The sequence below is a fragment of the Ruegeria sp. AB8 genome, assembly GCF_056542605.1.
In genome coordinates this window covers 109,486-160,066 of sequence record NZ_JBQGAB010000012.1, presented here as the reverse complement: position 1 = coordinate 160,066, position 50,581 = coordinate 109,486, and the positions used below count along the sequence as shown (strand labels likewise).

The following is a 50,581-nucleotide window of genomic DNA, read 5'->3' as shown; positions in this document are numbered from 1 at the left end:
GCAAATCCGCCGCATAATCAAACCAACCAGATGAGCCACATCCTCTCTTAGATCAGAGCGCCATCTGTCCCAAAATCCCTGACGACGGACAGTGTTGGCGTAGCAAAAGCTGGTTTGCTGTACAGAAGACAAAGCAAAGCGACTTCTCAGTCCAAACGGCAATCAATTGCCTGAACAAAACAAAGGTCAAAATCGCCTTTGCCCACATGAGCCGTAAGAAACTTGGAAGCATAGCTGACAGCGACCTTCGTGTACTCAATGGGATCAAGGACGAACTGGAAGCCTATTTGCTCGAACGTTATAAAATCGCTGCAATTGCGGGAAACGAAGCATTCTCAGCAAAATGTTAGGTTTCCAATAATATCTAACTTTTTCACTGAACAGCTATTGACCTCAGTGACTTAGCGTCAGCGCCTTTTTCGATCGCTTGGCAAAATGTGTGGTTTTACAATGCGATACAGTAAAACCACACATTTAGGCTGAAACATGAAACAAGCAAAGCTACTGACACACGCGGAACAGAAACGCGTCTATGCAGTTATTGACGCGCATCGCTACAGCGCCCGTAACCGCGCCATTTTCGCGCTCAGCTTTTTTGCTGGCTTGCGCGCATGTGAGATTGCAGCGTTAAGGGTTGGCGACGTATTCGACGACAACGGTCAAGCACGAGACACTGTGTATTTGGCGGCGACACAAACCAAGGGCGATGAAGCAGGCGCCGTTCTTGTCAGCAAACGGCTGAACAAAGCGCTCTCTAAGTACGCAACTGCCTACCCACGCCACACGAGCACTCCTGACGCACCGCTGTTTTTCAGCGCAAAGCGAGGTGGGTTTAGCCCTCAGACGATTGTGAACTTGTTTGCCAAATTTTATGCGGCGGCAGGCATCAAGGGCGCGAGCTCACATAGTGGTCGCAGGCAGTTTTTGACAGAGCTTGCAGACAAAGGCGTTAACGTGCGCGTGATACAGGCTCTGGCGCGGCACAAAGATATAAGCACGACGCAACGCTACATTGACTACAATGAAAGCAAACTAAGAAGCGCTATTGAACTCTAACTACTGATCACCAATCGCAAAACTCGCGGAAGCGGTCCTAGACTACGCAAAATAAAATTCATCTACGTAAAGCGCGCTGGAAAGAATTTCATCCAAACTGTCCATCACGACAAAACCAACTTCATGGTCACCCTTTTCTAGGTTGCTAATTATTTCAGTTTGCCAACCTGAATCTCCATAATCTCCAACGGCGCCCACAGAAGACAACTCGAACAATTGACCATCAATTACGAGATAGGCAGCATCGTCGTACGGCAGGTAATCACCTGAGTCAAAATACCAATCGAAGTATAGATCATCCTTGTTACCACTTACGTTCACCGTTGTTTTGATTGCTGATCCTGTAGTCCCAGACAATGTTCCGCTAGAAATCCCAAAGAAGTCTTCAATTTCGGAAGATGAGGCTGCAATGGGTGAAGACGATTCAATTACACCAAAGTAGGAACCCCCGCTGGCTGATGTGACTCCGTCTGAAATATTGAAATCAAAATCCACATCATAACTTTGAGCCGCAAATGCCAATCCTAAGACGTCCCAATTCTCTAGATATCCTTGTTCAAAATCATCTTTATTGATCCCCGTCGCGATAGGACCTGCTGGAATTGAAACAGCGTCTGGAACGTTCTCAAGCGCAAACGCAGGCTGATTAGAATCTTGATCAACATCAGAACTTCCAACCAATTGTTGCCCTTTTTTGACGCTGACATAACTGGTCGAAAAACCAGTTCCAGTGTCGAAGACCAGCGATTCTATTAGATCAATATTTTCATCCGTCAGAGTCCCGTCCGCAAAATAGTAACTCGAAGCTGGCAATTGCGGACCTATCCAGTCAACTCCAACTTGTATGTGAAGATGATCACCAATGATAATCCCTGTCCAGCCTACGTCACCAATCTTCGTCTCTCCACCAGTCACCTCTGATCCTATAGAAAGCGAAGACATGCTATCTTGCGACAGGTGCGCATATGTCGCGAAAAACTCTACTTCTTGCCCATCTATTTCAACAGTGTGCAATACAGTTACAAAGTTTCCATAATTAGAGAGACCAAGGGAGTCCTCTGCTCCTGGCGTTATTTGCAGATTATCGTTTGCGTCGATAAATGCCGTGAACTGTGACGAGAAATCTTCCGCTTCGTTATAAATGGATACCACCACACCGTCTGCCATTGCGAATACTTCGTCACCAAAGTCCAAGCCAAAATCTAAACCAGTACCTGATAAGCCGAAATGAGAAATGGAAGAGTCGTTAGTAGCCTGCGTGACTTTTGCCTTGATCTTGGATGAATACGGCAGAAAAAGCATCAAAACCCCCTAAAAATATGTGCTTAATAGCATTCAAGCATCGTCAATATTGCAAGCGTCGTCAATATTGAGGCAACAATTGTGCCCGTCCAAATAGCATTCAGCAAAAGAGTAGAAGGTGCATGTGGAGCTGCGAGGCAGTTATTGCATTGGGGATTTGACGGGTCTGTTCGCGTGTATTTTTGTCTGCATGCTGGCTTTTAAGATCGCGCGTGAAGCAGAAGAAAAAACCAGCTAAATCAGCTATATGCGGGAAAATATTCTCGTGCACAAAATGGCACACAGCATTTATTTACCCGTACATTATACTGAATTAAATGAGTTATTTTTGATGTCTATCTCTTGCAAATCCGTGTACACCGGTTCGATTCCGGTACTCGCCTCCATATCTTCCTGCGAACAATCGATAATCCTGACTGAGAACGTTGTCACGAGGGTTCAATGCCGTTGCAGCAAGAATGGCTGGCTCAGGCCGCTGTCGCGCGTTGGGCCGTTACCTGATTGAACCAGCTGACGATCTCTCGCAGGTCAGGTGTGATTTCCTCTGCGGCGCCTCCTGTGAACTCCTGAAATTTCTCGTTGTTCAGGCCGTTGACACCGACCAGAACGGGAATATCCCGCGCCAGGGCTTCAGCGATGACAGGGCGGAAGCCGCGGCCGTCCGCCTCGTGTTTGCCGAACTTATTGATAATCAGAAGCTGCGGATTGTCGTCCAGAGAAGCAGTTACATATCCAACGGCCTGCTCCAGCGCGGCCGGGTCAAGACGGCAACCGCGCGACTGGGTGCCCAGAGACTGGGAAATCCGAATGGTCTCACCCTCGGGCAACACCCGGACGTCCATATCGCATTTGCTGCTGTCCACACATTCGGTGTTGGTCTGAACCACACCAGCCAGTCGCGCGTCAGCGTTCAGAAGATGCTCGGCCACAGCGCTCAGCAGGCGGTCGGTTGCGCCGCGATCGGTGGTGGTGACATAGGCCAGGTACATTCAGAGACCCTCTTCGTACAAATACATGACATTCCAGATAGCACGCATGTCTGTGCTCGGCCACACCTCGCGTCAAGGCAGAGGGGAAAGGCCAATCACAGGTGTGTGCAGTTGAAGCAGAACCGCAAATACGGCAAGCGCGACAAGACCGGACCATTTGCCCGGCCATGGGCGCGGTGCGCGTAGCGAGAAGCGCGCGGTATTGCGCGACAGACGCGTCCATTCGATACCCATCGTCCGCGCCTTGCGGCGGTCGATCAGCGCCATACCCATCGCGGCGAAACCCGCGAATAGCCCGAAAAGGATGACATGGGACAGGCTGCCATTGGCCAGTAGGTGCGCGCCGGCCCACAACATCAACGCTGCCAAAACCGGATGGCGCGTTGTGCGCAGGATGCCCGGGTTCTCGGGGTCAAAGGCGCGGTGTCCCAGCCCTCCGAACGAAAACGGGTTCTGGATCGACAGCCCCACTATGGCCAGCCAGCAGGCAATTGGCATGATCAGCAAAGGTATCCAGCGAAAGAGCGCAAAAGGCGGTATGACTTCAACATACGGTGCCCGCGCGGCCGCGACGACAAGCCAGCCCAGCACCAGCAGGGACAAGGCGGAATAGGTCGCGAAATACCGCCTGCGCCCCATCGTTTCGATCAGCCTGCCACGCACGGCGGGACGTGCCGGGACAACGTGGGTCAGAAGGAAGGTGATCAGCGCTGCAAGGAAGAGGGCCCAACCGGTCATGATAAACTCCGAACATATTGCGCCCGGTTTTAGGCTGCGGCGCGGGGGTGGTCCTTGTCCGAAATCAAGTCGGGCGGAGGGGCAGATACGCTGCCCCTGCCCTTGTTCACAAGCCCAGTGCCTTGCGCCGTTCTTCGGCAAAGCCCTGCACCATGCGGTCGGCAATCAGCGCCAGGATGGCCATCGCGGCACCAGCCGAGATACCAAGCCCCACATCGGCCTGCCCAAGCGCCAGATAGATCGACTGGCCCAGGCCGGTCGTCCCGATCAGCGCCGCAATCACCAGCATGGCAAAGGCATAAAGGATGGTTTGGTTCAACCCCAGCAGGATGGTCGGCGCCGCGTAAGGCGCACGCACGTCACGCATGATCTGCCACTCGGTCGCGCCGCTTGAAATGGCGGCCTCCATCATCTCTTCCGGTGTATTGACTAGTCCGTGCCGCGTGTAACGGATCATCGGGACGATGGCATAGGCGCAGATCGCCAGAAAGGCAGAGAACTCGCCAATCTGAAACACCATCAGCACCGGGATCAGGAACACGAACAGCGGAATCGTCTGCAGCATGTCACAGATCGGGCGGACAATTTTCCACACCGGCTCCCATACCGCGCTGGCCAGACCGATCAGCCCGCCAACCACGGCGCAGGAAAACACCGCAGCACCGCTGAGGTAAAGCGACAGCAGCGCCCTTTCCCACAAGCCCGAGACGAGAATGGTGCAGAGCAGCCCCACCGATAGCGCCGCCAGACGCCAGCCGCCCGCAACCCAGCCTAGGGCGGCGGTTCCGGTCAGGACAAACGGCCACGGCAGGTTGGCAATGCCGGTTTCCAGCATGCCAATCAGGATCAGGACGACCAGCCCACCGGTCAGGTGCCCGCGCCACGCCATCAGCAGGGTGATACCAGCACCGGCGGCGAACAGGCCGTAACTCATCCCGGGCGTCCACTGGAACCCCCAGGTAAACGGCAGAACCGCCTGATCAAGACCGATCCGCAACGGCAACAGAACATAGAACAGCGAGTTGTTCTTGAGCGCATCCAGCCACGGTCCGTTCGCCTGCGTGAACGCCGTCAGACCACTGTCGACCGCTTCGGCCATGGGGTCCAGAAGCGTCAGTTCGGACGGATTCGGAAGCCATGCCCAAAAGGCGGCCGTGAACAGCACGGTAAAGCCCAGGACAGCCCAAACGACGCGTTGGTCATAACGTTTGCGCTCGGTCGCCAGAGTGCCGCTCATCCGGTCGATCACCACGGCGAAAACCACAATCACCAGACCGGCCAGCAGGGATTCACCGAATTGCGCCTTGCGCATGGTCAGCAGAACCTCCCAGCCGATATCGTTGAACCCGCCGATGACTGCGGCGATGATCACCATCGACAGCGCCGCCATCAGACATTGGTTCACACCAACCATGATCTGCGTCGCGGCGGCGGGGATTTCCACCTGAAACAGTTGCTGAAACCGGGTGCCGCCGGACATGATGGCAGCCTCTTTGATCTCGGGCTCGACCCTTTCGAGGCCCAGCATCACGTTTCGCGCCATCGGCGGCGCGGCGTAGATTGCCGAGGCGATTAGACCAACAACGGGGCCGAAACCAAAGAGCAGCAGCAGCGGCGTCAGATAGGCAAAAGTCGGCACAGTCTGCATCACGTCCAGCACCGCCTGCACAAAGGATTTCACCTTTGGCACCTCATTCGCGAGGATACCGATCGCTCCGCCAACGATCAGCGCGACCGGCACCGAGACAGCGACCAGCGCCAGGGTGTTCATGCTCTCGGCCCAGTAGCCTGAGGCCAGCACGAAGGTGAGGCCGAAGAACCCCAACGCCGCCATCGGCAAGCCGCCGAGATACCAGCCCAATGCCGTGACAAGACCAATGAGGATCGGCCACGGGGTATTGGCAAGCACATAGTTGGCCGCATTCATCGGATAGGTCATCAGATCGGAAAACAACCGCATGGCGGGTTTGATACCGTTCAGGAACCAGTCCAGGAGCGCGCCCACCCATTGGGTCGCAGGCAGTTCCCACGCGGTGGGCCATTTCACCAGCCACGGGGCGACGCCTTCCAGTGCAAGACACACGGCACCGACGATCACGGTGATCAGGGCCGCCTGCGCGCCTGCAGTCAGCCGCGCCTGCTGCGCAGGAATATCCGTAGCCGCGGTCATGTGTCATCCACCTGAAGCGCGGCAGCCAGATCCGACGGGTGGACACTGCCGACGATGTTGCCTGCCTCGTCACGCACAGGCACCGGTTCGTAGAGTTCCATGCAATGTGCAAGGGCGGCGTCCAGCGTCATCGCCGTGGTCAGGCCCGGATCATCCGGCCCACACTCACTTTCGCCTCCGCGCATGACCGAGGCGACCTTGGCGTGCTGGCCCTTGGCCACATCTTTCGAGAATTCGCGCACGTAATCGTCGACCGGACGCAGCACGATATCCGTGGGTGTTCCGATCTGAACGATCTTGCCATCGCGCATGATCGCTATCCGGTCGGCCAGCTTCAGCGCCTCTTGAATGTCGTGCGTGATGAAGACGATGGATTTCTTTAGCGTCGCCTGAATGCGCAGGAACTCATCCTGCAACTGGCGGCGGATAAGGGGGTCGAGGGCCGAAAACGGCTCGTCCAGAAACCAGATATCGGGATTCACGGCCAATGACCGTGCGATGCCAACACGCTGGCGCTGACCGCCCGAAAGCTGGCGTGGGAAACTGTCTTCGCGGCCTTCCAATCCGACCAGCGATATTACTTCCTGCGCGCGGGCCAGACGTTCCTTTTTGCCAACGCCCTGAACACGCAGCGGGTAGGCCACATTTTCGGCAACAGTCATGTGCGGGAACAGACCAAAATGCTGGAACACCATGCCCAGCTTCTTGCGGCGCAACTCGGTCAGCGTCTTCTTTGATGCGCCAATGACATTTTCGCCGTCCACATGGATTTCTCCGCCCGTTCCGGGCAGCAACTGCGAGATACACCGGATCAACGTGGACTTGCCCGACCCCGAAAGCCCCATGATGACGAAAAGCTCGCCCTCCTGGACTTCGAAATTCGCGTCCTGAACGGCCGGAATTAACCCGTTTTCGCGCAGATCGGCGGCGGCTTTTTCAGAGTCGTTCCCTGACCGAGACAGCGCGTCGGTCAGGGCTTTTTCAGCACCAGGGCCAAAGACCTGCCAGAGATTCCGGCAGGCAATGGCTGGCGTGTTTGCGTCAGTCACTTATGCGGCTCACTTGGTTGCCGCGTCGACGACCGGACGCCATTTGCCTTCATTCTCGGCCATCCATGCAGCGACAACTTCTTCGACCGAGCCGCCATCAACGTCGATCGCACCCATCATCGGCTGCTGGTCTTCGACCGCCAGTTGATAGTTGGTCAGGATCTCGTACGCAGCCGGCCATTTCTCCTCCATGCCGCTCCAACCGGCTTTGAAGATGCGCGAAGGCGAGAAGTCGCAATCATTCACCGCGTTCGGGTTCGGACCCCAGGCCGGATCGTTAAAGCAAGCCTCTTCGCCCGCAGGCAGGTCAACGAATTGCACGTCATAGGCCGACATCGCCCAGTGCGGCTGCCAGAATGTGATCAGCAGCGGCGACTTGCGTTCAGTCGAAGCGCGCAGTTCCGCGATCAGAGCACCTTCCGAGCCCGCAGGAACCGCTTTGAACGGCAGTTCAAGACCCGTCATACGATCCGCGCCGGGTGTACCCCAGTCCGCAGGATAGTCGACCAGACGCCCGCCGGGCAGTGTCTCGGCCGTGGCAAAGACCTGCGCGCAGTCTTTCAGCGCTTCCCAAGCAGGCAGGCCGGGGCACAGATCGGCCACATGGGCCGGGTATGCGATACCTTCTTTGGCATCCAGCCCAAGATCGCCGATTTCGACCACGGTGCCTTCGTCGATTTTCTTGGCATATTCGTCCGACACGTTGGACGACCAGATTTCCAGCGTTGCGTCGATGTCGCCATCGGCCAGCGCCTGGAACTGGTTCATCATGCCTGCCGTCACGTATTCAACGTTATATCCTGCGGCCTTCAGCATCTCGCCCGCGACATGCGTTGTAACGTGCTGACCGGTCCATTCGTTGATCGCCAGCTTGATCGGCTCGTCCACGGCGCCCATATCCGCCGCCTGTGCCGATCCCGCGACCGCAAGGGCCAAAAGGCTTACACTCAGTTTTTTCATGATTTTTCTCCCTGTCTTCTTTGTTTTGCCCACCCCGACGCGTTTTTACGCCGGCTGACTTGTCTGGTGACAATACCATGTCGCAACATGCACAAATTTAGCCGGAAAAGGAAAGTGAACACTGACACCAGAGCTAAGCTAATTTCACTTTTTTGGCGCGATTTCCCCCACCCGCTTTGCAACGCAATTGCAACGTCCTGGCTTGTTGCTGAGGTTTGCCAGGGCACCGGACATTGATTGACGAGTCAATCACAAACCCGAATCCCCTGTTTTGTCGAGCATTTCTTTGCAAAACCGTCTAAATTTCTGCATTTCGCAATAGTCGCGATCTATTGAATCCGGCCAACCGGGCGCAACTTGCCCCCTTGCCAGAAAGGAACAAAAAGGAAACACTAGCGCCGGAGGAACCGAATGATGCGCCATTTTGACGAAATCTACAGCATTGCCGCCGGCCGGCATGGAGGCCCCGACAGGCTGGAGGAAAAGCTGAGCAAACCCAAAAGCGCCGCTGAGCTGGCCGCCATGCCGGACGACCGTTGGTTGTCGACAATAACAAAGACCATTTTTCAGGCGGGATTCAGCTGGAAAGTCATCGAATCCAAGTGGGATGGGTTCGAAACGGCATTTGACGGATTTGATGTCGGGCGGTGCGCCTTCATGGACGACGAAAAGTTCGACAGCCTGCTGCAGGACACGCGTATCGTGCGCAACGGAACAAAGATCGCCGCCGTGCGGGACAACGCCGCGTTTCTGCTGGAACTGCGTGAAGAAGGCGGAGCGGGTCAGGTACTGGGCGGCTGGCCTTCGTACGACTACATTGGCCTGCTGGCCATGCTGGCCAAACGCGGGGCGCGCCTTGGAGGGGCTTCGGCTCAATATGCAATGCGGTTTGCCGGGCGTGACAGTTTCATATTGTCACAGGACGTCACCGCACGGCTGATCGCCGAGGGCATCATTGATAAGCCCGCTACGTCGAAAAAGGCAATGGCCGCAGTACAGCAGGCTTTCAACACATGGATGGAGCAATCCGGACGGTCGTTGACAGAAATCAGCCGTGTTCTGGCGATGAGCCTCTAAAATCACCTTGCAGGCGGAATGCGTCGTACTAGGCTGCAAGGCATGATCACTCGCGTTATGCTAGTCGCCCTGTTTCTACTTGCGTCCTGCAGCCGCCCGCTGACAGAGACCGAACGCGCGTTTACCGATACCATTCAGGGCAAAAGCCTGAACATTGATCGCGTCCGACTTGTCGATGGCGCGCCCGTGCTGCCCATTACATACTACCGCGAGTCGCGACCGCGTCTGGCCTGCCGGGATCGCATTCTGCCACCGGCCGAAGAGGGGCTTGTCACCAGCACCCCTGCCGCAGTGGCCCTGTTCAACCGGGTCTATTTCTCGCGTGACTGGTATCTTGAGAATTACATGTCCGGATTTCCGGACGAAATGAACCTGATTGCCGCGATGCTGCTGGCGCATGAATTGACCCATGTCTGGCAGTGGCAAAACCGCGAAACCACCGGGTATCATCCATTACGCGCAGCGGCAGAACATGGCGGACGCAAGGATCCCTATTTGTTCGACCTCGCAACTTCGCCTGACTTTCTTTCTTACGGATTCGAACAACAGGGCGCGATCGTCGAGGAATATGTATGCTGCCGGGCGCTGGATCCCCAGGCGGCCCGCACGCAGCGTCTGCACGACATGCTGGGTGTGCACTTTGACCTGTCACCGCTGCCCGAGAAGGGGCGCGAGCGCGACGTCGCCCTGCCGTGGCGGGGCGCGGAAATCAACGGCATTTGCAGCTGATCACCGTCACTTTTGCAGCGTTTCCAGATAGGCGACCAAATCGACAATCGGCTGGCTCGTCAGAATAGGCTGACCATCATGCGTTTTGATGGCCGTGTCCTGCCCTTCGAAGAACGGCCCATACACAGGCATCGGGCTGCCGTGCGAGACCAGAGGATCGCGCCCGTCGATCCGTGCCACAACTCTTGCCCGTGGAAACACACCATTGGCATCCGCCAATTGGGTCAGGTCAGTGGGCTGAATGACCAAGACACCAGCCATCGGACCCTGACCCGTTGCTTCGATCCCGTGACAGGTGGCGCAGTGGCGCAGGTACAAATGGCTACCATTTTCGGCATCCTGCGCTGGCGCTTGGGACGCCAGAAAGACGGCTGTCAGAAATGTGACCCGGGCGGCGGACATTCTCATCGTAGTCTCCTGTCAGGATTGGCAATTGCAGGCTTGCCCGTTCTGCGGCTAGGGGCAATGATCCAGATCAACGCAACAAGGGCAAAGGATCGGGCAATGACACAATACGCAGCCATCATGCTGGCAGCCGGGGTCGGCGTGCCTCTGCTGGCGGGTCTGAATGCGGCCTTGGGTAAACTGATCGGGTCGCCGACCACGGCGGCAGTGGTTCTGTTCGCCGTTGCCCTGACCGCTTCGGCGCTGGTCATGTTGGTGTTTCCCGGCTTCGACGCGCTTTCAAAAATTTCAGAAGCCCCGAAACACCTGTTCCTCGGCGGCGTTCTGGTCGCCTTTTATGTGTTGTCCATCACCCACGTGGCCCCGCATTTTGGCGTCGGTAACGCAGTGTTCTTTGTCCTGCTGGGCCAGTTGATCAGTGCAGCCGCCATTGACCATTTTGGTCTGTTTGGCGCCCAGATCACACCCCTAACCTGGATGCGGGCGGGCGGGATTGCTGTTATGGCAGTTGGCGTCGCCATCACTCAACTGGCTTGAGAACACCGCCGTCCAACCGCACGATCCGGTCCATCCGCGCGGCCAGATCCGGGTTGTGAGTGGCGATCAACGCCGAAAGCCCCTCACCCCGCACAAGTGACATCAGCGCATCGAAAACCTGATCCGAGGTCTCAGGGTCCAGATTGCCGGTCGGTTCATCCGCCAGCAAAACGCGCGGCGCATTGGCCAGCGCCCGGCAGAATGCAACGCGCTGTTGCTCTCCTCCTGACAGGGCCGCCGGGCGATGATCGGCGCGGGACGCAACCCCAACCCGCCCCAGCAGTGACATAGCCCGTTCACGGGCAGCTTTTTCGGATACGCCATTGGCCAGTTGCGGAAGGGTTATATTCTCAAGCGCCGTGAATTCCGGCAGCAGATGGTGGAACTGATAGACAAATCCCACATCGCGCCGCCGCAATGCTGTGCGGGTACGGTCGCCTTTGCCCGAGGCATCCTGACCCGCAATTTCAACCGATCCGGCATCGGGGGCATCAAGAAGCCCGGCAATATGAAGCAGCGTCGACTTTCCGGCACCCGACGGTGCCACCAGCGCCACAGCCTCACCCGCGCGAAGTTCCAGATCTGCACCGCGCAGAACCTGAACCTCGCCCGGAGTGCCCCTCAGATAGGTCTTGGTCAGACCGTTCAGCCGCATCGTCACATCATTCATAGCGCAGCGCCTCAACCGGGTTCAGCCGCGCCGCACGACGAGCAGGGAAATAGGTGACAAGAAAGGACAGACCCAACGAAAGCGCGACTGCCTTGAGTACATCGGTCAGGTGCAATTCGGCGGGCAAAGCGTAGATGCCGCGAATGGACGGATCCCAGACACCGCCTCCCATGACGTAGTTCACGAAGGAAAAAATCGGATCGATATAGATGGCGAAAAGGCATCCAAGGACCACGCCCATCACCGTTCCGATGATGCCGGTGAATGCCCCGCAAATGAAAAACACCCGCAAAACGGACCCTTCACTCAGACCGATGGTGCGCAGGATGCCGATGTCCCGCCCCTTGTTCTTGACCAGCATGATCAGGCCAGAGACGATATTCATCGCCGCGATCAGCACCAGGATCGACAGGATGATGAACATCACGTTGTCCTCTACCTCGAGCGCGCGCAGGAACCCACCCGAAGCGTCCTGCCACGTCCAGATCTGGCTGCGCTCGCCTGCGGCTTCGAGTATCGGGATCAGGATCGGGTTCAGTGCCTCGGGCTGCGCGACCATCACCTCGATCTCATCCGCGACACCTTCGCGGTTGAAAAAGCTCTGCGCCCTGTCAAACGGCATGTAGACCCGGGTCCGGTCAATATCGTAGCGGCCGGCCGAAAAGACATAGACCACGCGGTAAGCATTCACCCGCGGCGACGTGCCAAAGGCGGTTTTGACCCCGTTGGGCGAGGTCAGCTTGATCGTATCGCCGACTGTCGCCCCGATGCTGCGGGCAACGCCGGAACCAAGGGCAACCACTTCTTCACCGTCCTGAAACCCCGACAGATCACCAATGGCTTGTTCACTTTCAGCAATACCCGGCAAATCGCTCAGATCGTCGGGGCGAATGCCAAAGACCTCGACGCCGCTGCTGCGGTCGCGGTTGGTGATCAGCACCTGTCCCTTGACCAATGGCGCGGCCCGCTCGACCCCGTCAACCTGCGCGATCCGCACAGCCATGCCGTCAAAATCCGCAATCGTCCTGTCAACACTGCCCTGCTGGCCGACCTGGCCAGCCGAATAGACGGTGACATGCGCGTTGGCTCCCAAAATGGTGCCGACAAACTCGGACCGGAACCCGGACCGCACCGCCAGGGTCGCGATCAGGGCAAACACGGCCAGAGTGATCCCGATCAGGGAAATCCAGGTCATCACGCTGACGCCGCCTTCGGCGCGGCGGGCACGCAGATAACGCCAGGCGATTTTCCATTCAAAAGGGGCAAAGGGCGGGGGTGTGGTGGCCATGCCTGCTCCGGTTTTTCTGTTTGCGGCGACCCTTTCGGCATTTGCCCGGATGGTCAAGCGACTTGTCACCGCCAGTGACTGTGCTAGCCGGAAAGGGCCGAAGTTTGATCCAATACAGCCTTTGTTCTGGCCGGGTCGCTGATGCCGCGGCTTTCCAATGCTCTGAATACCCGTTCGCGCAGATCATCGGGTAGTTTCGAAACCGCCCGATTGTGCAATCCAAGGCTGAGTGACTGCGGATCGTCCAGTCGTGACACCTGCGCACTCAGAACATCCGGCGAATAGGTGGGCCACATACCGACGCTGTTGTTTTCAATCGGTTGAAACCAAGGTCCGTAACCTTCAGGTGAGCCCATACAAAACGCGTTAAGTAGCATGAACTCGGACGGCCGCCGCCGCGACGCAAAGAGGGCCTGCACCGAACCGTAACGCGCATTGATTTCGTCCAGCAGCGCCAATACAAGCGATCGTCGGACAGGGAACGGTGTCGCAAAGTTCGTTGTTTCAAGAACGGCGGTATCGGGCTTGTTAACCCCAAGTGCCTCCAAACTCTCAGACAACCAATTGCGGTGAAAATCGCTTTGAACCGGAATGAACGGGATTTGGGCAGCGCCATCCTGTGAAAAGTACTCAGATTGCTCGAAAGCGCGCAAAAACACGTTCTTGGTATCCAGGATAACGATATTCTCGGCATCTGCCACGCGTGCGGCACCCAGTTTCAGCACCTGCTGAGCGCGATACCCGTTGTTGCCCCGCCACCCGCCTTTTCGGGCGAACGGAATCCGGAAACGGTTCTCGATCAGGACCCGGTCACGCCAGGGCCGTTCTGAACAATGCCCGGTGCCCAGCAATACGTCGTCGCCGCTTAGCACCTTAACCTTGGGCAGCAACGGACCATAGGACGGCAGGATTGGATCGATCTTCTGTCTGAGCGACGCCTCGTCAATGTCGTTCATGATAACATGGATCGATGCGACACTTCGGGGGTCAACGAACCGGGCAAATGACAGCGCCTGCAATTCAAGCAAGGGATAGTCCTTGGAATACACAACCGTTGCAAAACTCAGCACGTCCGTATCCCCCGTCTGAACCAGACCGATTTACCACTCTGATATCTTGTGTCCAGCCCGGCAATTGCAATGCCGGAACGAATCAAACGCGGTCGGTCCGTCTGGAAGGGCTCGGGCTTAAGGCGATAGAGTAACAAGCGGGCTATACCAATAGTTGTGACATCCTTCACAGACAGCGCTGAATTGTTTCACCTATGATATCAATGCGGGTATTGCGTGAATTATTGAACTCAAAATGCAACATTTTCAGAGTAATTTTATTTCAAATTTTGATTATTCTGAGAAATTTTGACACCCTGTAATGGGGGAATACATTTCAGAGCGGGGGTCGCTCATGTTAATTAAACGGAAGACTGAGGTGTCGGGTTCTATTGTGGCCCGAACGGCATCAACAGAACTCGATTGCGAAACAGCGGCTCTGCTGCGCGCAGCAATCCGCCCGTTATTCGCCAGCGCGGCAAGCTGGGGTAGCCTGGCAGACATCCTGAAAGACAAAGGATACAGGCTGGCATTCCGAAAGGGCCGCCTGTGCATCACCGACAGAACATCCGGCGAGCGGGTCTGTGGACTGCGTTTTCTTGGGTTCGAATTCAAGGATCTGGTGCGTAAGCTTGGGCGTCCGATTGTCGTCGCCCATGGCGGGCAGGCAGATGGAGAGGTTCTGACGGCACGTCCATCCCGGAACGGCACTTAAGTTGAGAGCCTAGAATTTTCGCCAGAACTGCACCGAACGGCGCAGGGTCTTTAGCAGACAATGGCGCGCGGCCCGTTTGATCGCCTCGGGCGTATCGGGTCGACGCAGAACTTCAAGCATCAGGTTGGCCGGCATGTGTCCGCGCCGATAGTATCCAAAGAAATCCTGCTGCGTCAGCCCATGGGCCGTTCTGAAATCCGCGTAATATTGCATCCAGACACGGGCATAGTCCTGCCCTGTTGCGTCATCGTCGCTGGTCACACCTCTTTCCCAGAACAACGAGACCGGATCATCCATCCGCTCACCCTGATAGCCGCCACCGACCAGACGCAGCATCAGGTCGTAATCGGCAGCAACGCGAAACTGCGTGTCATGTCCGCCCAGTGCAAGAAAGACATCCCGTTTAATGAAAACCGAGTTATGGCAGAACGGCATCCGCTGCAGGACCGCCGTAAGTGACATTCGTTTCTCACGGCTTTCCGATCCGTCCGCGTGTTTGCGCAGTGTCGACCCGAACAGGAAATCGGGCGCGGTTGCCTCAAGCCGATCCGCCGCCATGTTAAGCACATCATCTGACGCCAGAGCGTCGTCCGAGTTCAGGAACAGCAGATACGTTCCGCGCGCGGCCTGTGCCCCCTTGTTCATCGCATCGTACAGACCGGCATCCGGTGCACTGATCACACGTGTACGCGGGGCGTCTGCAGTCGCCTCATTCAAAAACGTAGTGGTTCCATCAGACGAGGCGCCATCCTGAATGACATGCTCGGCCCGAACGCAGTTCTGCCGCGCCATGCAGTCGATGACGCCCAGAAAACTGTCCTGCCGCCCTTGGGACAGCAGGTTGTAAGTCGCCGTGATCACCGAGATCAGCGGCGTATCGGTCTGCTCAGGCGATCTGCTCATAAATCCCGGCGATCTTGGTGACCGCGGCCTCGGGGCTCAGTTCCTCACTTTCGCCGGTGCGTCGGCTGGTCAGTTCGACCACGCCGTTCTTCAGGCCGCGCGGACCGACAGTGATGCGCCACGGCAGGCCGATCAGGTCCATGGTTGCGAATTTGCCCCCTGCCCGCTCGTTGCGGTCATCATAAAGCGGCTCAAGCCCCAGCGCGGTCAGTGCCTTGTAGATCCTTTCGCAAGCCGTATCCGCTTCTTCATCACCCTGTTTCAGGTTGACGATACCGCAATGGAACGGGGTCACGCCCTCGGGCCAGATGATGCCCTTGTCGTCATGGCTGGCTTCGATGATCGCGCCGATCAGGCGGCTGACACCGATGCCGTGGCTGCCCATGTGGACCGGAACCGGCTTACCGTCGGGGCCTTGCACGGTTGCACCCAGCGGTTCGGAATACTTGGTGCCGAAATAGAATATCTGGCCGACCTCGATTCCGCGCGCCACGCGGCGGCGCTCTTCCGGGATCTGGTTGAACAGCGCCTCGTCATGGGTTTCGTCGGTGCGCGCGTATTTCGAGGTGAACTCCTCGAGGATCGCCTGACACTGCTCGCGGTTGTTATAATCGATCTCGCGGTCGCCAAAGGTCAGATCGGTAACGGCGCTGTCATAGAAAACTTCGGACTCGCCGGTATCAGCCAAAACCAGGAACTCATGCGTGTCATCGCCACCAATGGGGCCGGAATCGGCGCGCATCGGGATGGCCTGCAGGCCCATCCGCTCATACGTGCGCAGATAGCTGACCAGATGGCGGTTGTAAGCGTGCAGCGCGTCTTCTTTTGTCAGATCGAAATTGTAGCCGTCCTTCATATAGAATTCACGACCACGCATCACGCCGAAACGGGGGCGGATTTCATCGCGGAATTTCCATTGAATCTGATAGAGGGTCAGCGGCAGATCCTTGTAGCTGCTGACATGGCCACGGAAGATGTCGGTCACCAGTTCCTCGGCCGTCGGCGTATACAGCATGTCGCGCCCGTGACGGTCCTGCATTCGCAGCATTTCCTGACCGTAATCGTCGTAACGTCCGGATTCGCGCCACAGGTCCGCGGATTGCAAAATAGGCATCTGGATGGCGATATGACCCGCCCGCGCCTGTTCCTCGTGCACGATGTTTTCCAACTTGCGCAGAACTTTGAAACCCAACGGCAGCCACGAATAAATCCCGGCCGCGGCCTGTTTGATCATCCCGGCACGCAGCATCAGCCGGTGGCTGACGATCTGAGCCTCGGAGGGGGTTTCCTTGAGAACGGGCAGAAAGTAACGGCTGAGGCGCATTGTATGACCTTCAAAGGTGAGAATTCGACTTCAAAGCTGCTTATTGCAAAGCCCCGCCGGGGGCAATCGGCCATTGGCGATTTTGCGACCTCGGAGCAGTCGGTTTTTTGATTGACCCGCCAGTCAGCATTCAAGATGGTAGCGAGAACATTTTCTCAGGAGGTCCCCGTGCAAACCATTCAGGAACCCGCCCGCCAGATCCCCGTAGTTCATCAGACCGACGTTCTTGTTGTAGGTTCCGGCCCCGCTGGCCTTGCCGCCGCACTGGCAGCGGCACGGGCGGGGGCGGAAGTGTCCTTGGTCGACCGCTTCGGTTGCATGGGGGGGAACATCACCGCTGTCGGGGTCGAAGGTTTCGCCTGGTATCGCCACGAACAGACGGTCGAAGCTGGCGGCATCGGCATGGAGTTCGAAACCCGTGCCAAGGAGATGGGCGCTGCGGTGCCGGAAAGCCAGTCGCTGAGCTATGAGCTCGACAGCGAAGGCTTCAAACTGGTGGCAGACAAGCTGGTCGAAGAGGCTGGCGTGCATCCGATGCTGCACCGTCAGTTTGTTGCGCCGATCATGGAAGGCAACAGGATCACCGGGATCATCACCGAATCCAAGGCAGGGCGCGAGGCGATACTGGCCAAGGTGGTGATTGATGCCACCGGGGACGCTGATGTGGCTCACCGTGCAGGCGCACCGACCCACAAGACCCCACGCGAAGACATGATGGCGGCCTCGGTCATGTTCCATCTGGCCGGTGTCGACAAGCGCGCATTCATGGAAGGTGTCAAATCCGACCCGCAGACCTATAAGGACTGGGGCGGCGGCGGTGAGTGGAACATCGAGACGAGCGGCAAAGAAGACGACATGTTCTCGCCCTTCGTGCACAAACCGTTCCAACAGGCCATTGATGAAGGGCTGATCCCGCCGCACCTGAACACCATCGCCGGTACATGGGGCGCAATGCATGACACGGGTGAGCTGACCTACATGAACCTCATCCATCTGGCCGAGATAGACGGCACCGACCCCGACAGCCTGACGCGCGGCGAGATCGAAGGCCGACGTCAGTCGATGCTGGCCATCGAGGCGCTGCGCCGGTTCATGCCCGGTTGTGAAAACGCCCGTCTGCGAAACTTCGGGATGACGATCGGCATCCGCGACACCCGTAAGATCGACGCGATCTATAACATGACCGAGGATGACGCCCGCCATCAGGGTCGGTTCGAAGACACGATCGGCATCTACCCCGAGTTCATCGACGGCTATGGCATCCTGATCTTGCCGACCACAGGCCGATACATGCAGGTCCCTTACCGATCCATGCTGCCAAAAGGTGTGCAGGGCCTGCTGGTGGCGGGGCGTTCGCACGGCGCAGACCGCGTCGCCCATGCCGCGACCCGAAACATGGCCTGTTGTGCTGTCATGGGTCAGGGCGCCGGAATTGCAGCGGCGTTGTCCCTCAAAAGCAATCAGGACGTGCACGAATTGAACCTGAGCCCGGTTCACGCCGAACTTGAACGCCAAGGGGTGAGGATCAACTGATGGACCATATACCTACAATCGACATTGCCCCCCTGAACGACAAGGCTCATCCGGGCTTTGACACCACCGTTCAGCAAATCCTGGACGCTTGCACCAGCATCGGCTTCCTATCGATTACAGGCACCGGTGTTCCCCCGAATATGGTCGAGCAGGTTCGGGACTGCGTTCGTGAGATCTTCGGCATCGATGACAGCAGCAAATGGGATCAGGCCATCACCCGTGACAATTATCGCGGCTATATTCCCATGGGGTTTTTTACCCCGAACGACGGATCGGGGACCGCCGACAAATACGAAGGCTACAAGTTGCACTTCGAAACCCCATCGGATGCGCGTATCCGTCAGGACTGCGCCCTTTATGGGCCAAATCTCTGGCCGCGCGAAGTCCCGGGCGCACAGGACGTCATCCTGAAATACTGGGCTGAACTGGATCGCGTCACAGACCATTTGCTTGGGGCGCTGGAAGTCGGGTTGAAGCTTGAGCCGGACAGTCTGCGCGACGCGTTCCGCGACCCGATGACCAATATGACTTTGCTGCATTACCCGCCTCAGGCCGCCGAGGAAGCGGGCTATGGGATTCATCCGCACAAAGACACCGACGCACTGACCATCATCGCGCCCGATCCCGTCGGCGGGCTTGAGGTTCAGACGCGGGCCGGAGACTGGATTACTCCGGATTGCCCGCCCGGTGGCTTTGTCGTCAATATCGGCGACATGCTGGAGCTTTGGTCAGGGGGACGGTTGAAATCAACTCCGCACCGGGTCGTCAACCGCTCGGGGCGGGAACGGTATTCCTTTCCGTATTTCGCCGTGCCGCGTCATGATGTTGTCATCCAACCCCAATTGCCACCCCTACCCGGCTTTGACCGGCCCGCAGTCCATTGCGGGCACTGGTCGGCAGAGATCTGGCGCACAAACTGGTCAGATGAAATGGCGGATGAGGAAACCCCTGAACTGGGAACATTGCACAGCTGACACCCCAAAATCTCAGCGGGCATGAACCACTTGCATCGCGGGCGCGCATGGGCCAAGAACACGTGCAAGAGCCAAACTCAGGGGACCGATATGGCCTTGCCCGTTAAGGATCAGCTCAGATACTGGGGCATCGCCGCAGTGGTGATTGCCCTTCTTTTGTGGGCTCTTGGGGACGTGCTTCTGCCCTTCGTCATCGGTGGTGCGATTGCATATTTTCTGGATCCGGTCGCGGATCGGCTTGAAAATCTGGGTCTCTCGCGCATGGCGGCGACGGGCATCATTACCGTAGTCGGTGTGCTGGGTTTCGTCCTGGCGATCCTGATGGTTGTTCCCGCATTGATCACTCAGCTGATCGATCTGGTCGAGATCATGCCCAGCCTTTTCAAGGAACTGCGCGGGTTTATCGAACGACAATTCCCGTCCCTGCTGGACCGTCAGTCCAACTCGCATCAGTTTCTGGTTTCTCTTGGCGAGACCCTGAAGTCGAAGACCGGCGATGTCCTGCAAACGGTCGTCGCCTCGTTGGGGTCGGCAATAAACGTGGTCGTTTTGCTGGTCATCGTGCCGGTGGTTACCGTTTACCTGCTGCTGGACTGGGACCGCATGATTGCGCGTATAGCCGAGCTTTTGCCGCGTGACCATGCGCCGACAATCAAGAAACTGGCCGGGGAAATCGATGATGTCCTGGCCTCGTTCGTACGGGGCATGGGAACGGTCTGTCTGATCCTCGGCACGTACTATGCCATCGCGCTGATGCTTGTCGGTCTGCAGTTCGGACTGATTGTCGGGTTCATTGCCGGACTCGTCACCTTCATCCCGTATCTGGGGGCGCTGATCGGCGGCACGCTGGCGATCGGGCTGGCGCTGTTTCAGTTCTGGGGTGACTGGGCCCATATCGGGCTGGTCGCTGGTGTATTCGCACTTGGGCAAGTGACCGAAGGCAATTTCCTGACACCCAAACTTGTCGGCAATTCGGTCGGCCTGCATCCGGTCTGGCTGCTGCTGGCGCTGTCCGTGTTTGGGGCACTGTTCGGTTTTGTGGGCATGTTGGTGGCTGTTCCGGTCGCCGCAGCACTCGGCGTACTGGCCCGGTTTGCCACTTCGAAATATCTGGAAAGCCGCCTGTATACCGGGCTGGAAGGGCTGGATCAGGAAGACAAGTAAATGGCACGCCAGCTCAGCTTTGACCTTCCGGCGAAAACCGCGCTGGGACGCGAGGATTTTTTTGTTTCCCCCGCCAATGCTCTGGCGGTGGCGATGATTTCCGCCTCGTCCTGGCCAGGCAACAAACTGGTGCTCAGCGGGCCGGCAGGTTCGGGGAAAACACATCTGTCGCATGTATGGGCGGCGGAAAGCGGCGGACGGATCATTTCGGCCACCGATCTGAAGCACGGCGAGGTGCCCGAGTTGGCCCGGACTTCGGTCGCGGTCGAAGATGTACCCATGATCGCAGCCGACGCTGAAAAACAGAAAACGCTGTTTCATCTGCACAATCTTGTTCTGGCCGAAGGCCACGCGCTGTTGATGACCGGACGGCTGGCGCCGAAGCTTTGGCAGCTGCCTCTGGCCGATTTGCAAAGCCGTATCGAAGGCGCCCATCAGGTCGCCCTGGACCCGCCTGATGACGCCCTTCTGGGGGCCGTGCTGGCCAAGCTGTTCGTGGACCGGCAGCTCAACCCCGGACCCGAGGTGATTTCCTATCTGGTCAAGCACATGGACCGGCGTTTCGAAACTGCGGCAGACGTGGTGGCCCAGTTGGACAAACTTGCACTGTCGGAAAGGCGCGACATCACACGGGCGCTGGCGATCCGGGTTCTGAAACACCATGCCGGCGACGGCCATTGAAGAGATTGACCCGAATCCGGTGATTTCGCATCCTGAGACAGGAATATCTGGGAAAGACATGGATCAGACTATCGATACCACCATCCCCGACTGGGGACCTTTCGGAAGACCGCTATTTTCTGATCCCCGCGTCAGGGACTTGTCCCGGGTCGGTGTTGTCGATGTCGGGTCGAACTCGGTCCGTATGGTCATATTTGACGGGGCCGCCCGCTCACCCGCGTATTTCTACAACGAAAAGGTGATGTGCGAACTGGGCGCGGGTCTGTCGGAGACCGGGCACCTGAACCCCAGAGGGCGTGTTCGCGCTTTGGATGCCCTGCGCCGGTTCCAGCATCTGGCCGACAACCTTGATCTGCCCGGTCTGCACGTTGTCGCAACCGCCGCGGTACGCGAAGCCAAGGACGGGCAGGAGTTTTGCGACGAGGTCAAAGCCGAAACCGGTCTGCACGTTTCAATCATCGATGGTCTGGAAGAGGCCCGTTTTTCCGCTCAAGGCGTGCTTCTGGGATGGCCGGGTGCATACGGTCTGATCTGCGATATTGGCGGTTCATCCATGGAACTGGCCGAGATCGGCGAAGGCCAGACCGGCCGCCGCGTGACATCGGCGCTGGGTCCGCTGAAACTGCGGGACATCAAGGGCGGGCGTCGTGCCCGCAAGGCGCACATCAAATCCACCATGGAAGAGTTGCGCGATCAGTTGGGCCCCCAGCGGGATCGCCTGTTCCTGGTGGGCGGCAGCTGGCGCGCTTTTGCGCGGCTGGACATGCTGCGGCGGGGTTATCCGCTGAACGTTCTGCATGAGTACAGGATGACCCACAGGCAGGTGCGCGAAACCATCCGGTTCATCGAAAAGGGCGACCCCGAGAAACTGCGCAGCCGGGCCGGTGTGTCCAGCTCGCGCATGGCACTGATCCCTTATGCGATGGATGTGCTGTCCCGACTGATCCGGACGTTCAAACCCAAGGACATCGCCATTTCAAGCTATGGAATCCGCGAAGGGCTTCTGTACGAACAGATGCCGCAAAGCCTGCGCGATTGCGATCCATTGATCGAAGCCAGCCGCTTTTCGGAAGCCAAGGACGCCCGTCTGCCCGGTTTTGGAAAACACCTGTTCGATTTCGTCATGCCGCTGTTCAAATCGGCCCCGTCAACCCGCGTCCGGTTGGTCAAGGCCGCGTGCCTTCTGCACGATGTCAGTTGGCGCGCTCATCCCGATTACCGGGCAGAGGTCTGTTTCGACTACGTGACCCGCGCCAACCTGGGTGGGCTGAAGCATTCGGAACGGGTGTTCATTGGTCTGGCGTTGCAGCACCGCTACCGCAACAAACGCGAAGGCAACCGGTTCGCGCCACAATATGAACTGCTGGATGAAAAGAGTCAGAAGCAGGCCGAGATTCTGGGCAAGGCAATGCGTTTTGGCGCAATGCTGTGGATGAAGAATGACGCCACGATGGGCAAACTTCGTTATTTCCCAAAGAAACGCCAGTTGGATCTGATTTTGCCGAAAGCTGCCGAACCGCTGTTCAACGAAACCGCCGAAGCACGCTTCGGCTCTCTGGCTCAGGCGTTGAAGTCAGAGACCAAGGTCATCATCAAGGGGTAATCCCCTGTAAACGCTCAGATATCCGTCATACTTTCGTCTGGATCTTCTTTCTGCTCGGGTATCTGCGGGGTGTCGTCCTGCGGTTTCCGGCGGATGATGATATCGCCATTGGGCAGGATCTCGGGCGCTTCGTACACGCTCCAGTCCTGTATCTCCTTGGTCATTTCTGCCAGTGCCGGTCCCATTTCCTCAAAAAAGGACAGCATGGCAGGACCAAACTGTTCAGCCAGGTCGCGCAAATCATCCAGCGTGGGCTCCATTTCCTTGCGCAGGCCTTCGAAGAAAAGCTCGGCGCCGCGCTCCATCAGGGACTTGCCGGTATCTTCCTGCGCGCCGGCTGAGAACGCAGTGGACGTCACGATCAGACTTATCAAAAGAACTCGTTTCATGGGGCCAAACATAAGCACTGCGGGAAGGCGTTGAAAGATCACAGGTCAATATCCAGAGTTACGGGAAAATGGTCCGAGGCCGTCAGCAGTGCGTCCCGCAATTCCGCGTTCGAACGGATCGCGTCGTCCCGCAACGGATGCCAGATTCGCCAGACCGGATTTCGCTGGCGCAGCGGATCGCTGATCATGATGTAATCCAGCAATGCCTCAAGAAAATCTCCCTTGTCCCGGCGCACAAACCGGGCCGTCGAAGGTGTTTCCCCGCCGACAGAGCCGTATGCAGTTGCGGCATTGGGATCAAACAAACCGGACTGCAACAAAATCTCGACGGATGAGCGCCCGAACAGGTTCTCGAACTCGTCCAGGCCCGGGCCGTCGTTAAGGTCACCCAGCAAAATCACCGGTTCGTCCTCGGCAATGTGCTGTTCCACGCGCCGTGCCAGCCAGATCGCCTGCGCCAGTTGTTTGCGCCGGTTGGAAATTGAAATCCGGATCGCCTCGTCCCGGCTTTCCGCGCCGTGCGGCGCTTTGGATTTCAGATGTGCCCCAATCAGGCGAAATTTCGCACCCGACTTTGTTTCCACCGCCAATTCCATCGGTGGCTTTGAAAAAAGCACAACATCCTCGGTTGCGTCGATATCCAGATCAATCCGGAATTCGGTGTCAAACCGGGGTGCTGTCTGATGATCGAATGGCTGCGCAGACCGCGTCTTTGGATCATGGCGCACCATCATCAACTGAGGATCAAACAAAAGTGCCAGTTCCTGATGGGTTTCATTGGCAAAGCCCATGACCGCATGAGTGGTGCGCAAATCGAAGGCTTCCGCAAAACCCTGCAACGCACGGACCGTGTTCTGGGTTTTGCCGGTGTTTGGGGCCTCAACGATCAGAATGGCATCTGCGTCGATGGCCGTCAGAACCTTGGCGATCGCCTCGACCTGCTGGGCCCGGGTGACATCATAGCGGCCGGACCAGCCGTCATCGACGATCAGACGATCCTGGCGATCAAACAAATTGGCGAACCATTCGATATTGTAGGTCGCCAAACGCATCTGTTCAGACCTTTGCACCGTTTATTTCGTCCCAGGCGCGGTTGATGTCGATCATCTTTTTCTCGGCCAGCCGGATTGCCTCCTCGGGCACGCCGCGCGCCATCATGGCGTCAGGATGGGTTTCGCGCACTAGCTTGCGCCAGATGTTGCGAATTTCGGTCAACGGCATGTCCCTTGTCACGCCCAGAACGGTATACGGATCGTTTGGGGCATCCGGCACGAACCGGGCGCGCAGCGCCAGAAACTGAGCGTCGGTTTGCCCGAATATCCGGCTGACTTCTTCCAGAAACTCGTTTTCGTTCGGGTGATAAAACCCGTCGGCCATGGCGATGTGAAACAGACCTTCCATCAGGTCGCACAACGTCGTGCTGTCTTCGTCAAACATCCGGGCGATCTTGCGGGCATAGTCCTGATAGCCGGCCACGTCGGTTCGGGCCATGTTGAACACCCGCGCCGCGCCTTCTTCGTCTTCGCGGGCAATCTGGAACACATCGCGAAAGGCTGTAACCTCGTCCCGCGTCACCTGCCCGTCTGCCTTGGCCATCTTGGCGCCCAGCGCGATCACAGCGATTGTAAAGGCCACCGACCTTTCGGGCGGTGAGCGCAGTTTTTCAAAAACGGCAGTCAGGCTTTCACCTTGTGCCAGTGCGCTCAGCGCATCGGATATACGGGTCCAGATCGACATGGCCGCACCCTAGCGCCACAAATCGCGCGTGTCAGGTGCGACAGATCAGTCCTGACCAATAATTTTCTGCATCAGTACCAGATCCAACCTGCGGCCCCATTTGCAGCCCACTTGGGGCATTCGTCCGACTTCGGCAAAACCGATGCGAGCGTGAAAGGCGATGGCCGCCGGATTTTCCGAGGAAATCCCCGCCACAAGCACGTGCACGCTCTCGGCCCGGGCCACCTCTTCCAACCAGCTCATCAACGTGCGGCCGATCCCCTTGCCACGTGCTGATGGAGCGAGTTGAATCGTGTGCTCGCGGCATTCGGCATACCCCGGCCCGGATCGGAACCGAGTATACGAAGCGAAACCGACAACCTCGCTATCCAGTTCAGCCACCAAAAACCCCGCACCGCGGGCTTCTATATCGGCTGCAATTCCCGCGGCAGACCGCTCCTCGGATGTGAACGTAACCAGGGTATCCCTGATGATCGCGTTGGCAATATTCGCAATCGCCGGTGCATCCGCAATCTGTGCCTGCCGAACCCTCATTCCAGAACGCGACGTCCGTTTGGTGTCTCGAATTCAGCGCGCAGACCCGGCGGGCCCTGGTGAAATTCAACACCCTCGACCGGTCCGGTGCTTTGGGCAAGTTTCGCGGCTTCGGGATGGGACACCAGCAATCTCAGCAACCGGCAACCACTGGCCTGCAACATTCCCGCGGGGTGCAGATCGCCCTGCCACTGTATGAGTGCGGGATAGAGGTTGTCATAAGGCAGGCGCCCGGACGATGGCACGATCATGCGCCAGCGCAGCGCCCCGCGCTCCAGATCTGTCAGGTCGAACGGGCCACCTGGCATGATGGCCGCCTCGATATCCTTCACACGGCAGATCCAGTTGGTCAGGCGCGGTGCACCCTGAAACCGGTCCAGATCGAACCACCGGGTACGCTCAGGTTGCGCCGCATTCGGGTCAACGGCAATCGCTTCCAGATACAAGCCATCTTCAAGTCCGAGCAGCTTGTTATAAGTACCGAATTTCTCATGCTTGCCGCCTGTCTCAAGCTTGACCCCCAAGGCGTCCTCGACATGCGCGGCAGCAGCCTCCAGCGTTTCCCCTGCGACGGCCAGATGATCCAGTTCCATTTCCACCCCATCAAAAAAGGCAGCGCAGAAAACGCGCTGCCTTTCCCAGTAAAGCTGTCCTCGGACATCTGCGCCACAAGATTCTTCGTTGAAAAATCTTGTCTGGGCCTTACCCCTTGGCTTCGCCGATCAGGCGCAGAATATCCTGTGCCGCTTCGGGGATATTGGTGCCCGGGCCAAAAATCGCTTTGACGCCGTGGTCGTAGAGGAACTGATAATCCTGCTGTGGGATCACCCCGCCGCAGATCACGATGATATCCTCGGCACCGGCTTTCTTGAGTTCCTCGACCAGTTGCGGGGCCAGTGTCTTGTGGCCTGCCGCCTGTGAAGAAATGCCGACCACGTGGACGTCATTGTCGACGGCATCCTGGGCTGCCTCGGCCGGTGTCTGGAACAGAGGGCCAACGTCGACGTCAAACCCGATATCCGCAAAGGCGGTCGCGATCACCTTGGCACCCCGGTCATGACCATCCTGCCCCATCTTGACGACCAGCAAGCGGGGGCGGCGGCCTTCAGCCTCGGCGAAATCTTCGATGGATTTCTGGATCGCGGCAAAACCTTCGTCACCCTCATAGGCCGCTCCATAGACACCGGCCAGCGTTTTCACTTCGGCGCGGTGGCGGCCGAATTCCTTCTCCATTGCCATGCTGATCTCTCCTACGGATGCGCGGGCGCGGGCGGCCTCGACGGCGGCGGCCAGCAGGTTTCCGCCCTCTTGGGCAGTCTTCGTCAACGCGTCCAGCGCCTGTTGGCAGGCGGCCTCATCGCGGGTAGCACGGATGCGCTCCAGACGTGCAACCTGTGCCTCGCGCACGGCGACGTTGTCGACGTCGAGAATGTCGATCGGGTCTTCCTGTTCCTTGCGGTATTTGTTGACGCCGACGATCACCTCGTCACCCCGATCGATCATGGCCTGACGACGCGCAGCACTTTCTTCAATCCGAAGCTTGGGCATGCCGCTGGCCACGGCCTTGGTCATGCCGCCCATCTCCTCGACCTCTTCCATCAGGGTCCAGGCTTTTTCGATCAGCTCATTGGTCAGGCTTTCGACGTAGTAGGAACCCGCCAGCGGATCGACCACATCCGTCACGCCGGTTTCCTCCTGCAGGATCAATTGCGTGTTCCGCGCGATGCGGGCCGAGAAATCGGTCGGCAACGCAATCGCTTCGTCCAAAGCATTTGTGTGCAGCGACTGGGTGCCGCCCAAAACCGCGCTCATCGCCTCATAGGCGGTACGGATCACATTGTTATAGGGGTCCTGTTCCTGCAGCGACACGCCGGAGGTCTGGCAGTGGGTGCGCAGCATTTTCGACCGTTCGGACTTTGCCCCGAACTCGGTCATCACGCGGTGCCACAGGGTCCGCGCGGCACGCAGTTTGGCGGCCTCCATGAAGAAATTCATGCCGATGGCAAAGAAGAACGACAGGCGACCTGCGAACTTGTCCACGTCCATCCCGGCTTGCGTCGCGGCACGAACATATTCGCGCCCGTCAGCCAGCGTATAGGCCAGTTCCTGTACAAGGTTCGCCCCGGCCTCTTGCATGTGATAGCCCGAGATTGAGATCGAGTTGAACTTGGGCATCTCGTTCGACGTGTAATCGATAATGTCCGAGATGATCTTCATCGACGGTTCAGGCGGATAGATATAGGTGTTGCGCACCATGAACTCTTTCAGAATGTCGTTCTGAATGGTGCCGGACAAGACGGATTTGTCGTGGCCTTGTTCTTCGCCTGCAACGATGAAGCTCGCCAGAATCGGAATCACCGCGCCGTTCATCGTCATCGAGACCGAGACCTTGTCCAGCGGGATGCCGTCGAACAGAATCTTCATGTCCTCAACGCTATCAATGGCCACACCAGCCTTACCCACGTCTCCGACTACGCGCGGGTGGTCACTGTCGTAGCCCCGGTGTGTCGCCAGATCGAAGGCCACCGACACGCCCTGCTGACCGGCCGCCAGGTTGCGACGATAGAAGGCGTTCGACTCCTCGGCGGTGGAAAAACCGGCATATTGGCGGATGGTCCACGGACGGCCTGCATACATCGTCGCCTTCACACCGCGCGTAAACGGTCCAAAACCCGGCAAAGACCCCATATGCGGCAGTTCCGCCGTGTCCTCAGGCGTATACAGCGGTTTGACGTCGATGCCTTCCAGCGTCTCTTTGGTCAGATCATCCAACGGACGACCGCGCAGCTCTTTCTCGGCAAGCGCTTTCCAGTCCTTCGTGTCGGTCATTTCGATTTCCTCTTATCAATTCGGGGCGCGGCCGGTTTGCGACAGCACGCGTATGTTCAATCCCGCCCTTCAATCCGGCCCGGGCGCGGAAAATTGAGCGTTGAGTGCAAATCGCTGGTCGCAATCGCCTGCACAGTGGCTATATTCAGTGGAACAGGAGGCCATATGACACGCACGCTTGCCCTTGTTTTCTCGGCACTATTCCCGCTGGCCGCGCTGGCCGCCGATGGCACAGCACCAGCAGATGACAGTTTTGTCCGACCCGCTGGCGACAGCGAACTGGACGAGTTCCTATGGGTCAGCCGACCCATCGTTGTCTTTGCCGATACACCTGCCGATCCACGGTTCCAGCAACAGATCGACATGCTGCTGGAAGGTGAAGACGCCATGCGCGACCGCGACGTTATCGTGCTGACGGATACCGATCCCAAGGCGCGGTCGCCCATTCGGTCACAACTGCGCCCGCGTGGATTCCAGATGGTGTTTGTCGACAAGGACGGGGTGGTGAAACTGCGCAAGCCCAGCCCGTGGAGCGTGCGCGAGATTGGCCGCTCCATCGACAAGACCCCCTTGCGCGAACGCGAGATTCGCGACCGGCGCGAGGGCGGCTGAGCACTTTCGCCAAGCCCATTGGCCCCGGCGATGATCGCCGGTGGCCCTTGGAGATATGACAAAAGCGCAGCCATGGTCACTCGAATTCCATGATCACGTCGTCCACGGCGAGACTGTCCCCGGGACCTGCGTTGATCTTCGAGACCACGCCTTTTTTCTCGGCGCGAAGGATGTTCTCCATCTTCATCGCCTCGACGGTGCACAGCGCCTGACCTTCCTGAACTTCCTGCCCCACTTCGACGTCGATCTTCACGATCAGGCCGGGCATCGGGCACAGCAGCATTTTCGAAGTATCCGGCGGCAGTTTTTCCGGCATCAGCCTGGCCAGCTTGGCCTGACGCGGGGTGCGCACGTGCACCTTGATATCCGCGCCCCGGTTTCGGATGCGGAACCCGCCCGAAACCTTGCCCACCTTCAGCACCAATGGATTGCCATCCACATCCAGTACTGCCAGTTGATCACCTGGCGTCCAGTCTGAGGACACACGTTGCACGGTGCCATCTGCGAAGCTCACCGTTGAACCTTCAGGGTCGGCGGCAATTGTTGTGTCGAACTCCTGCCCCTGCAACGTCACCGTCCATTCGGTGCCAACCTTGCGTTCGTGGTTGTCCATCCGGCCCGATACGCGGGTACGGCGAATTTCGGCAACCCGGTGCATGGCAGAACACGAGGCCGCGATCCGCCGCAACTCGACCTCGGGCAGTTGAACCCCATCGAAGCCGTCTGGGTATTCTTCAGCAATAAACGCCGTGGTCATGTCGCCGCTGACGAATTTCGGGTGATCCATGACAGCAGACAGGAACGGCAGGTTGTGGCCGATGCCTTCAACCTCGAAACTGTCCAGCGCCACGCGCATCGCCTCAATCGCCTGCTCACGGGTTGGTGCCCAGGTGCAGAGCTTGGCGATCATCGGGTCGTAATACATGCTGATCTCGCCGCCCTCATAGACGCCGGTATCATTGCGCACTGCTGCCTCGCCCGAGGGGGCCTCACCCTGCCATTTGCCATTGACCAGCAACGGACCGGCTGCGACTTCCTGCGGCGGGCGATAGCGGGTCAGACGGCCGATCGACGGCAGGAAGTTGCGATACGGATCCTCGGCATAAAGACGGTTTTCGATCGCCCAGCCTGTCAGGGTCACGTCATCCTGCGTAATCGATAGCGTCTCACCTGCGGCCACCCGGATCATCTGTTCCACCAGATCGACGCCGGTGATCAGTTCCGTCACCGGGTGTTCCACCTGCAAACGGGTGTTCATTTCAAGGAAGTAGAAATTCTTTTCCCCATCGACGATGAATTCCACAGTGCCCGCACTGGCGTAGTTCACGGCCTTTGCCAGCGCGACCGCCTGTTCCCCCATCGCCTTGCGTGTTTCGGGATCAAGGAACGGCGACGGTGCCTCTTCCACCACTTTCTGGTTCCGGCGCTGGATCGAACATTCGCGTTCGCCCAGATAGATGCCATTGCCATGGCTATCGCACAGAACCTGAATTTCGATGTGCCGCGGCTGGGTCACGAATTTCTCGATGAATATGCGGTCGTCGCCGAAGGAATTGGCCGCTTCGTTCTTGGACGACTGGAAACCCTCGCGCGCTTCTTCGTCATTCCAGGCAATCCGCATCCCCTTGCCGCCACCACCGGCGCTCGCTTTGATCATGACGGGATAGCCGATGTCGTTCGAGATCTTGACCGCCTCGTCGGCATCTTCAATCAGGCCCATGTAACCGGGAACCGTCGAAACACCGGCGTCCTGCGCGATCTTCTTCGAGGTGATCTTGTCACCCATGCTTTCGATCGCACCCACCGGGGGGCCAACAAAAGCGACGCCTTCGGCCTCAAGCGCTTCGGCGAATTTCGAGTTCTCGGACAGAAAGCCATAGCCGGGATGGACCGCCTGTGCACCGCTTTGACGGATGGCATCCATCACTTTGTCGATCACGATGTAGGACTGGTTCGCCGGTGGCGGTCCGATATGCACCGCCTCATCCGCCATCGAAACGTGCAACGCGTTCTTGTCGGCGTCGGAAAAAATGGCGACCGTACCGATACCCATCTTGCGAGCGGTCTTGATGACCCGGCAGGCGATTTCGCCCCGGTTGGCGATCAGGATCTTTTTGAACATGAGACGTCCTTTGGCTTGGTGTTCTTGAAATGCAAAACGCCGCCGCAGGGGACTCCCCCCGCGACGGCGTTCTGCATGATGGCGGACGGGGCGGTACGCGCCCCGAAAAGCTCTGATTTAGTCGCAGGTGCCCTGCGACTTGCAATACAGCACGTTGCCCGCGGCACCGACCGCAGCGCCGACGACCGGGTTTGCGTCCAGAACGACCGCGCCCAGGGCGCCCGCTCCGCCGCCGATGACCGCTTGTTCGCCGGTGGTTTCGCCACAGGCCGCAAGGCCTGCGCAGGCCGCGACCACAAGGAAGATGCGTGAGGTTTGCATGGTTTCTGCCCCTTCAGATTTCTTGGTTTCCTTGCGGCCAGATGCCGGAAGCCCGCATTGTTATGCAATAACAACGGCGGCAACCAAACTTTTTGCGCAGTTTTTTGCCGCTTGTTGCCTACTGTCTGAGAAAAGAAAAACGCGGGCAGGATATTGTGGGGAACACAAGCCTGCCCGCGATAGGAAGGGGTACGGAATAGTAGGTGCTTGTGCGACGCAGGCAAAGTAGAGCCGCACGGCCCTTCCACAATGCACGGCACAATCCCGGCAGCAAACAAAGTATTGTTTCCACCCCGAATACCGGCTGGATTTTGCCCATCCTGCGTAATGCCGCGCAATTTCGCGCCGACAAGACCTTTGCCGTATCCATGTTTCAGCACACCAGAAGGTGTCACATTCCTGTTACAGACCCGGTTTCCAAGGGCGATTTGGCCAAATGGCAAATCACGAACGCGATGGAATTCGAAGGCCAAATTTTCTCTCGATTTCCGTGCGTTACGACCCTCTTTCACCCACCCGTGAAGGTGCTTGGGATTTCCCGCACGATTGCTTGAGAAATCGGGCCCATTTTGTCCCGTTGTCGTGATTTCCATCGGATTTTGGGACGTGGAACTGTGCTTGTGCACACTCGCATACAAGGAAATACCTAAATGATAATAAAGAGAAAAACGGCCCTTCTGCTCGCCGTCTCGGCGCTCGGATTCAGCGGATTGAAGGCCAACGCCCAGGATACCCAGACCCAGGCCGAACTGGATGCCCTGCGCGCCCGTGTCGAAGCGCTGGAGGCCGCCAAACCCGGTGCCGGGACTGGCGACCTGAGGATCGGCAATACCACTCTGGACGTCTACGGATATATCAAGGCCGATTTCTTCTACGACTTCGACTACGACCAGGGTGACACAGCCTTCGTAAACAACATCGGTGAGCCTGCAAACGAGACCAGTGGCACATTCGGCGCGACTGTTCGTCAGTCCCGAATCGGGCTGCGTACCAGCACGCCTTCCGGTATCGGCGAAATCGGAGGTCAGCTGGAACTGGATCTGTTCGCCTCGGGCGGAGCGGCTGAACTGCGCCTGCGCCATGCCAATATCACGATCGGAGACAGCTGGCTGATCGGTCAGTACTGGACCAATTTCCAGCCGCTGGACACCTATCCGACCTCGGTTGAATTCAACGGTCCTGTCGGCATACCTTTCGCTCGTGTCCCACAGGTGCGCTACTCCAATGCCCTTGGGTCCAACACCACATTCTCGGCTTCGATAGAAGAGAACGTCAGCGCGTCCAATTCGAGAGATCCTGTTTTCACCGGTGCCATCGAGTACGACGACGGAACATATATTGCCCGCGCGTCCGCCCTCTATGGCAAGGCCGAATCCGGCACGGTCGAAGTCGATCAGACAGGCTTTACCCTCTCGGGCTCGGTCCGGCCGTGGCAAGGCGGGCTGTTTCAGGTCAACTACGTCGACGGTGAGGCGCTTGGCCCCTACCTGATCGGCCTGGGCGATGCCATCGTCAACGGCCGGGCAAATGACGTCGACGGCTATACCATCGAGTTCCGCCAGGACATTGGTACGAAATGGAATGTCGGTATCGCCTATGGTCGCGAAGATTACGATCTGCCCACCTCGACTGGCACGTTGTCCTTCACCGAGCTCGAGACGATCCATGTGAACGCCTTTTACCAGGCAACCGACAACCTGACATTCAGCGCCGAATACTTCTTTGGCGAGCGGAACGATGCACCCACTGGCCGGACGTTTGACGGCGACCGGGTCCAACTGGCGGCGCAGTTGAACTTCTGACATCCCATACCGGCCCTGCCCGGCTTCGGGCAGGGTTTTCCCTTGGCGGATATGGGACATGGCGGCAAACACGATCAGCGCACCCCGTCGAAGATTTCAGGAAAAGAATGGCGCGCGACGTCCAGATCAATCACCAGCAACGCGTCGTAGCTGGCAGGGTCGAACGGGTCTTCTGCCGCAATTACTTCGCGCCCGAACAGCCAGCTCAGCCGCCCTGCGTCCAAATTGCCACGCTCAAACGGCTGGTCACCGAAATGTTCCCACAACGCTTCCATGAACGCCGCGTCCGCGCGCCGGTCCGCTGGTTTGCGATCCCGGAAACGCTCGCGCCGGGTCAGAGGCGTTACACCTTTGGGGTTGGCGCGCCGGATGACGAACTGGAAATCGGTACCGGACAGACGGCCGGGGAAACCACGATGTTTCAGCATACCTGAACCTCGGCCATCAACATGTTGAAAAAGAAACAGGACTTACATCCAACCAGAGCTGGTTTCATCGCGCGCACCTCCACGGTCGCCGGTTTTTTCTGAAACGCACTGATGTCATGAAAATCACCGATCATGATCAGAGCCCTTCCCAGATACACCGGGAATCCTCCAACCGGTAGGCCTCGAAAAACTGCGTTGCATCGGGCGCGGCATTACCGAATTCAGTGGCGCGGTCGGAAAAGGAAATCACGACGCGCACCGGCTCAAGTTCATGCTTCGCCACATAGGGAACCGCCAGGATTTCACAAAGATGCGCCATATCGGCCGACGCCACATCATAACCGATCCGCCCAACTGTCGAACCGATCTTGGGGGCAATGAAGCGAAACCTAAGCCACAATTCACCTGGGTTATTGTCCAGCAGAACATCGCTCAGCTCGACTGGCTGGCCTGACGGAACAGGCAAAAGGCTTTGGGCCAGTACTTCCGCAGGGGATGCAAGCAACGCGCCAGCTAAGACAAATGCGCGACCCCAGCCCCGCCAGTGGCAGGCTCCTCTCTCCGGGGTCGCGGGCGCAGCGTTGACACGCCGCGCTAATCTGTTTCTGGCTGGTTGTTCCATAAACCTGTTTCGGCCTCAAAGTCGGATTTTCAGCTTCGCAATCGTTCCGCCATCAAATTCGGCAGACCGTCGCCAATTCGAGGTGGGCCGCCCCACCCCGGCGATCAAAGCGGGATATTGTCGTGCTTTTTCCACGGGTTCTTCAGCTTCTTGTTCCGCAAACTCGCAAATGCGCGCGAGACACGGCGACGCGTAGAGTGTGGCATGATCACTTCGTCAATAAATCCGCGCTCGGCCGCGACGAAGGGATTGGCAAAGCGATCCTCGTAATCCTGTGTATGCTGCGCGATCTTGTCCGCATCGCCCAGATCGGCGCGGTGAATGATTTCGGTCGCGCCCTTGGCGCCCATCACCGCGATCTCGGCTGTCGGCCAGGCGTAATTGAAATCGCCACGCAAGTGCTTCGACGCCATCACGTCATAGGCTCCACCGTAAGCCTTGCGCGTGATGACGGTTACTTTCGGAACCGTTGCCTCGCCATAGGCGAACAGAAGCTTTGCGCCGTGTTTGATCACGCCGCCATATTCCTGGCTTGTGCCGGGCAGGAAACCCGGAACGTCGACAAGTGTCAGGATCGGAATTTCAAAACAGTCACAGAAGCGCACGAACCGTGCTGCCTTGCGTGAGCTGTCGATGTCCAGACATCCGGCCAGAACCATCGGCTGGTTGGCCACGACGCCAACGGTCTGCCCCTCAAGCCGGATGAAACCGGTGATGATATTCTTCGCGAAATCCTCTTGGATTTCGTAGAAATCACCCTCATCCGCGACCTTCGCGATCAGTTCCTTCATGTCGTAGGGCGTGTTCGGGTTGTCCGGAACCAATGTATCCAGCGAAGATTCAATGCGATCGGGTTCGTCAAAAAACGGACGCACGGGCGGCTTTTCGCGATTGTTGAGCGGCAGGAAATCAACCAGACGGCGCACTTCGGCCAGCGCCTCGACATCGTTTTCAAATGCACCGTCGGCAACCGAAGACTTCTTTGTGTGAGTAGACGCACCACCCAACTCTTCCGCCGTCACGACCTCGTTCGTTACGGTTTTGACAACATCGGGACCGGTCACGAACATGTAGGATGTGTCTTTGACCATAAAGATAAAGTCGGTCATCGCCGGGCTATACACCGCGCCGCCCGCACAGGGCCCCATGATTACGCTGATCTGCGGCACAACGCCCGAGGCCATGATGTTGCGCTGAAACACTTCGGCGTAGCCCGCCAGTGATGCAACACCTTCCTGAATACGCGCACCACCCGAGTCGTTGATACCGATCACCGGGGCTCCGTTCTGCACCGCCATATCCATGATCTTGCAGATCTTCTGTGCGTGGGTTTCAGACAGCGAGCCGCCAAAAACCGTGAAGTCCTGACTGAACACATAGACCATGCGGCCATTGATCGTGCCCCATCCGGTCACAACACCGTCACCCGCAGGTTTCTGATTTTCCATCCCGAAGTCGGTACAGCGATGGCTGACGAACATATCGAATTCTTCAAAGCTGTCTTCGTCCAGCAGCAACTCGATCCGCTCGCGTGCCGTCAGTTTGCCCCGCGCATGCTGCGCATCGATCCGCTTTTGCCCACCGCCCAGCCGCGCATCGTTACGGCGATCTTCAAGCTCGGAAAGGATGTCTTTCATGACGATAACCCCTGTAAAATTTGGCCGGACCTTATACGGAGTCATGCAAGGACCAAAGCAACTTTCGGCAAATTTGCAAACTATTGGCAATCAAGTCAGTGAATAGTGTAAATTTGCTAATTTTTCGATTGACGCTGCGAGGCCGATGGTAATCTCATCTGCGCCCCCTATACATGCACATCATGCAATTCAGCTCGACCTCGGTGCGCAGATCGCCGCCTTCAATCACAACACTGGTCATCCTATCGGGGCTTTCGGCCCTGAGCATGAATCTGTTTCTGCCCAGCCTGCCCAATATGGCGGAGTATTTTGAGACGGAATACCGGGTGATGCAGCTGTCGATTGCCCTTTACCTGCTGATAAATGCGGTGCTGCAGATACTGATCGGCCCGATAGCGGACAAGGCCGGGCGCAGGCCCGTTATGCTGTGGGGGCTCGGGCTTTTTCTGCTGGCGACTTTGGGCTGCATCTGTGCCCCGAATGTCGAGATTTTCCTGGCGTTTCGAATGTCTCAGGCCGTTGTCGTGGTCGGGATGGTCCTCAGCCGGGCCGCAGTTCGCGACCTTTACGAACAGGACAAAGCCGCCTCGATGATTGGATACGTCACCATGGGTATGGCGGTCGTTCCGATGATCGGTCCAGCAATTGGCGGCATCCTGGAAGAGGTCTTTGGCTGGAAAGCCAACTTCTGGTTTCCTTTTCTGGTCGGCGCTCTTGCGATTTGGCTGACTTATTCGGATTTCGGTGAAACCAGCATCAAAAGCGGCAAGACACTGTTGCAGCAGTTTCGGGAATACCCGGAACTCCTCACGTCTCCGCGGTTCTGGGGATACTCTCTGTCTTCCGCGTTTTCGTCTGGTGCGTTTTTTGCCTATCTCGGCGGCGCCCCCTTCATCGGAACCGAGGTCTTTGGCATGACCGCGGCAGAAATCGGCATCTATTTCGGCGCGCCAGCACTTGGCTATTTCTTCGGCAACTTCCTGAGCGGGCGCTACTCGGTGCGCTTTGGCATCAACAAGATGGTTCTGTGGGGAAGCTGGCTGAACGCGCTTGGTGTATTCCTGTCTGCTCTACTGTTCCTGGCCGGGTTGGGAACCGCCATCAGTTTCTTCGGGTTTATGACATTTGTTGGCGTCGGCAACGGCATGGCGATCCCCAATGCAACATCCGGCTCGCTGTCCGTTCGCCCCCATCTGGCCGCAACAGCATCCGGTCTGAGCGGAGCGATCATGCTTGGCGGCGGCGCAGCGCTGAGCGCACTTGCGGGCGCGCTTCTGACACAGGAAACCGGCGCAATGCCGTTACTTTGGCTAATGCTCACAACCGCGGTTCTGGCCATCGCAGCCATCAGCCTTGTCATTTGGCGGGAACGACAGCTGGGTCTTTGAACTTTCTTGCACGCAGCGGTTTGCAAAGTTAGCCTGCGCTGAAAGAAAAGTTGCAAAGACACGCCATGGCCACTCAAAAGCTCTATGCCGGCGCAAAGCTGCGCGAAATGCGCACGCGCCTGACCCTGACGCAAAAGGAATTCGCAACCAAGCTTGGCGTTTCCCTGCCCTATCTAAACCAGATGGAGAACAACAACCGACCGATCTCGACAACGGTTGTTCTGGCTCTGGCGCAAGAATTCGGGATGGATGTCACCGAGCTCAGCACCGGTGACAGCGAACGGCTGGTGTCGGATATGCGCGAAGCGCTCGCCGACCCGGTCTTCGACGACGCAATGCCCCCTCTTGCCGACTTGCGACTGACTGCATCGAACGCGCCGGCGCTAGCACGCGCCTTCATCGCGTTGCACCGCACGTATCGCCAGACGCACGAACGGCTGGCCTCGCTGGACGAGGCCCTGGGGCGCGAGGATTCCCGAATTCAGGCCAGCCCCTGGGAAGAAGTGCGCGATTTCTTCCACTATTGCGACAACTATATCGACGCTGTCGACCGGGCCGCCGAACGGTTTTCAACACGCGCGGAAGAAGCCGGAGGCATACGCGCCGCAGCCCTCAACAGCCTGTCCGAGCGGGGCATCCGTGTTGAGTTCACGGACATCTCGGAAACGCGCAAATATGACATAGCAAGCAAAACGCTTTCTCTGTCTTCACGCGCCGCGCCGCAAACGCAGGTCTTTCAGTTGCTGCTGCAGGTTGCGCTGATTTCTCAGGACAAACTGCTTGAAGCAACCCTGGATTTCGCCCGCTTCCAAAGTGACGAAGCCCGCGCCATCGCCAAAATCGGGCTTGCGAACTACTTTGCCGGGGCTTCCCTGATGCCCTACGGTGCCTTCTTGGCCGCCGCGCAAGAGGATCGCCACGATCTGGAATTGCTCAGCATCAGATTCGGCGCATCGATCGAACAGGTTGCCCACCGCCTGTCCACTTTGCAACGGCCCGGAGCCAAAGGCATCCCCTTCTTTTTTGTTCGCGTGGATCAGGCCGGAACGATCACCAAACGCCATTCAGCCACACGACTACAATTTGCGCGCTTCGGCGGCGCCTGCCCGCTGTGGAATGTCCACCGCGCATTCGAAACGCCAGGTCATTTCCTTCTTCAACTTGCCGAAACGCCGGACGGAGTGCGTTATATCTCCCTGGCACGCGACGTATCGAAATCCGGCGGTTCATTCGGAGCCCCGGTGCGCCGCTACGCCATTGCACTGGGGTGCGAAGTGCGTCACGCGCAGGCTCTGGTCTATGCCGACAACCTGGATATCAGAAATGCCAGCGCCTATGAACCGATCGGGATTTCCTGCCGGATTTGCGAACGTCAAACCTGTCACCAAAGGTCCGTTCCCCCGCTGGAACGCAGGCTGACAATCGACGCCCATACCCGAGGAACGCTGCCCTACGAAGTCACCTGAAACTTTTCCCCGGGATCTTCATCTGGCAAAAAATATCCCGGGGGAGTCGCGGCCTGCCGCGACGGGGGCAGAGCCCCCAATTGGGTCAGTTTTTCGACAGGATCGCCCAGATTTCATCCTTCAAGGCCGCGCGCTTCTTGCGCAACTCAACTTCAGCCAGTTCCTCCATCGGCTCGACATTGGTCTCGGCCCGATGCACGGTCCGGTTGATCTCATGATATTCGTCCGACAGCCGGGCAAAATGCGCGTCGGACTGCTTGAGTTGGCTCATCGCATCGACTTTTTCCGGAAACTCTTCGGCCAGTTCATGTGGGGTGTGGGACATTCGTGTAAGCTCCTCGAAATGTTGTTGTCCCCACGGATAAACATGTTCCGGCGATACCGCTTTGACCCGGATCAAATTGGCGACATCTAAAGGCTGGATTCACCGCTTTGCAGGTCGCCAGCCCGCCAAACGTGCCGTCCTGGCGTCACAGAACCAACGCTCGCCCTTTGCCTTGTTGATCTTTGTCGCCGTACAGAAAGCCTGCCCGGGCATGTGGTAAATCTTTTCTCCACGAGCTGAGATATTTCCCTTGATCTGGCACGTTTCCTGCCGGGGCAAACCTGCAGTCCCGGCGCGGTGCACCCAGGGCACCTGAATCACTGTTGCGTGCAGACCCTTCTTTTCCGCCGCAGCCCTCTGTTCAAACGGCACAAATTCGCGGGAGTATTTGCGATACGCAAAGGCCAGCCCATCCTCAACCAGCGTAAGAGCTGCATCGCTCCCCGCTACATCACAACGAGCAACCACGCGGCCATACCTGTCCCGATCTATCGGTTCACAGAAGGCCGCTCGCCCATCGAACCTTTGTCGTGCAACCTGCGTTACCCACGCACCACAGCGCCATTCGACACCTTGCGCGTCACGACATGTCTGATCCAATTCGGGGGCGTCAATTCCAAACAGACGAATCCTGACCCCACCGACATCCCACGTATCCGCGTCCACCACCCGCACAGTCCCGGTTGGCCGGTCAGCGGCCAGAACCATCTGCGGCAGCATCAGAACAAAATAAAAACAAAGTCTTAACATACCCCCGATATGCCCCTGACCAGCGGCACATTCAACGGGGGATGTTAAGAAACGTTAACGCTGAGCAGTCTCCCACTCTGGATGGACCCATGGCCGGTCATTCGAACTGGGCAACGCATCCTTGCCCAGCAGGTGATCCGACATTTTTTCGCCCACCATGATCGATGGTGCGTTCAGATTCCCGTTGGTGATTTGCGGGAAAATCGAACTGTCCGCGACCCGCAGACCATCTACACCGATCACACGCCCCTGCGGGTCGACGACAGCGTTCTTGTCGTCTTTCCGCCCCATACGACATGTCCCGCAAGGGTGATACGCGCTTTCGGCATGTTCGGCGATGAATTCGTTCAATTCCTCGTCGGACTGAACGCTGGCTCCGGGCTGGATCTCTTTGCCCGCATAGGGTTTGAAAGCGTCCTGACCGAAGATCTCGCGGGTCAGGCGGATGCAGGTGCGGAAGTCCGCCCAATCCTCTTCGTGGCTCATGTAATTGAAGCGAATGACCGGCGCGTCCTCGGCACGGGCCGAGCGCAGCGTTATCGCCCCGCGCGAAGGTGAGCGCATGGGACCGACATGCGCCTGGAAACCATGCCCCTCGGCCGCGGTCTGCCCGTCGTAGCGCACGGCGATCGGCAGGAAATGATACTGGATATCCGGATACCGCACACCGGGTTTCGAGCGAATGAACGCAGCACTTTCAAACTGGTTCGAGGCACCCAGACCGGTTTTAGTGAACAGCCACTGGGCACCGATCAGCCCTTTGCTGAACAGGTTCCAGTGCTTGTACAGCGTGATCGGCTGCAGCGATGCCTGCTGGATATACAGTTCCAGATGATCCTGCAGGTTAGCCCCAACCCCGGGGCGATCCGCGACAACGCCGATCCCATGTTCAGCCAGATGTGCCGCGGGCCCGATACCGGACAACATCAGCAGCTTGGGCGAGTTTATCGAAGAAGCGGCCAGAACCACCTCACGCCGGGCGCGAATAATCTCCTTCTTGCCGCGTCGGACCAATTCGACGCCCATGGCGCGGCCGTTTTCCATTACGACACGTGTCGCAAGGCCACGCAGGATGTCGCAGTTATCCCGTTTGAGAGCTGGCTTCAGATAGGCATTCGCAGCAGACCAGCGCCGTCCTTTCCAGACGGTCTGCTCCATCGGGCCGAACCCTTCCTGCTTTTCACCGTTATAGTCGCCGGTAACCTGGTATCCCGCCTGTTGCCCAGCATCGACAAAGGCCTGGAACAGTGGGTTCTCGCGCGGGCCACGCGACACGTGCAGCGGCCCGTCAGTGCCGCGCCACGTCGGATCGCCCCCATGCCCGCCATCGTGCCAGGATTCCATTCGTTTGAAATACGGCAGGACATCCGCATAGGACCACCCATCAGCGCCCATTTCCGACCAGGTGTCGTAGTCATGGGCATGACCGCGTACATAGACCATACCGTTGATCGACGACGATCCGCCGATCACCTTGCCGCGCGGACAGGCCAGCCGGCGGTTGTTCAGATGCGGCTCGGGTTCGGAACTGTAGCCCCAGTCATAGCGCGACATGTTCATCGGATAGCTGAGTGCGGCGGGCATCTGGATGAACGGTCCCGCATCGGTGCCACCATGCTCGATCACCAGGACCGAAGCCCCGGCCTCGCTGAGGCGATAGGCCATCGCGCACCCTGCGGATCCTGCACCCACAATGACAAAATCTGCTTCCATTTTCAGGTCTCCTGTTCCCGCCGGGCCAAGGTCTTTCGTTGAAAAACCTAATTGCCTCCGGCGGGAGTATTTTCAAAAAGATGAAGAGGTTATTCGCCGCGCGGGAAGCGGGCGTTTTCCTCGACGATATTCAGATCCATGTGATTGCGCATGTAACGCTCCGATGCTTTTTGCAGCGGCTGGTAATCCCACGGATAATATCCCCCCTGCCGCAACGCCTCGTACACGACCCAGCGGCGCGCCTGACTGGCCCGCACGTCTGCGTCGAAACGATCCAGATCCCAGCGCGCCTCGGATTTCGCGCGCAGGGTTTGCAGTGTGCCAGCGTGTTCGGGGTTCAAGGCAAGGTTGGTCAGTTCGTGCGGATCGGCCTCAAGGTCGAACAGTTGATCCGGGTCCAGTGTGCAGCGGTTGTATTTCCACTTGCCGTAGCGCAATGAGACAAGCGGCGCATAAGACGCTTCGGCCGCGTATTCCATGGCCACGGGCGCGGTGCGCTCGCCGCCCTGAGCCAAGGGAACAAGGTTCTCGCCGTCGGTCCATGGCGCGATCTCGTCCATGTCGACGCCAGCCAGAGCGCCCAGCGTCGGTGTCACGTCGATGGTCGATACCGCGGCGTCGATACGCGCTGTTGGAAGATCAGAGGCCGAGATCATCAGCGGCACCCGTGCCGAGCCTTCGTAGAAGTTCATTTTGAACCACAGGCCCCGCTCGCCCAGCATGTCGCCGTGGTCTGAGACGAACATGATGATCGCCTCCTGCCGCGTCGTTTCCAGCACCTCGATGATCTCGCCGATCTTGTCGTCAAGATAGGTGATGTTGGCGAAATAGGCGCGCCGGGATTTGCGGATGTCTTCTTCGGTGATGTCGAAACTGCGCCAGTCATTGGCATCGAAGATCCGTTTTGCGTGCGGATCCTGATTGTCGTAACCGATATCGGCGATCTCGGGCAGAAGATGCTCGCAATCCTCGTAGAGATCCCAATACTTGCGCCGGGCAACATAGGGGTCGTGCGGGTGGGTGAAGCTGACGGTCACGCACCAGGGGCGGTCGTCTTTGCCGCGCGCCAGATCGTAAAGCTTGGCCTTGGCGTTGTAGGCAACCTCATCATCATATTCCATCTGGTTCGATATTTCGGCCACGCCCGCGCCTGTCACCGAACCCATGTTGTGATACCACCAGTCAATTCGCTCGCCGGGTTTTCGGTAGTCCGGTGTCCAGCCGAAATCGGCCGGGTAAATGTCAGTGGTCAGGCGATCCTCGAACCCATGCATCTGGTCGGGACCAACGAAGTGCATCTTGCCGGACAGGCAGGTGTAATAGCCCGCGCGTCGAAGGTGATGCGCATAGGTGGGAATATCGCTACGGAACTCGGCCGCGTTATCGTAAACACCGGTGCGCGAAGGCAACTGGCCGGACATGAAACTGGCCCGACCGGGCGCACAAAGGGGCGACGCGGTATAGGCATTTGCAAAACGGGTAGAACGCGCGGCCAGTTTCTTCAGGTTGGGCGCATGCAGCCAGTCTGCGGGACCATCGGGAAAGAGGGTTCCGTTCAGCTGATCCACCATCAGGATCAGAATGTTCGGCTTTGTCATTTTTCAGCCTCGAGCAAAGTGTTGAGGACACGCATTGCGTGTTTAACGGCCAGTTGCGGCTCTTCCGGTGCGCTCAGCGCCGCGCGGATATACAGCCCATCGATCAGGGCAATCATGTTCTCGGCAGCTTCAACCGGGTCACTCATCAGCGGTCGCAAACTGTCGATCAGGTTGGATCTGATCCGCGACTGGTAGATTTGCCAAAGACGCAACGCATCGTCATTGGTTTGCGCCAGAACGTAAAAGGTCATCCAGGCAGCGATCACATCAGGTGTGAAACACGAGGGTGCAAAGCATGCCCGGATAATGGCCTGCGGTCTTTCCCCTGCTTCCGCGCCGTTCAGTTGCTCGCGGGCTTCGGCACCAAAATCGGAAAGAATGCGGCGCATGGCAGCCAGAAAGATCTGATCCTTGCCGCCGAAATAGTGATGCGCCAACGCGCTGGACATGCCCGCCCGTTTGGCGATCTGGCTGACGGTCACGTCGAGGGATTTTTTCAGACCAAGCTCGGCAATCGTCGCGCGTACGATTGCATCCCGACGGATCGGTTCCATTCCGAGTTTTGGCATGCCTACCTCTCAGCAGCTGGGTTTACCAAACGCTAAGGGGGTTTTATTGACTCGTCAATCAATAACGTTCAGGCCGAGCGACCACTTCAGTATTTCGGGCCGACTCCCGGCGGCGTTACGGCACTGCGGTTCAGGACCGCTTCGCGCCATGAGATGAAACTGACGGCGGCGAGGATCAGCGTTCCGCCAGCAACCACCCAGACATCAACCCGTTCATGAAATACCAGTGCGCCCATCAAAGTTGCCCAGATCAGTTGCAGGAACGTGACCGGCTGGGTTACCGCAACAGGTGCCGCCTGCAGGGCCAGCGTCATGAAGTAATGACCGGCTGTCGCAAAACAGGCGATCAGAAACAATACACCCAAATCGTGGAGGCTGGGCGGGGTCCAGACGGCATAGGCAAACGGGATCAGGGCGATTGTAACCCAGATTGACAGGTGCGCGACCACGACCGAAGGCGGAATATCCCGGACCAGAAGCTTGGCCAACAGGTAAGACCCGCCAAGGGTCAGCGCCGTTCCCAACATGGCGACATGGCCTGGCGAAACCTCTCGAAACCCGGGGCGCAGAATGATCAGAACCCCGATCAGGGCAACCAAAATTGCGGCAATCCTGCGAAAGGCCAGCTTTTCCCCCAGAAACAGCGCGGCGCCCAGCGTGACGTAAATCGGTGTCATGTAGTTCATTGCCGTCACTTCGGCCAAGGGGATCTGGGTCATGGCAAAAAACCACAGCATGACCGCCACGGCGTGGATAATCCCCCGCAGCCCGAACAACGTCAGGTCTCTTTTGGTCAGATGCGTTGCCATGATCGTTCGCAAGGCAGGCAGCAGAAACACCAAACCAAGCGCATACCTCAGAAAGGCCGCCTGTATTGGATCCATGGACGAGCCAAGGGTCTTCACCAGGGCCGTCATCATGACAAAGGACAGCCCGGCGGAGAACATCCAGAACATACCTGCGATCGGGCGGATGGATACTGCTGCTGTTGTCATGTCAGTGGTTGAACACCGAAACCGGCGGCGGGACAACCCTTCACATCGCAACAAGTTTCAGCGCAATGGCCAACATGATGATCCCGATCACCACATCAAGAATTTGCCATGCCCGGGGGCGGGTGAAAATGGGCGACAAGATCCGCGCGCCATATCCCAGTGAAAAGAAGAAAACAAAGCTGGAAAGCATGGCTCCGACCGCAAATCCCAGTCGGTCGTCATACTGCGCCGATATCGACCCGATCAGAACAACCGTATCCAGATAGACATGCGGGTTGAGCCATGTGAAGGCCAGAACGGCCAGCAAAGCCGCCCGCAGGCTGGTACGGTGTCCATTTCCCACCTCCATCACCGCGCCGCCACGCCAGGCCGACAGCAGGCTGCGCAGGCCGTACCATGTCAGGAAGGTGGCTCCACCATACCGCATTACCGGCTCGAACCAGGGCGCGGCCTGCGCCAGCGAGCCAAACCCGGCGACACCGGCGGCGATCAGTAGGGCGTCCGAGACGGCGCAGGTCAGACAAAGGGTGAAGACATGTTCGCGACGCAAACCCTGCCGCAGGACAAAGGCGTTTTGGGCGCCAATGGCCAGGATCAGGCTAAAGCCCAAGGCAAAACCGGCGATCAGAGATGTGGACATGAAACCTCCTGCGTTCCGACCGTTGACTAAAACCAACAAGGCGATCTATCAAATTAAAGATGTTGAGCCAGATTAAGCGCAGCTAATGCTGCTGGACCCCAACCACCTGTCCGCCTTGTCGGCAATTCTGCGTCACGGCAGTTTCGAAGCGGCTGCTTCCGAGCTGGCCGTTACGCCCTCGGCCATTTCACAACGGATCAAAGCGCTGGAAGACCGCGTCGGTGCCGCTTTGATCAACCGCGGCACGCCCTGCTCGGGTACGCCTGCAGGTATTCGCATCGCCCGGCACGCCGAGGACATCAGCCTTCTTGAGGCGCAGTTGTCCCGCGAACTGACCCTTCAACAGGGTCCGGAACCAGCAAGAGTACGCATCGCCATACCGGCGGACACTCTTGCGACATGGTTCATTGATGCGATGGCGCAGACGCGGGGTATTTTGTTTGATCTGGTCGTGGATGATCAGGACCATTCGGCAGAATGGCTCAGGCGCGGCGAGGTCAGTGCGGCGATCACCGTGGGCGGACAGCCCGTGACCGGATGCGATACCACACCGCTAGGCGTCCTGCGCTATCTGCCGACAGCCAGTCCCGCTTTCATGGCGAAGTGGTTTCCGAATGGTGTCGACGCGACGTCACTGGCGCGGGCCACGTGTCTGACGTTCAACAGAAAGGACAATTTGCAGAAGATGTGGATTGCCCACCAATTCAGCGGTCGGATTTCACCGCCGTCGCATTATCTGCCGTCCTCGCACGGGTTTGTCGACGCAGCCCTGGCCGGATTGGGTTGGGGCATGAACCCTGAGACGCTGGTCCGTCCGGCGATTGCCGCAGGGCGCTTGCAGGAAGTCATTCCAGACACGCCTTTGGACATCCCGCTCAGCTGGCAGGTGGGCCGTGTACTGGCGCCAGCCTTGAAACCCTTAACCAAAGCGGTCAGACAAGCCGCCGCCCAGTGGTTGATCCCGGAATAACCACGTCGAACAAAGATTAAATACCCCGAGGAATACTATGTTTTCACGTGATAAACTCAACTACACTCCATTACCGCTGCCGGACCGCAGCGATATGACAGACGCTGAGATGGCAACGGCAGCCGAAAGCTTTTATGACGTCATGCGCAAGCGTCACACGGTCCGCGACTATTGCGACCGAACGGTTCCGCGCGCGGTGATTGAAAGTTGCATCCGCACTGCGGGAACGGCCCCGTCCGGCGCCAACCATCAGCCATGGCATTTCGTGGCCGTATCTGATCCGGGGCTCAAACAGCGCATCCGGGAGGAGGCCGAGGAGGAGGAACGCCGGTTTTATGCAGGTGGTGCTGGTGATGAGTGGATCAAGGCGCTGGAGCCGATCGGGACAAACGATGTCAAGGAACACCTGACCGTCGCCCCCTGGCTGATTGTCGTCTTCGCCCAGCGTTGGGGGCAGTTCGATGACGGTACACGGTACAAGAATTACTACGTCCCAGAAAGCGTCAACATCGCCACCGGGTTTCTGCTGGCGGCGCTGCACCACGCCGGGCTCAGCACTTTAACACACACCCCTAACCCCATGCGTTTTCTCAATGATGCACTGAACCGACCTGCTTCCGAAAAACCAACAATGATCATCGCAGTGGGCCATCCCGCTGCAGACGCGACTGTCCCGTCCGTTGCAAAACTAAAGAAACCGCTGGAAGACATCTCGTCATTCTTCTGACAACTCGTCAGACCGAGGGCACAAAAAAACCCGGCCTGACAGGCCGGGTTTTTCAATCAGTCATACGACGCCTTACAGTTGCGCCATAACCTCGTCCGAGGCCTCGAAATTGGTGGTGACGCGTTGCACGTCATCGTCATCTTCCAGCGCATCAACCAGTTTCATCAGCTTTTGCATGTCCTCAAGGCCCAACTCGGTCGTTGTTGTGGGCTTCCAGACCAGCTTGGTCGACTCGGTCTCACCCAGCGCGGCCTCAAGCGCGTTGGACACGTCGTTCAGATCGGTATCCGCGCACCAGATGATGTGCCCGTCGTCCGAGCTTTCGACGTCTTCGGCACCCGCCTCGATGGCCGCTTCAAAGATGGTGTCCGCGTCGCCTGCCGAGGCCGGGTAGACCACTTCGCCCTTGCGGTCGAACATGAAGCCGACCGACCCGGTCTCTCCCAGATTTCCACCGTTCTTCGAAAAGGTCGACCGGACGGTCGATGCGGTCCGGTTGCGGTTGTCGGTCATCGTTTCAACGATGACGGCCACGCCATTCGGGCCGTAGCCCTCGTACCGGATTTCTTCGTAATCGTCGCCCTCGCCCGCCTGCGATTTCTTGATGGCGCGGTCGATCACATCCTTGGGAACCGAGTTCGACTTGGCCTCTTTCACCGCCAGACGCAGGCGCGGGTTCTTGTCGGGGTCGGGATCGCCCATCTTGGCGGCAACGGTGATTTCTTTCGACAGCTTGGAAAACAGTTTGGACCGCGCGGCGTCCTGACGCCCCTTGCGGTGCTGGATGTTGGCCCATTTGGAATGGCCTGCCATGTTGCGTCCTCGTGATAGTGATTGCGTATTCGGCGCTCATATAGACGGTTGCAGGGTGTGGGATCAAGAGAGCGGCTTGTCCAACCCGTCAGCGTGGGTATGGTGGCCCCATGACGACTGACCAGATCATTCTATTCGCACTTTTCATAACCGTATTTGCACTGCTTCTGTGGGGCAGGTTCCGATACGATCTGGTCGCGTTCTCGGCGCTTCTGATCGGTGTTGTGCTGGGCGTTGTGCCCGTTGACAATGCCTTTTCAGGCTTCGGCCATCCGGCCACGATCATCGTTGCGCTGGTCCTGGTGGTCTCTGCCGGTTTGGTGCGGTCTGGCGCGGTGTTCCTGATCACCCGCACCCTGGTCGATGCTTCGCGCGGACTTGGCGCCCATATCGCGCTGATGGGCGGGATCGGGGCCGTGCTGTCGGCCTTTATGAACAACGTCGCGGCGCTGGCGCTGCTGATGCCGGTGGACATTCAGACCGCCCGCAAGGCGGGCCGATCGGTCGGTCTGAGCCTGATGCCGCTAAGTTTTGCAACCATTCTGGGCGGCATGGCCACGCTGATCGGCACCCCGCCCAACATCATCATTGCATCGATCCGGGCTGAAACACTGGGCGAGCCGTTCCACATGTTCGATTTCGCCCCCGTTGGCGGGTTGGCCGCGATTGCCGGGCTGGCCTTTGTTGCGCTGATCGGATGGAGGCTGATCCCGGACCGGGGGCCGCAAACGGAAACCTCCGAAGCGTTGGCCGAGTACATCGCCGAACTCACTGTTCCGCCCGAGTCCCCTCATATTGGCAAACGGGTCAGTGAGCTTTACGAGGTGGCGGAAAAATCGGACGTCGCCATCATCGGGCTGATCCGGGATGGCAAACGCCGTTATGGCCGATCCACCCATGCCACGCTGCACGAGGGCGACGCGCTGGTCCTTGAGGCGCGACCCGAGGCGTTGGATGAGTTCCGCACGGCGCTCAACCTGGATTTCTCGGACACGCGGCGACAGGAGTTGCTGACCGCCGAAGGCGACGGGTTGGAAGTGATCGAAGTCGTCGCCCCCGAAAGCGCCCGCATCACGGGCCGCACGGCGCAAGGGCTGGGCCTTGCCTGGCGGCAGAGCACCGTACTGATGGGCATTTCGCGTCAGGGCCGCAACATCACCGAACAGGTCCGGAAGACCCAGGTTGAAGCGGGTGACATCCTGCTGCTGCTTTGCCCTCGGGATCGGGGGGCGGACGTTACTGAATGGCTCGGCTGTCTACCGCTGGCCACGCGCGGGCTGAATGTCACGGCAAACGACAAAGCGTGGCTTGCCATCGGACTTTTCGCCGCCGCCGTACTGGCTGCCAGCGTCGGTCTGATCTACCTGCCGATTGCTCTGGGACTGGTCGTCGTCGCCTATGTTTTGACCAAGATCATGCCGATTGCCGATATCTACAACCATATTGAATGGCCGGTCGTTGTCCTGCTGGGTTCCATGATCCCGTTGGGCAGTGCGTTGGAATCTTCAGGCGGCACCGAATTGATCGCAAACGCGCTGATACAACTGACGGACGGTCTGCCCGCCTGGGCCATTCTGACCGTGCTGATGATCGTCACGATGACCCTTTCGGATGTTCTGAACAACACGGCAACTGCCATCGTTGCGGCCCCTGTCGGCATCCAGATGGCCCGAACGCTTGAAGTGTCGCCCGATCCATTCCTGATGACAGTCGCAGTTGCCGCCTCGGCTGCGTTCCTGACGCCCATCGGGCACAAGAACAACACACTGGTTCTTGGGCCGGGCGGATATCGTTTCGGCGACTATTGGCGCATGGGCCTGCCGCTGGAGATCCTGATTATCGCGGTTTCGGTTCCGGCCATACTTGTGTTCTGGCCGCTTTGACGGGTAAGGGCAGCACATGAAACGCTTTTTGATCCTGCAACTGCGCCCTGAAACTGATGCATCGGACGCCGAGTACGCCTCGATTCTCGACAAAACCGGGCTTCACGCAGACCAGACCCATCGCATCCGGCTGGATTGCGAGACTTTGCCCGAGGGGCTTAGTGTTTCGGACTACGCGGGCATTATCGTGGGGGGAGGTCCTGGCTGCGTCAGTGACGATCCGGCTTCGAAATCGCCGCTGGATGCTCGTATCGAAAACACCATCATGGGATTGATGCCGCAGATCACCGCGTTGGATCATCCCTTTATGGGCTGCTGTTACGGGTTGGGCATTCTGGCCGCACATCTGGGGGGCTACGTCAGCAAGAACCGCTTTGGCGAGCCGGTCGGCCCTTCGATCTGCCGCCTGACCGAGGCCGGCGCGGCCGACCCGCTGACCGCGGGTCTGCAATCAGAATTCGAAGCCTTTGTTGGCCACAAGGAAGCCGTCCAGAACCTGCCGGATGGTTGCGTGCATCTGGTGGCTTCGGACCCCTGCCCGTTCCAGATGATCCGATGGGGGAAGAACGTTTATGCCACGCAGTTCCACCCCGAGGCGGATGCAGGGGACTTTGAACAGCGCATCAACATCTACAAAGACCACGGTTATTTCCCGCCAGAAGACGCGCAAACTCTGATCGATCTGTGCCACGCCGCCGACGTTACCCAACCCGGCGAAATCCTGCGGCGGTTCGCTCAGCGCTATGGCTGACCCAACGACGTGGTTGCCTGATCCGTCGCCCCTCGCATAGGTTG

Annotated in this window: 50 protein-coding genes; 19 read left to right on the top strand and 31 right to left on the bottom strand. The window is 58.2% G+C overall.

Annotated elements, in window-relative coordinates; translation table 11 throughout:
- Nucleotides 1–486: 486 nt before the first annotated feature.
- Complete coding sequence (locus ACR0CG_RS14310) at nucleotides 487–1,056, top strand: tyrosine-type recombinase/integrase (RefSeq protein ID WP_480525736.1); 570 nt, start codon at nucleotides 487–489, stop codon at nucleotides 1,054–1,056.
- Nucleotides 1,057–1,098: 42 nt separating this feature from the next.
- On the opposite strand, the gene ACR0CG_RS14305 is transcribed toward ACR0CG_RS14310, so the two are convergent.
- The 6 genes from ACR0CG_RS14305 to ACR0CG_RS14280 all read right to left on the bottom strand — a co-directional run bounded on the left by ACR0CG_RS14305 (nucleotide 1,099) and on the right by ACR0CG_RS14280 (nucleotide 8,264).
- Entirely contained in the window at nucleotides 1,099–2,358 is a 1,260-nt protein-coding gene (locus ACR0CG_RS14305) for a M23 family metallopeptidase (RefSeq protein WP_480525734.1), read from the bottom strand.
- A 467-nt stretch (nucleotides 2,359–2,825) separates the two neighbouring features.
- Nucleotides 2,826–3,347, bottom strand: coding sequence for a DUF2478 domain-containing protein (locus tag ACR0CG_RS14300; RefSeq protein WP_480525732.1), 522 nt, complete (start codon nucleotides 3,345–3,347; stop codon nucleotides 2,826–2,828).
- Between the two features lie 72 nt (nucleotides 3,348–3,419).
- Nucleotides 3,420–4,085, bottom strand: coding sequence for an NnrU family protein (locus ACR0CG_RS14295; protein WP_480525730.1), 666 nt, complete (start codon nucleotides 4,083–4,085; stop codon nucleotides 3,420–3,422).
- A 106-nt stretch (nucleotides 4,086–4,191) separates the two neighbouring features.
- A complete protein-coding gene (locus ACR0CG_RS14290; RefSeq protein ID WP_480525729.1) occupies nucleotides 4,192–6,255 on the bottom strand; it encodes an ABC transporter permease in 2,064 nt (687 codons plus the stop codon).
- The gene (locus ACR0CG_RS14285; RefSeq protein ID WP_170609983.1) at nucleotides 6,252–7,304 is read right to left on the bottom strand and encodes a betaine/proline/choline family ABC transporter ATP-binding protein; all 1,053 of its coding nucleotides are present in this window, start codon (nucleotides 7,302–7,304) and stop codon (nucleotides 6,252–6,254) included. Before ACR0CG_RS14285 ends, ACR0CG_RS14290 begins: the two co-directional genes overlap by 4 nt.
- Nucleotides 7,305–7,313: 9 nt before the next feature.
- Entirely contained in the window at nucleotides 7,314–8,264 is a 951-nt protein-coding gene (locus tag ACR0CG_RS14280; protein WP_170609981.1) for an ABC transporter substrate-binding protein, read from the bottom strand.
- A gap of 414 nt (nucleotides 8,265–8,678) precedes the next feature.
- Between ACR0CG_RS14280 and ACR0CG_RS14275 the strand changes: the two genes are divergently transcribed.
- Both ACR0CG_RS14275 and ACR0CG_RS14270 read left to right on the top strand, forming a co-directional pair.
- The gene (locus ACR0CG_RS14275; protein WP_480525739.1) at nucleotides 8,679–9,341 is read left to right on the top strand and encodes a DNA-3-methyladenine glycosylase I; all 663 of its coding nucleotides are present in this window, start codon (nucleotides 8,679–8,681) and stop codon (nucleotides 9,339–9,341) included.
- A gap of 42 nt (nucleotides 9,342–9,383) precedes the next feature.
- Nucleotides 9,384–10,070, top strand: a complete 687-nt coding sequence (locus ACR0CG_RS14270; protein ID WP_170681977.1) for a hypothetical protein — start codon at nucleotides 9,384–9,386, stop codon at nucleotides 10,068–10,070.
- Between the two features lie 6 nt (nucleotides 10,071–10,076).
- On the opposite strand, the gene ACR0CG_RS14265 is transcribed toward ACR0CG_RS14270, so the two are convergent.
- Nucleotides 10,077–10,478, bottom strand: coding sequence for a c-type cytochrome (locus ACR0CG_RS14265; RefSeq protein ID WP_480525726.1), 402 nt, complete (start codon nucleotides 10,476–10,478; stop codon nucleotides 10,077–10,079).
- Nucleotides 10,479–10,574: 96 nt separating this feature from the next.
- Between ACR0CG_RS14265 and ACR0CG_RS14260 the strand changes: the two genes are divergently transcribed.
- Nucleotides 10,575–11,012: a DMT family transporter gene (locus tag ACR0CG_RS14260; protein WP_170609975.1), complete on the top strand. Its 438-nt coding sequence runs from the start codon at nucleotides 10,575–10,577 to the stop codon at nucleotides 11,010–11,012.
- Here the strand turns inward: ACR0CG_RS14260 and ACR0CG_RS14255 are convergent.
- The 3 genes from ACR0CG_RS14255 to ACR0CG_RS14245 all read right to left on the bottom strand — a co-directional run bounded on the left by ACR0CG_RS14255 (nucleotide 10,996) and on the right by ACR0CG_RS14245 (nucleotide 14,040).
- The gene (locus tag ACR0CG_RS14255) at nucleotides 10,996–11,682 is read right to left on the bottom strand and encodes an ABC transporter ATP-binding protein (protein ID WP_170609973.1); all 687 of its coding nucleotides are present in this window, start codon (nucleotides 11,680–11,682) and stop codon (nucleotides 10,996–10,998) included. The genes ACR0CG_RS14260 and ACR0CG_RS14255 overlap by 17 nt on opposite strands.
- Nucleotides 11,675–12,970: a lipoprotein-releasing ABC transporter permease subunit gene (locus tag ACR0CG_RS14250; RefSeq protein ID WP_480525724.1), complete on the bottom strand. Its 1,296-nt coding sequence runs from the start codon at nucleotides 12,968–12,970 to the stop codon at nucleotides 11,675–11,677. The genes ACR0CG_RS14255 and ACR0CG_RS14250 overlap by 8 nt, the downstream gene beginning before the upstream one ends.
- Nucleotides 12,971–13,053: 83 nt before the next feature.
- Nucleotides 13,054–14,040 carry a DUF6492 family protein gene (locus ACR0CG_RS14245; protein WP_480525722.1) on the bottom strand — a complete coding sequence of 329 codons (987 nt, stop codon included), beginning with the start codon at nucleotides 14,038–14,040 and terminating at the stop codon, nucleotides 13,054–13,056.
- 358 nt (nucleotides 14,041–14,398) lie between these two features.
- Between ACR0CG_RS14245 and ACR0CG_RS14240 the strand changes: the two genes are divergently transcribed.
- Nucleotides 14,399–14,734, top strand: a complete 336-nt coding sequence (locus ACR0CG_RS14240; RefSeq protein WP_480525721.1) for a hypothetical protein — start codon at nucleotides 14,399–14,401, stop codon at nucleotides 14,732–14,734.
- A 9-nt stretch (nucleotides 14,735–14,743) separates the two neighbouring features.
- On the opposite strand, the gene ACR0CG_RS14235 is transcribed toward ACR0CG_RS14240, so the two are convergent.
- Nucleotides 14,744–15,637, bottom strand: coding sequence for a glycosyltransferase (locus ACR0CG_RS14235; protein WP_480525719.1), 894 nt, complete (start codon nucleotides 15,635–15,637; stop codon nucleotides 14,744–14,746).
- Nucleotides 15,621–16,961, bottom strand: coding sequence for a proline--tRNA ligase (proS, locus tag ACR0CG_RS14230; RefSeq protein WP_480525717.1), 1,341 nt, complete (start codon nucleotides 16,959–16,961; stop codon nucleotides 15,621–15,623). The genes ACR0CG_RS14235 and proS overlap by 17 nt, the downstream gene beginning before the upstream one ends.
- Before the next feature lie 168 nt (nucleotides 16,962–17,129).
- Between proS and ACR0CG_RS14225 the strand changes: the two genes are divergently transcribed.
- From ACR0CG_RS14225 to ACR0CG_RS14205, 5 genes are all read left to right on the top strand, one after another.
- Nucleotides 17,130–18,494: an FAD-dependent oxidoreductase gene (locus tag ACR0CG_RS14225; RefSeq protein WP_480440466.1), complete on the top strand. Its 1,365-nt coding sequence runs from the start codon at nucleotides 17,130–17,132 to the stop codon at nucleotides 18,492–18,494.
- The gene (locus ACR0CG_RS14220) at nucleotides 18,494–19,468 is read left to right on the top strand and encodes an isopenicillin N synthase family dioxygenase (protein ID WP_480525715.1); all 975 of its coding nucleotides are present in this window, start codon (nucleotides 18,494–18,496) and stop codon (nucleotides 19,466–19,468) included. Before ACR0CG_RS14225 ends, ACR0CG_RS14220 begins: the two co-directional genes overlap by 1 nt.
- A gap of 90 nt (nucleotides 19,469–19,558) precedes the next feature.
- The gene (locus ACR0CG_RS14215; protein ID WP_170609960.1) at nucleotides 19,559–20,632 is read left to right on the top strand and encodes an AI-2E family transporter; all 1,074 of its coding nucleotides are present in this window, start codon (nucleotides 19,559–19,561) and stop codon (nucleotides 20,630–20,632) included.
- A complete protein-coding gene (locus ACR0CG_RS14210) occupies nucleotides 20,633–21,313 on the top strand; it encodes a P-loop NTPase family protein (protein ID WP_480525713.1) in 681 nt (226 codons plus the stop codon). It begins immediately after the preceding gene.
- 58 nt (nucleotides 21,314–21,371) lie between these two features.
- Nucleotides 21,372–22,916 (top strand): Ppx/GppA family phosphatase, encoded by a 1,545-nt coding sequence (locus ACR0CG_RS14205; protein WP_480525712.1) that lies wholly within the window; start codon nucleotides 21,372–21,374, stop codon nucleotides 22,914–22,916.
- 14 nt (nucleotides 22,917–22,930) lie between these two features.
- On the opposite strand, the gene ACR0CG_RS14200 is transcribed toward ACR0CG_RS14205, so the two are convergent.
- The 6 genes from ACR0CG_RS14200 to scpA form a co-directional block, all read right to left on the bottom strand.
- Nucleotides 22,931–23,305 carry a hypothetical protein gene (locus tag ACR0CG_RS14200; RefSeq protein WP_480525710.1) on the bottom strand — a complete coding sequence of 125 codons (375 nt, stop codon included), beginning with the start codon at nucleotides 23,303–23,305 and terminating at the stop codon, nucleotides 22,931–22,933.
- Between the two features lie 38 nt (nucleotides 23,306–23,343).
- A complete protein-coding gene (locus ACR0CG_RS14195) occupies nucleotides 23,344–24,357 on the bottom strand; it encodes an endonuclease/exonuclease/phosphatase family protein (protein ID WP_170681990.1) in 1,014 nt (337 codons plus the stop codon).
- A gap of 4 nt (nucleotides 24,358–24,361) precedes the next feature.
- Nucleotides 24,362–25,042, bottom strand: coding sequence for a molecular chaperone DjiA (locus ACR0CG_RS14190; protein ID WP_170609951.1), 681 nt, complete (start codon nucleotides 25,040–25,042; stop codon nucleotides 24,362–24,364).
- 45 nt (nucleotides 25,043–25,087) lie between these two features.
- Entirely contained in the window at nucleotides 25,088–25,576 is a 489-nt protein-coding gene (locus ACR0CG_RS14185; RefSeq protein WP_480525708.1) for an N-acetyltransferase family protein, read from the bottom strand.
- Nucleotides 25,573–26,169: a VOC family protein gene (locus ACR0CG_RS14180; protein WP_480525706.1), complete on the bottom strand. Its 597-nt coding sequence runs from the start codon at nucleotides 26,167–26,169 to the stop codon at nucleotides 25,573–25,575. Before ACR0CG_RS14180 ends, ACR0CG_RS14185 begins: the two co-directional genes overlap by 4 nt.
- Nucleotides 26,170–26,278: 109 nt before the next feature.
- Nucleotides 26,279–28,405 carry a methylmalonyl-CoA mutase gene (gene scpA / locus ACR0CG_RS14175; protein ID WP_480525705.1) on the bottom strand — a complete coding sequence of 709 codons (2,127 nt, stop codon included), beginning with the start codon at nucleotides 28,403–28,405 and terminating at the stop codon, nucleotides 26,279–26,281.
- Between the two features lie 165 nt (nucleotides 28,406–28,570).
- On the opposite strand from scpA, the gene ACR0CG_RS14170 reads away from it, so the two are divergent.
- The gene (locus ACR0CG_RS14170; protein ID WP_480525703.1) at nucleotides 28,571–29,017 is read left to right on the top strand and encodes a DUF4174 domain-containing protein; all 447 of its coding nucleotides are present in this window, start codon (nucleotides 28,571–28,573) and stop codon (nucleotides 29,015–29,017) included.
- 76 nt (nucleotides 29,018–29,093) lie between these two features.
- On the opposite strand, the gene ACR0CG_RS14165 is transcribed toward ACR0CG_RS14170, so the two are convergent.
- Nucleotides 29,094–31,139 carry an ATP-binding protein gene (locus ACR0CG_RS14165; protein WP_480525701.1) on the bottom strand — a complete coding sequence of 682 codons (2,046 nt, stop codon included), beginning with the start codon at nucleotides 31,137–31,139 and terminating at the stop codon, nucleotides 29,094–29,096.
- A 117-nt stretch (nucleotides 31,140–31,256) separates the two neighbouring features.
- Nucleotides 31,257–31,460: a hypothetical protein gene (locus ACR0CG_RS14160; protein WP_170609939.1), complete on the bottom strand. Its 204-nt coding sequence runs from the start codon at nucleotides 31,458–31,460 to the stop codon at nucleotides 31,257–31,259.
- Between the two features lie 203 nt (nucleotides 31,461–31,663).
- Between ACR0CG_RS14160 and ACR0CG_RS14155 the strand changes: the two genes are divergently transcribed.
- Together ACR0CG_RS14155 and ACR0CG_RS14150 are read left to right on the top strand one after the other, a co-directional pair.
- Nucleotides 31,664–32,014 (top strand): hypothetical protein, encoded by a 351-nt coding sequence (locus tag ACR0CG_RS14155; protein ID WP_480525699.1) that lies wholly within the window; start codon nucleotides 31,664–31,666, stop codon nucleotides 32,012–32,014.
- A gap of 96 nt (nucleotides 32,015–32,110) precedes the next feature.
- Nucleotides 32,111–33,262 carry a DcaP family trimeric outer membrane transporter gene (locus ACR0CG_RS14150; protein WP_480525697.1) on the top strand — a complete coding sequence of 384 codons (1,152 nt, stop codon included), beginning with the start codon at nucleotides 32,111–32,113 and terminating at the stop codon, nucleotides 33,260–33,262.
- Nucleotides 33,263–33,336: 74 nt separating this feature from the next.
- On the opposite strand, the gene ACR0CG_RS14145 is transcribed toward ACR0CG_RS14150, so the two are convergent.
- From ACR0CG_RS14145 to ACR0CG_RS14135, 3 genes are all read right to left on the bottom strand, one after another.
- Entirely contained in the window at nucleotides 33,337–33,690 is a 354-nt protein-coding gene (locus ACR0CG_RS14145; protein WP_170609935.1) for a hypothetical protein, read from the bottom strand.
- Between the two features lie 136 nt (nucleotides 33,691–33,826).
- Nucleotides 33,827–34,195: a DUF6497 family protein gene (locus ACR0CG_RS14140; RefSeq protein ID WP_480525696.1), complete on the bottom strand. Its 369-nt coding sequence runs from the start codon at nucleotides 34,193–34,195 to the stop codon at nucleotides 33,827–33,829.
- A 221-nt stretch (nucleotides 34,196–34,416) separates the two neighbouring features.
- Nucleotides 34,417–35,949, bottom strand: coding sequence for an acyl-CoA carboxylase subunit beta (locus ACR0CG_RS14135; RefSeq protein ID WP_170609933.1), 1,533 nt, complete (start codon nucleotides 35,947–35,949; stop codon nucleotides 34,417–34,419).
- 182 nt (nucleotides 35,950–36,131) lie between these two features.
- On the opposite strand from ACR0CG_RS14135, the gene ACR0CG_RS14130 reads away from it, so the two are divergent.
- Nucleotides 36,132–37,337, top strand: coding sequence for a multidrug effflux MFS transporter (locus tag ACR0CG_RS14130; RefSeq protein ID WP_480525695.1), 1,206 nt, complete (start codon nucleotides 36,132–36,134; stop codon nucleotides 37,335–37,337).
- 65 nt (nucleotides 37,338–37,402) lie between these two features.
- On the top strand, nucleotides 37,403–38,803 hold the full coding sequence (locus ACR0CG_RS14125) for a helix-turn-helix domain-containing protein (RefSeq protein WP_480525693.1): 1,401 nt from the start codon (nucleotides 37,403–37,405) through the stop codon (nucleotides 38,801–38,803).
- Between the two features lie 85 nt (nucleotides 38,804–38,888).
- Here ACR0CG_RS14125 and ACR0CG_RS14120 read toward each other — a convergent pair whose 3' ends face one another.
- The 7 genes from ACR0CG_RS14120 to ACR0CG_RS14090 all read right to left on the bottom strand — a co-directional run bounded on the left by ACR0CG_RS14120 (nucleotide 38,889) and on the right by ACR0CG_RS14090 (nucleotide 45,393).
- Entirely contained in the window at nucleotides 38,889–39,128 is a 240-nt protein-coding gene (locus ACR0CG_RS14120; RefSeq protein ID WP_321252104.1) for a YdcH family protein, read from the bottom strand.
- 99 nt (nucleotides 39,129–39,227) lie between these two features.
- Complete coding sequence (locus ACR0CG_RS14115; RefSeq protein WP_480525691.1) at nucleotides 39,228–39,878, bottom strand: thermonuclease family protein; 651 nt, start codon at nucleotides 39,876–39,878, stop codon at nucleotides 39,228–39,230.
- A gap of 54 nt (nucleotides 39,879–39,932) precedes the next feature.
- Nucleotides 39,933–41,591: a choline dehydrogenase gene (gene betA, locus ACR0CG_RS14110; protein ID WP_480525689.1), complete on the bottom strand. Its 1,659-nt coding sequence runs from the start codon at nucleotides 41,589–41,591 to the stop codon at nucleotides 39,933–39,935.
- Nucleotides 41,592–41,680: 89 nt separating this feature from the next.
- Complete coding sequence (gene betC / locus ACR0CG_RS14105; RefSeq protein WP_480525687.1) at nucleotides 41,681–43,189, bottom strand: choline-sulfatase; 1,509 nt, start codon at nucleotides 43,187–43,189, stop codon at nucleotides 41,681–41,683.
- On the bottom strand, nucleotides 43,186–43,758 hold the full coding sequence (gene betI, locus ACR0CG_RS14100) for a choline-binding transcriptional repressor BetI (protein WP_480525685.1): 573 nt from the start codon (nucleotides 43,756–43,758) through the stop codon (nucleotides 43,186–43,188). The genes betC and betI overlap by 4 nt, the downstream gene beginning before the upstream one ends.
- An 86-nt stretch (nucleotides 43,759–43,844) precedes the next feature.
- Entirely contained in the window at nucleotides 43,845–44,753 is a 909-nt protein-coding gene (locus ACR0CG_RS14095; RefSeq protein WP_170682002.1) for a DMT family transporter, read from the bottom strand.
- Nucleotides 44,754–44,793: 40 nt separating this feature from the next.
- Complete coding sequence (locus tag ACR0CG_RS14090) at nucleotides 44,794–45,393, bottom strand: LysE/ArgO family amino acid transporter (RefSeq protein ID WP_480525683.1); 600 nt, start codon at nucleotides 45,391–45,393, stop codon at nucleotides 44,794–44,796.
- A gap of 85 nt (nucleotides 45,394–45,478) precedes the next feature.
- Between ACR0CG_RS14090 and ACR0CG_RS14085 the strand changes: the two genes are divergently transcribed.
- Nucleotides 45,479–46,363, top strand: coding sequence for a LysR family transcriptional regulator ArgP (locus ACR0CG_RS14085; protein WP_480525681.1), 885 nt, complete (start codon nucleotides 45,479–45,481; stop codon nucleotides 46,361–46,363).
- 37 nt (nucleotides 46,364–46,400) lie between these two features.
- A complete protein-coding gene (locus ACR0CG_RS14080) occupies nucleotides 46,401–47,090 on the top strand; it encodes a nitroreductase family protein (RefSeq protein ID WP_480525679.1) in 690 nt (229 codons plus the stop codon).
- Between the two features lie 72 nt (nucleotides 47,091–47,162).
- On the opposite strand, the gene ACR0CG_RS14075 is transcribed toward ACR0CG_RS14080, so the two are convergent.
- The gene (locus ACR0CG_RS14075; RefSeq protein WP_170609910.1) at nucleotides 47,163–47,903 is read right to left on the bottom strand and encodes a YebC/PmpR family DNA-binding transcriptional regulator; all 741 of its coding nucleotides are present in this window, start codon (nucleotides 47,901–47,903) and stop codon (nucleotides 47,163–47,165) included.
- 110 nt (nucleotides 47,904–48,013) lie between these two features.
- Between ACR0CG_RS14075 and ACR0CG_RS14070 the strand changes: the two genes are divergently transcribed.
- Nucleotides 48,014–49,786: an SLC13 family permease gene (locus ACR0CG_RS14070; protein ID WP_480525677.1), complete on the top strand. Its 1,773-nt coding sequence runs from the start codon at nucleotides 48,014–48,016 to the stop codon at nucleotides 49,784–49,786.
- Nucleotides 49,787–49,802: 16 nt separating this feature from the next.
- Nucleotides 49,803–50,537 (top strand): glutamine amidotransferase, encoded by a 735-nt coding sequence (locus ACR0CG_RS14065; RefSeq protein WP_480525675.1) that lies wholly within the window; start codon nucleotides 49,803–49,805, stop codon nucleotides 50,535–50,537.
- Nucleotides 50,538–50,581 lie beyond the last annotated feature (44 nt).

Excerpts from the sequence above, each read along its gene's own strand:
- ACR0CG_RS14300 (WP_480525732.1), bottom strand. The coding sequence starts at position 3,347 with ATGTACCTGGCCTATGTCACCACCACCGATCGCGGCGCAACCGACCGC.
- proS (WP_480525717.1), bottom strand. The coding sequence starts at position 16,961 with ATGCGCCTCAGCCGTTACTTTCTGCCCGTTCTCAAGGAAACCCCCTCC.
- ACR0CG_RS14220 (WP_480525715.1), top strand. The coding sequence starts at position 18,494 with ATGGACCATATACCTACAATCGACATTGCCCCCCTGAACGACAAGGCT.
- ACR0CG_RS14130 (WP_480525695.1), top strand. The coding sequence starts at position 36,132 with ATGCAATTCAGCTCGACCTCGGTGCGCAGATCGCCGCCTTCAATCACA.
- ACR0CG_RS14185 (WP_480525708.1), bottom strand. The coding sequence starts at position 25,576 with ATGAGGGTTCGGCAGGCACAGATTGCGGATGCACCGGCGATTGCGAAT.
- ACR0CG_RS14275 (WP_480525739.1), top strand. The coding sequence starts at position 8,679 with ATGCGCCATTTTGACGAAATCTACAGCATTGCCGCCGGCCGGCATGGA.
- ACR0CG_RS14070 (WP_480525677.1), top strand. The coding sequence starts at position 48,014 with ATGACGACTGACCAGATCATTCTATTCGCACTTTTCATAACCGTATTT.
- ACR0CG_RS14120 (WP_321252104.1), bottom strand. The coding sequence starts at position 39,128 with ATGTCCCACACCCCACATGAACTGGCCGAAGAGTTTCCGGAAAAAGTC.
- ACR0CG_RS14165 (WP_480525701.1), bottom strand. The coding sequence starts at position 31,139 with ATGTTCAAAAAGATCCTGATCGCCAACCGGGGCGAAATCGCCTGCCGG.
- ACR0CG_RS14270 (WP_170681977.1), top strand. The coding sequence starts at position 9,384 with ATGATCACTCGCGTTATGCTAGTCGCCCTGTTTCTACTTGCGTCCTGC.
- ACR0CG_RS14210 (WP_480525713.1), top strand. The coding sequence starts at position 20,633 with ATGGCACGCCAGCTCAGCTTTGACCTTCCGGCGAAAACCGCGCTGGGA.
- ACR0CG_RS14205 (WP_480525712.1), top strand. The coding sequence starts at position 21,372 with ATGGATCAGACTATCGATACCACCATCCCCGACTGGGGACCTTTCGGA.
- scpA (WP_480525705.1), bottom strand. The coding sequence starts at position 28,405 with ATGACCGACACGAAGGACTGGAAAGCGCTTGCCGAGAAAGAGCTGCGC.
- ACR0CG_RS14080 (WP_480525679.1), top strand. The coding sequence starts at position 46,401 with ATGTTTTCACGTGATAAACTCAACTACACTCCATTACCGCTGCCGGAC.
- ACR0CG_RS14190 (WP_170609951.1), bottom strand. The coding sequence starts at position 25,042 with ATGTCGATCTGGACCCGTATATCCGATGCGCTGAGCGCACTGGCACAA.
- ACR0CG_RS14090 (WP_480525683.1), bottom strand. The coding sequence starts at position 45,393 with ATGTCCACATCTCTGATCGCCGGTTTTGCCTTGGGCTTTAGCCTGATC.
- ACR0CG_RS14295 (WP_480525730.1), bottom strand. The coding sequence starts at position 4,085 with ATGACCGGTTGGGCCCTCTTCCTTGCAGCGCTGATCACCTTCCTTCTG.
- betI (WP_480525685.1), bottom strand. The coding sequence starts at position 43,758 with ATGCCAAAACTCGGAATGGAACCGATCCGTCGGGATGCAATCGTACGC.
- ACR0CG_RS14160 (WP_170609939.1), bottom strand. The coding sequence starts at position 31,460 with ATGCAAACCTCACGCATCTTCCTTGTGGTCGCGGCCTGCGCAGGCCTT.
- ACR0CG_RS14095 (WP_170682002.1), bottom strand. The coding sequence starts at position 44,753 with ATGACAACAGCAGCAGTATCCATCCGCCCGATCGCAGGTATGTTCTGG.
- ACR0CG_RS14065 (WP_480525675.1), top strand. The coding sequence starts at position 49,803 with ATGAAACGCTTTTTGATCCTGCAACTGCGCCCTGAAACTGATGCATCG.
- ACR0CG_RS14115 (WP_480525691.1), bottom strand. The coding sequence starts at position 39,878 with ATGTTAAGACTTTGTTTTTATTTTGTTCTGATGCTGCCGCAGATGGTT.
- ACR0CG_RS14305 (WP_480525734.1), bottom strand. The coding sequence starts at position 2,358 with ATGCTTTTTCTGCCGTATTCATCCAAGATCAAGGCAAAAGTCACGCAG.
- ACR0CG_RS14215 (WP_170609960.1), top strand. The coding sequence starts at position 19,559 with ATGGCCTTGCCCGTTAAGGATCAGCTCAGATACTGGGGCATCGCCGCA.
- ACR0CG_RS14145 (WP_170609935.1), bottom strand. The coding sequence starts at position 33,690 with ATGCTGAAACATCGTGGTTTCCCCGGCCGTCTGTCCGGTACCGATTTC.
- ACR0CG_RS14280 (WP_170609981.1), bottom strand. The coding sequence starts at position 8,264 with ATGAAAAAACTGAGTGTAAGCCTTTTGGCCCTTGCGGTCGCGGGATCG.
- ACR0CG_RS14200 (WP_480525710.1), bottom strand. The coding sequence starts at position 23,305 with ATGAAACGAGTTCTTTTGATAAGTCTGATCGTGACGTCCACTGCGTTC.
- ACR0CG_RS14265 (WP_480525726.1), bottom strand. The coding sequence starts at position 10,478 with ATGAGAATGTCCGCCGCCCGGGTCACATTTCTGACAGCCGTCTTTCTG.
- ACR0CG_RS14290 (WP_480525729.1), bottom strand. The coding sequence starts at position 6,255 with ATGACCGCGGCTACGGATATTCCTGCGCAGCAGGCGCGGCTGACTGCA.
- ACR0CG_RS14085 (WP_480525681.1), top strand. The coding sequence starts at position 45,479 with ATGCTGCTGGACCCCAACCACCTGTCCGCCTTGTCGGCAATTCTGCGT.
- betC (WP_480525687.1), bottom strand. The coding sequence starts at position 43,189 with ATGACAAAGCCGAACATTCTGATCCTGATGGTGGATCAGCTGAACGGA.
- ACR0CG_RS14150 (WP_480525697.1), top strand. The coding sequence starts at position 32,111 with ATGATAATAAAGAGAAAAACGGCCCTTCTGCTCGCCGTCTCGGCGCTC.
- ACR0CG_RS14170 (WP_480525703.1), top strand. The coding sequence starts at position 28,571 with ATGACACGCACGCTTGCCCTTGTTTTCTCGGCACTATTCCCGCTGGCC.
- ACR0CG_RS14250 (WP_480525724.1), bottom strand. The coding sequence starts at position 12,970 with ATGGCCACCACACCCCCGCCCTTTGCCCCTTTTGAATGGAAAATCGCC.
- ACR0CG_RS14235 (WP_480525719.1), bottom strand. The coding sequence starts at position 15,637 with ATGAGCAGATCGCCTGAGCAGACCGATACGCCGCTGATCTCGGTGATC.
- ACR0CG_RS14260 (WP_170609975.1), top strand. The coding sequence starts at position 10,575 with ATGACACAATACGCAGCCATCATGCTGGCAGCCGGGGTCGGCGTGCCT.
- ACR0CG_RS14255 (WP_170609973.1), bottom strand. The coding sequence starts at position 11,682 with ATGAATGATGTGACGATGCGGCTGAACGGTCTGACCAAGACCTATCTG.
- ACR0CG_RS14195 (WP_170681990.1), bottom strand. The coding sequence starts at position 24,357 with ATGCGTTTGGCGACCTACAATATCGAATGGTTCGCCAATTTGTTTGAT.
- ACR0CG_RS14310 (WP_480525736.1), top strand. The coding sequence starts at position 487 with ATGAAACAAGCAAAGCTACTGACACACGCGGAACAGAAACGCGTCTAT.
- ACR0CG_RS14135 (WP_170609933.1), bottom strand. The coding sequence starts at position 35,949 with ATGAAAGACATCCTTTCCGAGCTTGAAGATCGCCGTAACGATGCGCGG.
- ACR0CG_RS14125 (WP_480525693.1), top strand. The coding sequence starts at position 37,403 with ATGGCCACTCAAAAGCTCTATGCCGGCGCAAAGCTGCGCGAAATGCGC.
- ACR0CG_RS14075 (WP_170609910.1), bottom strand. The coding sequence starts at position 47,903 with ATGGCAGGCCATTCCAAATGGGCCAACATCCAGCACCGCAAGGGGCGT.
- betA (WP_480525689.1), bottom strand. The coding sequence starts at position 41,591 with ATGGAAGCAGATTTTGTCATTGTGGGTGCAGGATCCGCAGGGTGCGCG.
- ACR0CG_RS14180 (WP_480525706.1), bottom strand. The coding sequence starts at position 26,169 with ATGGAACTGGATCATCTGGCCGTCGCAGGGGAAACGCTGGAGGCTGCT.